This window comes from Mycolicibacterium chubuense (assembly GCF_001044255.1).
GTDB lineage: Bacteria > Actinomycetota > Actinomycetes > Mycobacteriales > Mycobacteriaceae > Mycobacterium > Mycobacterium chubuense.
The window spans coordinates 55,094-110,422 of sequence record NZ_JYNX01000060.1; the positions used below are offsets into that span (position 1 = coordinate 55,094).

General features: G+C 70.7%; 54 protein-coding genes (1 of these 54 running past the window's edge). 23 read left to right on the plus strand and 31 right to left on the minus strand.

Going from position 1 to position 55,329, the window contains the following annotated elements:
* Positions 1–235, minus strand: partial view of a hypothetical protein gene (locus MCHUDSM44219_RS21025; protein WP_048420189.1) — the 5' end (the start) only. The gene continues 788 nt to the left of window position 1, outside the view; only the first 235 of its 1,023 coding nucleotides appear in the window; the start codon lies at positions 233–235; the stop codon falls past the left edge of the window.
* 138 nt (positions 236–373) lie between these two features.
* Here MCHUDSM44219_RS21025 and MCHUDSM44219_RS21030 point away from each other — a divergent pair, with 138 nt between their 5' ends.
* Positions 374–1,186: a HugZ family pyridoxamine 5'-phosphate oxidase gene (locus tag MCHUDSM44219_RS21030; RefSeq protein WP_048420190.1), complete on the plus strand. Its 813-nt coding sequence runs from the start codon at positions 374–376 to the stop codon at positions 1,184–1,186.
* A gap of 26 nt (positions 1,187–1,212) precedes the next feature.
* Positions 1,213–1,788 (plus strand): orotate phosphoribosyltransferase, encoded by a 576-nt coding sequence (gene pyrE, locus MCHUDSM44219_RS21035; protein ID WP_048420191.1) that lies wholly within the window; start codon positions 1,213–1,215, stop codon positions 1,786–1,788.
* A 3-nt stretch (positions 1,789–1,791) separates the two neighbouring features.
* Here the strand turns inward: pyrE and MCHUDSM44219_RS21040 are convergent, their stop codons facing one another.
* From MCHUDSM44219_RS21040 to MCHUDSM44219_RS21055, 4 genes are read right to left on the minus strand one after another with little or no spacing between them, the layout of a single operon-like run.
* Complete coding sequence (locus MCHUDSM44219_RS21040) at positions 1,792–2,832, minus strand: ABC transporter ATP-binding protein (RefSeq protein WP_048420455.1); 1,041 nt, start codon at positions 2,830–2,832, stop codon at positions 1,792–1,794.
* A gap of 11 nt (positions 2,833–2,843) precedes the next feature.
* On the minus strand, positions 2,844–3,617 hold the full coding sequence (locus tag MCHUDSM44219_RS21045) for an ABC transporter permease (protein ID WP_048420192.1): 774 nt from the start codon (positions 3,615–3,617) through the stop codon (positions 2,844–2,846).
* Positions 3,614–4,456: an ABC transporter permease gene (locus MCHUDSM44219_RS21050; protein ID WP_413783630.1), complete on the minus strand. Its 843-nt coding sequence runs from the start codon at positions 4,454–4,456 to the stop codon at positions 3,614–3,616. The genes MCHUDSM44219_RS21045 and MCHUDSM44219_RS21050 overlap by 4 nt, the downstream gene beginning before the upstream one ends.
* Position 4,457: 1 nt before the next feature.
* Complete coding sequence (locus tag MCHUDSM44219_RS21055) at positions 4,458–5,600, minus strand: ABC transporter substrate-binding protein (RefSeq protein WP_048420194.1); 1,143 nt, start codon at positions 5,598–5,600, stop codon at positions 4,458–4,460.
* A 112-nt stretch (positions 5,601–5,712) separates the two neighbouring features.
* On the opposite strand from MCHUDSM44219_RS21055, the gene MCHUDSM44219_RS21060 reads away from it, so the two are divergent.
* The gene (locus MCHUDSM44219_RS21060; protein WP_048420195.1) at positions 5,713–6,132 is read left to right on the plus strand and encodes a TIGR03668 family PPOX class F420-dependent oxidoreductase; all 420 of its coding nucleotides are present in this window, start codon (positions 5,713–5,715) and stop codon (positions 6,130–6,132) included.
* 114 nt (positions 6,133–6,246) lie between these two features.
* Positions 6,247–6,822, plus strand: a complete 576-nt coding sequence (locus MCHUDSM44219_RS21065) for a sigma-70 family RNA polymerase sigma factor (protein ID WP_048420196.1) — start codon at positions 6,247–6,249, stop codon at positions 6,820–6,822.
* On the opposite strand, the gene MCHUDSM44219_RS21070 is transcribed toward MCHUDSM44219_RS21065, so the two are convergent.
* Positions 6,798–7,724: a DMT family transporter gene (locus tag MCHUDSM44219_RS21070; protein WP_201778165.1), complete on the minus strand. Its 927-nt coding sequence runs from the start codon at positions 7,722–7,724 to the stop codon at positions 6,798–6,800. The two genes, MCHUDSM44219_RS21065 and MCHUDSM44219_RS21070, sit on opposite strands and share 25 nt — an antisense overlap.
* Before the next feature lie 102 nt (positions 7,725–7,826).
* Here MCHUDSM44219_RS21070 and MCHUDSM44219_RS21075 point away from each other — a divergent pair, with 102 nt between their 5' ends.
* Positions 7,827–8,165 (plus strand): hypothetical protein, encoded by a 339-nt coding sequence (locus tag MCHUDSM44219_RS21075; RefSeq protein WP_048420197.1) that lies wholly within the window; start codon positions 7,827–7,829, stop codon positions 8,163–8,165.
* Here the strand turns inward: MCHUDSM44219_RS21075 and MCHUDSM44219_RS21080 are convergent.
* The 3 genes from MCHUDSM44219_RS21080 to MCHUDSM44219_RS21090 form a co-directional block, all read right to left on the minus strand.
* Complete coding sequence (locus tag MCHUDSM44219_RS21080) at positions 8,162–8,449, minus strand: hypothetical protein (protein WP_048420198.1); 288 nt, start codon at positions 8,447–8,449, stop codon at positions 8,162–8,164. The two genes, MCHUDSM44219_RS21075 and MCHUDSM44219_RS21080, sit on opposite strands and share 4 nt — an antisense overlap.
* Positions 8,446–9,771: an MFS transporter gene (locus tag MCHUDSM44219_RS21085; RefSeq protein ID WP_048420199.1), complete on the minus strand. Its 1,326-nt coding sequence runs from the start codon at positions 9,769–9,771 to the stop codon at positions 8,446–8,448. The genes MCHUDSM44219_RS21080 and MCHUDSM44219_RS21085 overlap by 4 nt, the downstream gene beginning before the upstream one ends.
* Before the next feature lie 75 nt (positions 9,772–9,846).
* Positions 9,847–10,653, minus strand: a complete 807-nt coding sequence (locus MCHUDSM44219_RS21090) for a hypothetical protein (RefSeq protein ID WP_048420200.1) — start codon at positions 10,651–10,653, stop codon at positions 9,847–9,849.
* A 1-nt stretch (position 10,654) separates the two neighbouring features.
* Here MCHUDSM44219_RS21090 and MCHUDSM44219_RS21095 point away from each other — a divergent pair, with 1 nt between their 5' ends.
* Positions 10,655–12,580, plus strand: a complete 1,926-nt coding sequence (locus tag MCHUDSM44219_RS21095) for a potassium transporter Kup (protein WP_048420201.1) — start codon at positions 10,655–10,657, stop codon at positions 12,578–12,580.
* Here the strand turns inward: MCHUDSM44219_RS21095 and MCHUDSM44219_RS21100 are convergent.
* Both MCHUDSM44219_RS21100 and MCHUDSM44219_RS21105 read right to left on the minus strand, forming a co-directional pair.
* Positions 12,563–14,935, minus strand: coding sequence for a glycoside hydrolase family 65 protein (locus MCHUDSM44219_RS21100; protein ID WP_048420457.1), 2,373 nt, complete (start codon positions 14,933–14,935; stop codon positions 12,563–12,565). The two genes, MCHUDSM44219_RS21095 and MCHUDSM44219_RS21100, sit on opposite strands and share 18 nt — an antisense overlap.
* Complete coding sequence (locus MCHUDSM44219_RS21105; protein WP_048420202.1) at positions 14,935–15,639, minus strand: beta-phosphoglucomutase family hydrolase; 705 nt, start codon at positions 15,637–15,639, stop codon at positions 14,935–14,937. Before MCHUDSM44219_RS21105 ends, MCHUDSM44219_RS21100 begins: the two co-directional genes overlap by 1 nt.
* A 55-nt stretch (positions 15,640–15,694) precedes the next feature.
* On the opposite strand from MCHUDSM44219_RS21105, the gene MCHUDSM44219_RS21110 reads away from it, so the two are divergent.
* Positions 15,695–16,564, plus strand: a complete 870-nt coding sequence (locus MCHUDSM44219_RS21110) for an LLM class F420-dependent oxidoreductase (RefSeq protein ID WP_048420203.1) — start codon at positions 15,695–15,697, stop codon at positions 16,562–16,564.
* Here MCHUDSM44219_RS21110 and MCHUDSM44219_RS21115 read toward each other — a convergent pair.
* The 3 genes from MCHUDSM44219_RS21115 to MCHUDSM44219_RS21125 are packed head-to-tail and all read right to left on the minus strand — an operon-like array spanning position 16,561 to position 18,473.
* Positions 16,561–17,433 (minus strand): rhomboid family intramembrane serine protease, encoded by an 873-nt coding sequence (locus MCHUDSM44219_RS21115; RefSeq protein ID WP_048420204.1) that lies wholly within the window; start codon positions 17,431–17,433, stop codon positions 16,561–16,563. The two genes, MCHUDSM44219_RS21110 and MCHUDSM44219_RS21115, sit on opposite strands and share 4 nt — an antisense overlap.
* Positions 17,430–17,816 (minus strand): VOC family protein, encoded by a 387-nt coding sequence (locus MCHUDSM44219_RS21120; RefSeq protein WP_048420458.1) that lies wholly within the window; start codon positions 17,814–17,816, stop codon positions 17,430–17,432. The genes MCHUDSM44219_RS21115 and MCHUDSM44219_RS21120 overlap by 4 nt, the downstream gene beginning before the upstream one ends.
* A 27-nt stretch (positions 17,817–17,843) precedes the next feature.
* On the minus strand, positions 17,844–18,473 hold the full coding sequence (locus MCHUDSM44219_RS21125) for a nitroreductase family protein (RefSeq protein ID WP_048420459.1): 630 nt from the start codon (positions 18,471–18,473) through the stop codon (positions 17,844–17,846).
* A gap of 328 nt (positions 18,474–18,801) precedes the next feature.
* Here MCHUDSM44219_RS21125 and MCHUDSM44219_RS21130 point away from each other — a divergent pair, with 328 nt between their 5' ends.
* From MCHUDSM44219_RS21130 to lipE, 3 genes are all read left to right on the plus strand, one after another.
* Entirely contained in the window at positions 18,802–19,206 is a 405-nt protein-coding gene (locus MCHUDSM44219_RS21130; RefSeq protein WP_048420205.1) for a heme-binding protein, read from the plus strand.
* 70 nt (positions 19,207–19,276) lie between these two features.
* Positions 19,277–19,729, plus strand: coding sequence for an Rv1352/Rv1906c domain-containing protein (locus MCHUDSM44219_RS21135; protein WP_048420206.1), 453 nt, complete (start codon positions 19,277–19,279; stop codon positions 19,727–19,729).
* Positions 19,726–20,967, plus strand: coding sequence for a lipase LipE (gene lipE, locus MCHUDSM44219_RS21140; RefSeq protein WP_048420207.1), 1,242 nt, complete (start codon positions 19,726–19,728; stop codon positions 20,965–20,967). Before MCHUDSM44219_RS21135 ends, lipE begins: the two co-directional genes overlap by 4 nt.
* Here the strand turns inward: lipE and MCHUDSM44219_RS21145 are convergent.
* The 3 genes from MCHUDSM44219_RS21145 to MCHUDSM44219_RS21155 are packed head-to-tail and all read right to left on the minus strand — an operon-like array spanning position 20,942 to position 23,726.
* On the minus strand, positions 20,942–22,054 hold the full coding sequence (locus tag MCHUDSM44219_RS21145) for an FAD-dependent oxidoreductase (protein WP_048420208.1): 1,113 nt from the start codon (positions 22,052–22,054) through the stop codon (positions 20,942–20,944). The genes lipE and MCHUDSM44219_RS21145 overlap by 26 nt on opposite strands.
* Positions 22,051–22,923 carry a DUF1295 domain-containing protein gene (locus MCHUDSM44219_RS21150; protein WP_048420460.1) on the minus strand — a complete coding sequence of 291 codons (873 nt, stop codon included), beginning with the start codon at positions 22,921–22,923 and terminating at the stop codon, positions 22,051–22,053. Before MCHUDSM44219_RS21150 ends, MCHUDSM44219_RS21145 begins: the two co-directional genes overlap by 4 nt.
* A gap of 5 nt (positions 22,924–22,928) precedes the next feature.
* Positions 22,929–23,726 carry a glutaminyl-peptide cyclotransferase gene (locus tag MCHUDSM44219_RS21155; RefSeq protein WP_048420209.1) on the minus strand — a complete coding sequence of 266 codons (798 nt, stop codon included), beginning with the start codon at positions 23,724–23,726 and terminating at the stop codon, positions 22,929–22,931.
* 30 nt (positions 23,727–23,756) lie between these two features.
* Between MCHUDSM44219_RS21155 and MCHUDSM44219_RS21160 the strand changes: the two genes are divergently transcribed.
* The gene (locus MCHUDSM44219_RS21160; RefSeq protein ID WP_048420210.1) at positions 23,757–24,917 is read left to right on the plus strand and encodes a zinc-binding dehydrogenase; all 1,161 of its coding nucleotides are present in this window, start codon (positions 23,757–23,759) and stop codon (positions 24,915–24,917) included.
* 68 nt (positions 24,918–24,985) lie between these two features.
* On the opposite strand, the gene MCHUDSM44219_RS21165 is transcribed toward MCHUDSM44219_RS21160, so the two are convergent.
* Genes MCHUDSM44219_RS21165 through MCHUDSM44219_RS21195 form a run of 7 tightly spaced genes read right to left on the minus strand, consistent with a single transcriptional unit; the run spans position 24,986 to position 31,040 of the window.
* A complete protein-coding gene (locus MCHUDSM44219_RS21165) occupies positions 24,986–25,420 on the minus strand; it encodes a cupin domain-containing protein (RefSeq protein WP_048420211.1) in 435 nt (144 codons plus the stop codon).
* A 17-nt stretch (positions 25,421–25,437) separates the two neighbouring features.
* Positions 25,438–26,643 (minus strand): FAD binding domain-containing protein, encoded by a 1,206-nt coding sequence (locus MCHUDSM44219_RS21170; protein ID WP_048420212.1) that lies wholly within the window; start codon positions 26,641–26,643, stop codon positions 25,438–25,440.
* On the minus strand, positions 26,636–27,622 hold the full coding sequence (locus MCHUDSM44219_RS21175) for an amidohydrolase family protein (protein ID WP_048420213.1): 987 nt from the start codon (positions 27,620–27,622) through the stop codon (positions 26,636–26,638). Before MCHUDSM44219_RS21175 ends, MCHUDSM44219_RS21170 begins: the two co-directional genes overlap by 8 nt.
* Positions 27,619–28,365 carry an ABC transporter ATP-binding protein gene (locus tag MCHUDSM44219_RS21180; protein ID WP_048420214.1) on the minus strand — a complete coding sequence of 249 codons (747 nt, stop codon included), beginning with the start codon at positions 28,363–28,365 and terminating at the stop codon, positions 27,619–27,621. Before MCHUDSM44219_RS21180 ends, MCHUDSM44219_RS21175 begins: the two co-directional genes overlap by 4 nt.
* A gap of 16 nt (positions 28,366–28,381) precedes the next feature.
* Positions 28,382–29,170 carry an ABC transporter permease gene (locus tag MCHUDSM44219_RS21185; protein WP_048420215.1) on the minus strand — a complete coding sequence of 263 codons (789 nt, stop codon included), beginning with the start codon at positions 29,168–29,170 and terminating at the stop codon, positions 28,382–28,384.
* Positions 29,167–29,994 carry an ABC transporter permease gene (locus MCHUDSM44219_RS21190; protein WP_048420216.1) on the minus strand — a complete coding sequence of 276 codons (828 nt, stop codon included), beginning with the start codon at positions 29,992–29,994 and terminating at the stop codon, positions 29,167–29,169. Before MCHUDSM44219_RS21190 ends, MCHUDSM44219_RS21185 begins: the two co-directional genes overlap by 4 nt.
* Positions 29,991–31,040 carry an ABC transporter substrate-binding protein gene (locus MCHUDSM44219_RS21195; RefSeq protein ID WP_048420217.1) on the minus strand — a complete coding sequence of 350 codons (1,050 nt, stop codon included), beginning with the start codon at positions 31,038–31,040 and terminating at the stop codon, positions 29,991–29,993. The genes MCHUDSM44219_RS21190 and MCHUDSM44219_RS21195 overlap by 4 nt, the downstream gene beginning before the upstream one ends.
* A gap of 100 nt (positions 31,041–31,140) precedes the next feature.
* On the opposite strand from MCHUDSM44219_RS21195, the gene MCHUDSM44219_RS21200 reads away from it, so the two are divergent.
* A complete protein-coding gene (locus MCHUDSM44219_RS21200; protein ID WP_048420218.1) occupies positions 31,141–32,826 on the plus strand; it encodes a helix-turn-helix domain-containing protein in 1,686 nt (561 codons plus the stop codon).
* 73 nt (positions 32,827–32,899) lie between these two features.
* Here the strand turns inward: MCHUDSM44219_RS21200 and hrpA are convergent, their stop codons facing one another.
* Genes hrpA through MCHUDSM44219_RS21220 form a run of 4 tightly spaced genes read right to left on the minus strand, consistent with a single transcriptional unit; the run spans position 32,900 to position 38,541 of the window.
* Positions 32,900–36,820 (minus strand): ATP-dependent RNA helicase HrpA, encoded by a 3,921-nt coding sequence (gene hrpA, locus MCHUDSM44219_RS21205; RefSeq protein WP_048420219.1) that lies wholly within the window; start codon positions 36,818–36,820, stop codon positions 32,900–32,902.
* 1 nt (position 36,821) lies between these two features.
* Complete coding sequence (locus tag MCHUDSM44219_RS21210; protein WP_048420220.1) at positions 36,822–37,211, minus strand: VOC family protein; 390 nt, start codon at positions 37,209–37,211, stop codon at positions 36,822–36,824.
* Positions 37,144–37,605, minus strand: coding sequence for a hypothetical protein (locus MCHUDSM44219_RS21215; protein ID WP_236695535.1), 462 nt, complete (start codon positions 37,603–37,605; stop codon positions 37,144–37,146). The genes MCHUDSM44219_RS21210 and MCHUDSM44219_RS21215 overlap by 68 nt, the downstream gene beginning before the upstream one ends.
* A 42-nt stretch (positions 37,606–37,647) precedes the next feature.
* The gene (locus MCHUDSM44219_RS21220; RefSeq protein WP_048420462.1) at positions 37,648–38,541 is read right to left on the minus strand and encodes a mycobacterial-type methylenetetrahydrofolate reductase; all 894 of its coding nucleotides are present in this window, start codon (positions 38,539–38,541) and stop codon (positions 37,648–37,650) included.
* A gap of 1,331 nt (positions 38,542–39,872) precedes the next feature.
* Here MCHUDSM44219_RS21220 and MCHUDSM44219_RS21230 point away from each other — a divergent pair.
* Genes MCHUDSM44219_RS21230 through MCHUDSM44219_RS21245 form a run of 4 tightly spaced genes read left to right on the plus strand, consistent with a single transcriptional unit; the run spans position 39,873 to position 44,699 of the window.
* Positions 39,873–41,339 (plus strand): protein adenylyltransferase SelO, encoded by a 1,467-nt coding sequence (locus MCHUDSM44219_RS21230; RefSeq protein ID WP_048420222.1) that lies wholly within the window; start codon positions 39,873–39,875, stop codon positions 41,337–41,339.
* Positions 41,340–41,361: 22 nt separating this feature from the next.
* Positions 41,362–42,786, plus strand: coding sequence for a WS/DGAT/MGAT family O-acyltransferase (locus tag MCHUDSM44219_RS21235; protein ID WP_048420463.1), 1,425 nt, complete (start codon positions 41,362–41,364; stop codon positions 42,784–42,786).
* 28 nt (positions 42,787–42,814) lie between these two features.
* Positions 42,815–44,200: an aspartate aminotransferase family protein gene (locus MCHUDSM44219_RS21240; RefSeq protein WP_048420223.1), complete on the plus strand. Its 1,386-nt coding sequence runs from the start codon at positions 42,815–42,817 to the stop codon at positions 44,198–44,200.
* A 4-nt stretch (positions 44,201–44,204) separates the two neighbouring features.
* Positions 44,205–44,699 (plus strand): DUF6653 family protein, encoded by a 495-nt coding sequence (locus tag MCHUDSM44219_RS21245; RefSeq protein ID WP_109777879.1) that lies wholly within the window; start codon positions 44,205–44,207, stop codon positions 44,697–44,699.
* Here the strand turns inward: MCHUDSM44219_RS21245 and MCHUDSM44219_RS21250 are convergent.
* The gene (locus MCHUDSM44219_RS21250; protein WP_048420224.1) at positions 44,677–45,321 is read right to left on the minus strand and encodes a hypothetical protein; all 645 of its coding nucleotides are present in this window, start codon (positions 45,319–45,321) and stop codon (positions 44,677–44,679) included. The two genes, MCHUDSM44219_RS21245 and MCHUDSM44219_RS21250, sit on opposite strands and share 23 nt — an antisense overlap.
* Before the next feature lie 100 nt (positions 45,322–45,421).
* Between MCHUDSM44219_RS21250 and MCHUDSM44219_RS21255 the strand changes: the two genes are divergently transcribed.
* From MCHUDSM44219_RS21255 to MCHUDSM44219_RS21265, 3 genes are all read left to right on the plus strand, one after another.
* Entirely contained in the window at positions 45,422–45,814 is a 393-nt protein-coding gene (locus MCHUDSM44219_RS21255) for a hypothetical protein (protein ID WP_048420225.1), read from the plus strand.
* A gap of 153 nt (positions 45,815–45,967) precedes the next feature.
* Positions 45,968–47,236, plus strand: coding sequence for a metal-dependent hydrolase family protein (locus tag MCHUDSM44219_RS21260; protein ID WP_048420226.1), 1,269 nt, complete (start codon positions 45,968–45,970; stop codon positions 47,234–47,236).
* Positions 47,233–47,988 (plus strand): SDR family NAD(P)-dependent oxidoreductase, encoded by a 756-nt coding sequence (locus MCHUDSM44219_RS21265; RefSeq protein WP_048420227.1) that lies wholly within the window; start codon positions 47,233–47,235, stop codon positions 47,986–47,988. The genes MCHUDSM44219_RS21260 and MCHUDSM44219_RS21265 overlap by 4 nt, the downstream gene beginning before the upstream one ends.
* On the opposite strand, the gene MCHUDSM44219_RS21270 is transcribed toward MCHUDSM44219_RS21265, so the two are convergent.
* Entirely contained in the window at positions 47,954–49,597 is a 1,644-nt protein-coding gene (locus tag MCHUDSM44219_RS21270) for a GGDEF domain-containing protein (RefSeq protein WP_236695536.1), read from the minus strand. The genes MCHUDSM44219_RS21265 and MCHUDSM44219_RS21270 overlap by 35 nt on opposite strands.
* 106 nt (positions 49,598–49,703) lie before the next feature.
* On the opposite strand from MCHUDSM44219_RS21270, the gene MCHUDSM44219_RS21275 reads away from it, so the two are divergent.
* From MCHUDSM44219_RS21275 to MCHUDSM44219_RS21290, 4 genes are all read left to right on the plus strand, one after another.
* Positions 49,704–50,738 carry a CobW family GTP-binding protein gene (locus MCHUDSM44219_RS21275; RefSeq protein WP_048420228.1) on the plus strand — a complete coding sequence of 345 codons (1,035 nt, stop codon included), beginning with the start codon at positions 49,704–49,706 and terminating at the stop codon, positions 50,736–50,738.
* A 40-nt stretch (positions 50,739–50,778) separates the two neighbouring features.
* Positions 50,779–51,165 (plus strand): DUF2237 family protein, encoded by a 387-nt coding sequence (locus MCHUDSM44219_RS21280; RefSeq protein ID WP_048420229.1) that lies wholly within the window; start codon positions 50,779–50,781, stop codon positions 51,163–51,165.
* A 25-nt stretch (positions 51,166–51,190) separates the two neighbouring features.
* Entirely contained in the window at positions 51,191–51,847 is a 657-nt protein-coding gene (locus MCHUDSM44219_RS21285; protein ID WP_048420230.1) for an MOSC domain-containing protein, read from the plus strand.
* A 139-nt stretch (positions 51,848–51,986) separates the two neighbouring features.
* Entirely contained in the window at positions 51,987–53,168 is a 1,182-nt protein-coding gene (locus MCHUDSM44219_RS21290) for a mechanosensitive ion channel family protein (RefSeq protein ID WP_048420231.1), read from the plus strand.
* Here MCHUDSM44219_RS21290 and MCHUDSM44219_RS21295 read toward each other — a convergent pair.
* Positions 53,165–55,108: an NHL repeat-containing protein gene (locus MCHUDSM44219_RS21295; protein ID WP_131722338.1), complete on the minus strand. Its 1,944-nt coding sequence runs from the start codon at positions 55,106–55,108 to the stop codon at positions 53,165–53,167. The genes MCHUDSM44219_RS21290 and MCHUDSM44219_RS21295 overlap by 4 nt on opposite strands.
* Positions 55,109–55,329 lie beyond the last annotated feature (221 nt).

Sequence of the window (55,329 nt, forward strand, 5' to 3'; positions counted from 1 at the left end):
CCGACGAGTCGGGATCGCTACTCCCGGTAGGTGTATCAGGTTTGCTGGAGGCGGTGGAATCGGAGCCGGAGCCGGTCGTCCCGGATGAGGTCCCCGTGTCCGTGGACCCGCTCTGCGAGGACCCGTCGGAGTCGGACGGCTGGGCGAGCACCGGGGCCGCGGTGAAGCCGCCGATCAGCAGGCCCAGCGAGATCACGCCGGCGGCCGCGAAGGCGCGCAGCGCGGGCTTCGCCATGATGCCCCCATCTCGACCGTGCCGATGAATTGACTCCCATCGTGATTCTCTCACATCGGCACAAGTGCCAGCCCGAATCGGGATTTGCTGCGGATCACAACAAATCGACGCCCCCGTCAGTTGGGTTATCGTGCCGACGTGACGTCCGCCAGCCCGCCCCGCGATCACGGCGACCCCGGCGATGCGCCGACCGTCCCGCCGCCGTTGACCGCGCCGGCCAATCCGGCCCGGCAGTCGGCCGCGGAGGAGGCCCGCACCATCGCGGCGTCGACGAACTCCGCGACGTTGGCGAGCCTGACCGCCGACGGCGATCCGTGGGCCTCGTTCGTCACCTACGGCCTGCTCGACGGCGCGCCGGTGCTGTGCGTGTCGAATCTCGCCGAGCACGGCCGCAATCTCGCGGGTGATCCGCGGGCGAGCCTGGCGATCGTCGCGCCGGCCACGGAGTCCGATCCGCTGGCCAACGCGCGGGTGACGCTGGCGGGCCGGGTCGAGCGGCCCCAGGGTGACGAGCAGGCCGCCGCCCGGGAAGCGCACCTGGCGGCCGTCGCGGCCGCCAAGTACTACATCGACTACACCGACTTCTCGCTGTGGGTGTTGCGGGTGCAGCGGGTGCGCTGGGTGGGCGGCTACGGCCGGATGGAGTCCACCAGCGGCGCCGACTACACCGCGGCGGCACCCGACCCGGTCGGCCCGTACGCCGCCGGCGCCGTCGCGCACCTCAACGACGACCACGCCGACGCGCTGGCCGCGATGGCACGCGCGCTGGGCGGCTACCCCGACACCACGGCCGCGTCGTGCACCGGCGTGGACCGCTACGGCCTGGATCTGCGGCTGCAGACCGATCGCGGAATGGCCTACACCCGTGTCGGTTTCGCCGCCCCGATCGATTCGATCGATGAATTGCGTTCGGCTGCGGTCGAGTTGACGCGTCGCGCGCGCGGGCATTGAGTCATGGCGGGCATTACGATCGCGCTATGACCACCGCGCAGCGTCCCGAGACCTGGCAGGCCGCGTTCGACCTGATCCGCACCCGCGGCCACGAACGTCGCGAAGAGCCGTTCAAGTTGGCCAGCGGCCAGCTCAGCCACGACTACATCGACGGCAAGTACGCCGTCGACACCGGGGAGCGCCTCGCCGTGGTCAGCCGGGCCGTCGCGGATCTGGCCGCCGCGCAGGGCATCGAGTTCGACGCCGTCGGCGGCCTGACGATGGGCGCCGACCCGCTGGCGCACGGCGTGGCGATGGTGACGGGCAAGGCCTGGTTCTCGGTGCGCAAGGAGCAGAAACAGCGCGGCCGCGAGCAGTGGGTCGAGGGCACCCGGCTGCAGGCCGGCGACCGGGTGTTGCTCGTCGACGACGTGATCAGCACCGGCGGGTCGACCGAACTGGCGCTCGAGCGGATCCTGCCGCTCGGGGTGGTGGTGACCGGGGTGATCCCGATGGTCGACCGCGGCGACGTCGCCGCCGCGCGATTCGCCAAGCGCGGCATCCCGTTTCACGCGCTGGTGACCTACCGGGATCTGGGCATCGACCCCGTCAGGGACGTCTGATCCTCAGGCCGGGGTGACCAGCACGCCGTCGCTGTCCACGCCCAGCCTGACCCGGTCGCCGGGCCGCAGCGCGCGCGCCGCCGAGCTCGCCATCTGGGCCATCACCACCGGGCCGTCGGGCACCGCCACGCTGACCCGCGAGATCGCGCCCAGGAACGACACCGCGGAGACGGTCGCGGCGCCCTGCGCGTCGGCGGCGACGGTCACCGACTCCGGGCGCACCATCGCCAGACCGGGGCCGTCGACCGAACCCGCCGATGCGGGCACCGACACCCCCAGCAGTGTGGCCCGGCCGCCGGACACCCGCGCGGGCACCTTGTTGTTCAGCCCGACGAAGTCGGCGACGAACGGGGTGGCCGGGTTGGCGTACAGCTCGGCCGGGGCGGCGAGCTGCTCGAGCCGGCCCTGGCTCATCACCCCCACCCGGTCGGCGACGGCCAGCGCCTCCTCCTGGTCGTGGGTGACGAACAGTGTCGTCGTCCCGACGTCGAGCTGCACGCGCCGGATCTCGTCACGCAGCTGGGTGCGCACCTTGGCGTCGAGCGCCGAGAGCGGCTCGTCGAGCAGCAGCACCCGCGGCTGGATCGCCAGTGCGCGGGCCAGCGCCACCCGCTGCTGCTGACCGCCGGACAGCTCCTTGGCGTACCGGCCGCCCAGCTCGCCGAGCCCGACCAGGTCGAGCATGTCCGCAGCGCGGGCGAGCCTGTCGCGCTTGGCTTTTCCGCGCATCTTCAGGCCGAACGCGACGTTGTCGAGCACGGTCAGGTGCGGGAAGAGGCTGTAGGCCTGGAACACCATGCCCATGTCGCGCTTGTTGGCCGGCACGTTGCTGACGTCGACGCCGCCGACCGACACCGTGCCCGAGGTCGCCTCGTCGAGCCCGGCGAGGATGCGCAGCGCGGTCGTCTTCCCGCACCCCGACGGGCCGAGCAGGGCCACCAGCTCGCCGGGTTCGATGTGCAGGGTGAGCCCGTCGAGGGCGCGGGTCGTCCCGTAGAGGCGGGTCAGCTCGGTCAGCTCGACGGCCACTCCGGCGGATTTCACGGCGTCCGATGTCACAGCGTCACTCCCGTCTGATGGCGGCGTCCCCGGGTGACCAGCGACAGGATGAGCAGCAGCGCGAACCCGAACAGCAGTGTGGCCAGCGACGCCGCCACCGAGGTCGGCCCGTCGCTCTTGCCGATCAGCACGATCTGCACCTGCAGCGTCTCGTAGCCCGACAGCGACGCGATCGTGAATTCGCCGAGCACGACGGCGATCGAGATGAACGCCGCCGACAGGATGCCCGACCAGATGTTCGGCACCACGACGCGGGTGATCGTCGTGATCCAGCCCGCGCCCAGCGACCGCGCCGCCTCCGAGAGCGTCTGCAGGTCGATCGACGAGAGCGCCGCGTCGATGGCGCGGTAGGAGAACGGCAGCACCACGACGACGTAGACGAACGTCAGCGTCAGCGGTGACTCCCCCAGCAGGTAGGTCACCCACAGGTACACGTTGCGCAGCCCGACGACGATCACCAGCGCCGGGATCGTCAGCGGCAGCAGGCACAGGAATTCGACCAACCCCTTGGCCCACGGCGCGCGCAGCCGCACCCAGATCATCGTCGGCACCAACAGGATCAGCATTGCGGCCACGGTCAGCACCGCCAGCGACAGCGACACGACGATCGCCCGGTACAGCGCCTCGTCGGTCACCAGGTTGGCCCACGCCTGCCCGGTGCGCCCGCCGGAGAGCAGGTTGCGGGTGGAGAAGTCGGCCATCGCGTAGAGGGGGAACAGGAAGAAGACGCCGAACAACACCCACAGTGCCCCGCGCACCGCCGTTCTCATGACAGCCACCGGGAACTGCGCCGCACCAGCAGGTTGTAGGCCGCCATGACGACGGCCACCACGACGATCATCTCCAGCGCGAGTGCGTAGGCGAACCCGGCCTGACCCAGCACCACCTCGCTGACCAGCGAGGCGCGGATCAGCAGCGGCAGGATCGGGCTGCCCTGGCTGACCAGTGCGGCGGCGGTCGCGTACGCGGCGAAAGCGTTGGCGAACAACAACAGTGCCGAGCCGAGGAACGCCGGTGTCAGCAGCGGGATCGCCACCTCGCGCCAGTAGTCCCACGTCGAGGCACCCAGGCTGACAGCGGCTTCGCGCCACTGGGCGCGCAGACCCTCCAGCGCCGGCACGAACACGATCACCATCAGCGGGATCTGGAAGTAGGTGTAGACGAGGATCAGCCCGCCGAGGCCGTACAGCCAGCCCGATCCGGCGAGGTTCCAGCCCGTCGCCTGCTGCACCCACAGGGTCAGCACCCCGTTCAGCCCGACGGTCGCGAGGAACGCGAAAGCCAATGCCACACCGCCGAACTGGGCCAACACACTGCACAACGACAGCACGGTGCGGCGCACCATCGACGTCGGCGGGCTGCTGACGATCAGCCACGCCATGACCGCGCCGAGCAGCGCGCCGAGGATCGCGGTGGCCCCGGAGAGCAGCACGCTGTTCCACAGCGCCGAGAGCGCCGTCCCGGTGAACAGCGCGGCGATGCGGCCCAGCGAGAAAACCCCGTCGACGTACACCGCGCTCACCACGACGGTGACCGTCGGGATGATCAGGAAGATGACGACGACGGCCAGGAACGGCAGCAGCGGCAGGCCGTCTCGCACCCGACGCATGTCAGCCAACCGCGGCGGCCCAGTTCTCCGACAGATACTTCGACGCGGCCTCGGTCTGCTGCGGGGTGGGCACCGTCACCGGACCCTCGACCACCGGCAGCGCCGCGGCGACCGCCTTGTCGAGGGTGCCGGCGGCGGCCATGTTGTCGGCGCGCACCGGCCGAACACCGCCCTGGGCGAACAGGTTCTGCCCCTCGTCGCTGTAGAGGAACTCCTGCCACAGTCGGGCGGCGGCGGGGTGCGGGGCGTCCTTGTTGATCGCCTGGTAGTAGTAGCCGGCGACCGCGTTGTTCGGTGGTACCAGCACAGTCCAGGACGGAAGCTTCTTGGTCTCAGACGAATTGGTGTAGTTCCAGTCGATCACCACCGGTGTCTGCCCGGACTCGATGGTCGCCGGCGTCGGGTCGACCGGCAGGAAGTTGCCCGCCTGCTTGAGTTTCCGGAAGAACTCGACACCCGGGGCGATGTCGTCGGCCGACCCGCCCTGGGACAACGCCACCATCAGCACACCGGAGAACGCGGCGCCGGCCTGGGTGGGATCGCCGTTGAGGGCGACCTTGCCCTGGTACTCCGGCTTCAGCAAATCGTTGACGTTCGTCACCGGCGGCACCTTGGCCGAGTCGAAACCGATCGACATGTAGCCGCCGTAGTCGTTGACCCAGGCGCCGTTCGGATCCTTGAAGGCGGCCGGGATGTCGTCGAAGGTGGCGACCTTGTACGGCGCGAACATCGCCGTGTTCGCCAGCGCCACCGACTGGCCGAGGTCGAACACGTCGGGTGCGCTGCTGCGGCCCTTCTGCTGGTTGGCGGCGTTGATCTCGTCCTGGCTGGACGCATCGGGCTGCGCCGAGGTGACCTTGATGCCGTACTTGTCGGAGAAGGCCTTGATGATGGCGCCGTAGTTGGCCCAATCCGGCGGCAGCGCAATGACATTCAGCGCACCCTCGCCCTTGGCCGCCTTCACCAGGCCGTCCATCCCGCCGAAGTCCTGCGCCGACGTGGCCTCGGCGGCCTTGACGCCGGACTCGGTCTGCGCGCCGGAATCCTTGTTCTCCGGCGGCGCGCACGCCGCGATCCCGGCGACGACGAGCGCGGACGCGGCACACGCGAGGACCCGGGAGAACAGTGAAGCGGAAGCAGGCATGGATGAGACCTTCCGGTGAGCAGGAGTCGGCGCGGTGGCGCAGCGGTTGCCTGGCCGTGTCATCGCGGTGAACCATATCCCGCCGGCACTGCCCGCGCCTAGGGTTGAGCGGGTGACACCTGACGAGACGGTCACCGCCTTCACCGAAGCACCGGTGGCGGCTCTGGCCACGGTGCGCCCCGACGGCACACCGCACGTGGTGCCGGTCGTCTTCGCGATGGCCGCCGGCCGCGACGATCTGGTGTACACCGCGGTCGACGCGAAGCCGAAGTCCACCCAGCACCTGCGCAGGCTGGCCAACATCGAGAACAACCCCGCGGTCAGCCTGCTGGTCGACCACTACGACGACGACTGGGCGCGGCTGTGGTGGGTGCGCGCGGACGGGACCGCGACGATCCACACCTCCGGCGACGAGGTCGCCATCGGTTACTCACAGTTGCGGGCGAAGTACCCGCAGTACGAACGGGTTGCGCTCAACGGCCCCGTCGTCAGCATCCGGATCCGCCGCTGGGCGTCCTGGGGTGGGGGCTAGCCGGTAGTCGACGCGGCGGTTGTCCGGAAAGGAGATGGGGGTCAGCCGGGCAGACGACCGAGGTGGCGCGCGGAAAGGTCGAAGACATCATCCGCACCGCGCCGAGGAGTCCCGATGACCGACACCGACCAGCTCGCCGTCCGCTTCACCCGCGACGCGGTTCCGCTGCTCACCGAGCTGCGCGGGCACGCGGTGCGGCTGACCCGCGATCCCGACCTCGCCGACGATCTGCTGCAGGAGACGGCCGCCAAGGCGTTCGCCGCGTTCGCGAGCTTCACCGAGGGCACCAACCTGGCGGGCTGGCTGTACCGGATCATGGTCAACACCCACATCGGCGAGTACCGCAAGGTGCAGCGCCGGCCGGCCCTGCAGTTCACCGACGCGATCTCCGACACGCAGATGATGGCCCACCACCAGCGGGCCATGTCGGCCCGGTCGCCTGAAGACGATGTGCTGGTGCGTCTCGGCGACCCGGCCATCGCGGCCGCGATGCGCGCGCTGCCCGAGGTGTACCGCACCGCGGTGTACTACGCCGACGTGGAGGGGTTGACGTTCCGCGAGATCGCCGCGCGGATGGACGTCCCCCTCGGCACGGTGATGTCGCGGCTGCACCGGGGGCGCAACCAGCTGCGCCGCGCGCTGCGCGACACCGCCAGGGCCGTCGGCTATTCGCTGCCCGAAGCGGCGTGATCGACCGGTCCCGGCGGCGTGGCCGGCGGCGGCGCGCCGAGCTGCTCTTCGTAGGCGCCCTCGTCGCGGCCCAGGGCGATGGTGCCCGCGGCCATCGCCAGCGTCGACACGGCCAGCGCCACGGCGTCCCACCGGCCGACGTCGAGGTGCTCGCCGAGCACGATTGCCCCGAGCAGCACCGCGACCACCGGTTCGAGCGTCAGCATCGTCGGCACGGAGGTCTGCAGGGAGCCCGCATGGAAGGCGGACTGCTGCAACAGCACCGCGACGACCCCGAGCAGCACCAGCAGGTACGGCACGGGGGTGAGGAGCACCGCGAGCGCTCCCTCGTGGGTGAGCACATGCATGACGAGTTTGGTGAGCACCGCGACGACGCCGAACAGCACGCCCACCGCGACGGCCAGCAGCACCGCGCGGCGCCACCCGACGCTGCGCAGCGCCACCGCCACGCAGGCCAGCACCGCCACCGTGCACACCACCGCGACGACCGCCGACGTGCTCAGCGTCGCCTCGTAGTCGCCCGGGCTGGGCTTGGCCAGCACCACGAACACCGCGAGCGCCGCGGTGAGCAGCAGCGCCCAGGCCCACTCCGCCCGGGTGACCCGGCGGTGCGCCAGCCGGGCCGACAGCGGTAGCGCGAACAGCAGCGCCGAGACCAGGATCGGCTGCACCAGCAGCAGGGACCCGTTGGCCAGCGCGAGCGCCTGGAACACGTAGCCGGCGATGGCCGCGGCGGTGCCGCCCCACCACAGCGGCCTGCGGATCAACGTCAGGAACATGACGCTGCTCACGCCGTGTTCGGCGGGCACGTCCAGGGTGGCCCGCTGCCGCACCACGATGCCGATGGCCAGAAACACCGCCGCCAACAACGACAGCAGGACGGTCACCCCATGGCCGATCACCCGACAAGGACAGCACATCGCAGGGGGCGCTGCCCACCCGGCTCGACGTCGGCAAACGATCGATCTTGTTTCGGCAGCGCGGAACTGGGCATAACCCGGGCCATGAATCTGCGTAGGTTGCTCTTGATCGCCGGTGCGGTGGTTTTGCTGGTCGGGGTCATCGGACTGCTGGTGCCCGTGTCGGTGCCGGGACCTCAGGGCGATATCGGCTGCGGCAACGCGATCGCCGCGGACCTGTCCCAGGCCCGGGACGTGGACAGCCAGAATCTGGCCAACCTGCCCGTTCTGAACGAGATCATTCCGCACAAGGACTTCGTGGCCGAGTGCAATTCGGCGCTGTCGTCGCGGCGGTCCTGGTCCATCCCGGTCGCCGTCGTCGGTCTGGTGGTCCTCGCCGGCTCGTTCTTCGTCGGCGGACGCGCGGGCCGGGTGCGGGCCTAGCTGGCCTCGCGGTCGCGCACCACCCGCAGCCGCGGACGGGCGTCCGGCGCGGGACCGATCTTGTCGGTGACGGTCGCCGCGACGGAATCGAAGCGGTTCACCGCGCGGTCGCACAGCCCGCGTACCCGGTCGCCGGCCGTGTCGACGGCGGTGTCGACGTCGTCGGCCGCGCTGAGCAGGTAGGCCCGCATGTTCACCCGCATTCGCTCGCCCGCGATGCGCAACCTGCGGCGGAGGCGCTCGTCGACCTCGACGCTGACGTAGGGCAACACCTGAAGCTTCATCTGCGCGTCTCCCCTTCTCCGGTGCCTGTGCCCAGAGTAGCCCGGGGTTGCTGGACCCGCGCCAGGGCGCGGCCCGCCGTCTCGCGCAGGGTGAGCGCCACCCCGAGCGACGTCACCGCGGCAGCGACCAGGTAGTAGGACGGTGCGACGGCATCGCCGGTGCGCGCGGTCAGCCAGGTGACGACGTACGGCGTGGTGCCGCCGAACAGCGCCACGCAGAGGTTGTAGCCGACGGAGAAGCCGCTGAAGCGGATGCGGGTGGCGAACAGTTCCACCCCGGCCGACACCGCGGCGCTGACGTACACCGACTCGATCGCCGCGAGGACGCAGTGCGCGGCGATGGCCGCGCCCAGCGAGCCGGAGTTCAGCAGCAGGAACAGTGGGTAGCCGAGCACCACGAACAGCGCCGCACCGCCGACGAGCAGGGGCCGGCGTCCGATCCGGTCGGACAGCAAGGCCAGCGGGAGGATCAGTACGAGCGCCACCGTCGCGGCCAGCGTGATCGACAGGAACGCGTCGGCCTTGGAGAACCCGAGGGTTGTGATGAAGTACGTCGGCAGGAACGTGAACACGACGTAGTAGCCGATGTTGAACACGACGAACAGGCCGATCACCTGGAGGATCTGCCGCCACGACGTCGAGAGTGCTTCGCGCAGAGGCGATCGCGCGATCTCGGCGGCGGAGCTGAGCTTCTCGAACTGCGGGGTGTCTCCCAGGCGCAGCCGGATGTAGAGGCCGACCAGACCGAGGGGGCCGGCGATCAGGAACGGGAGGCGCCAGCCGTAACTCTCCATCGCCGCGGCCGGCAGCACGGTCTGCAACACCGTCACCGTGACCGAGCCGAGCAGGAACCCCAGCACGCCCGACCATGCCATGAACGTGACCGTCACCCCTCGGCGGGCGTCGTCGGCGAACTCGGCCAGATACACCGCTCCGCCGCCGTACTCCCCGCCCGCGGAGAAACCCTGCAGGCACCGCAGCGCCAGCAGCAGCACCGGGGCGAGCACCCCGACGGTGTCGTAGGTCGGCAGTACGCCGATGCCCAGCGTCGCCGCCGACATCAGCAGGATCACCAGCGCCAGCACCTTCTGCCGGCCGATCCGGTCGCCGAGCGGGCCGAAGACGAACCCGCCCAGCGGCCGCACGAAGAACGCCGCGGCGAAGATCGCGAAGGTACTGAGCAGCCCCGCGGTCTCGTCGCCCGGCGGGAAGAAATGGGCGGCGATGAACGTCGCCAGGAAGCCGTAGATCGCGAAATCGAACCACTCGACCGCGTTGCCGATCGACGCGCCCGTCACCACCCTGCGGACGTCGGATTGCATAGCGCCCTCCCGAAAGTAAGCGCGGCGCTGAGCATTTCGCTTACCCGGCGCCGTCGCACGCCGTCGGTTGGCACGCTATCGCGTTGACTTGGCGGCCTTCACCGCGGCCGTGGCGTCGCCGCTCTCCCGCTTGCCCGCCGCGTAGGCGTCCTCGGCCGCCGAGAGCGCCTGCTCGGCGTCGGCGAGACGACGGCGGGCATCGTCGACGCGCAACCGCGCTCTGGCGAGGTCGGACTGCAGGTCGGTCAGTGCGGCGTCGGCCTCGGACTTGCGGTGTTCGGCCGCCGCGAGAGCCGCGCGGGCCTGGCGGGTGCGCTCGTCATCGGCCTTCTTGTCCGCCTCGTTGGCGAGCGCTGCCTTGGCGGGCGTCGGCGTGCGCTTCGCGGAAACAGCTGTGACGGTGCCGAATTCGCCGAATCCGGACCACTGTTCGGCCTTGGTGAGCCGGCCCAGTCGCGCCGCGACGTCGGGATCGGCCACGGCGGCCTGCAATGTCGCGGTGACGTCGTCGCGCAGTGCGGCCGAGGGTTCGGCGACGCCGGCGGCGAGGAAGCCGGCCCGGCTGAGCTCGTCGACGAGCCGGCGCTGCTCACCGGTCAGGGTGCGGATCGCCTCGCCGTCCATCGCGGCGTGCGCCTCGCGCAGCCGGGTGCCGAGGTCGGCCAGCGACGCCCGCGCGGTACCCCTCAGGGCGAGCAGGTTGGCCACCCAGGCCGCCACCGTCGGTTTGCGGCTGCCGCTGATCTGTTTGGCGGCAGCCGCGTCGCCGCTGCGTTTGGCCTCGGCGGCCAACCGGGTGCGCTGCGCGGTGAAGTCCTCCGGGCGCGCCGCATACAACCGGTCCAGTGCGTCGTCGACCGAGAACCCCGCGTCGTCAGCCACAATGTCCACTATCGCCGAGAACGCCGCACCACACACCCATTCGCTCCGGCCGGCCATCGTGGTCGGCGCCCTCGGAGTGGTGTTCGGGGACATCGGCACCAGCCCGATCTACACGCTCGCCACCGTCTTCGACCCGCACGACCCGCACCCGGTGCCGGTGTCGCCCGCCCATGTGTACGGCGTGGTGTCGCTGATCTTCTGGTCGGTGATGACGATCGTGACGCTCACCTACGTCACCCTGGTGATGCGCGCGGACAACCACGGCGAGGGCGGCATCATGGCGCTGATCACCCTGGTGCGCCGGTGGGCGGTGCCGGCGAGCCTCCGCACCACGGCGACGCTGGCCGCGCTCGGCGTGTTCGGCGCGGCCCTGTTCTTCGGCGACAGCATGATCACCCCGGCCATCTCGGTGCTGTCGGCGGTCGAGGGGGTGAAGACCGTCGACCCGCATTTCACCGACTTCGTGGTGCCGATCACCGCGGTCATCATCGTGGCGCTGTTCGCGGTGCAGCGTCGCGGCACCGCGGCCGTCGGCCGGTTCTTCGGCCCGGTGATGATCGGCTGGTTCGTGGCCATCGGCGCGTGCGGCGTCAACGGCATCGCCCACGACCCGGCGATCCTGCGCGCGCTGTCGCCGGTGTACGCGGTCGAATTCGTCGCCGGGCACTTCCACATCGCGTTCTTCGCGCTGGCCGCCGTGGTGCTGGCCGTGACCGGCGCCGAGGCTCTGTACGCCGACATGGGCCACTTCGGCCGCAAGGCGATCACCGTCGGCTGGCTCGGCCTGGTGCTGCCCGCCTGCACGCTGAGCTACTTCGGGCAGGGCGCGCTGGTGCTGCGCGACGAATCCACGGTCGGCGCACCGTTTTTCCTGCTGACCCCGGAGTGGGCCCGCATCCCGATGGTGCTGCTGGCCACCGCGGCGACGGTGATCGCCTCCCAGGCCGTGATCACCGGTGCGTTCTCGGTCGCCTCGCAGGCCGCGCAGCTGGGCTACCTGCCGCGGCTGCGCATCGAGCACACCTCAGCCAAGGCAATCGGCCAGGTCTACGTGCCGTGGATCAACGGCATGCTGATGGTCGCGGTGCTCATCCTGGTGTTCGCGTTCCGCAGTTCCTCGGCGCTGGCGTACGCGTTCGGGATGGCGGTGACGGGCACGATCACCATCACCACACTGCTGTTCCTGTATCTGGCGCGCACCCGCGCCGGGGCACCGCTCGCGCTGGTGCTCGTCGGCGGCGGTGCGCTGCTGCTCATCGATGTGATGTTCTTCGCCGCCAACCTGACCAAGCTCGTCCACGGCGCGTGGCTGCCGCTGCTGATCGCGGTCAGCGCGTTCACCGTGATGACGACCTGGCAGCGGGGCCGCGCGATCGTGACGCGCGAGCGGGAACAGGCCGAGGGCCCGATGCGGGAGTTCGTCGACTCGCTGTCCGGGCTCGATCCCCCGGTGGTACATCTGCCGGGCACAGCGGTGTTCCTCAACCGCGGCACCGAGACCGCGCCGCTGTCGATGCGGGCGAACGTGCGTCACAACCACGTGCTGGCCCAGCACGTGGTGATCCTGACGCTGACCACCGAACCCGTACCGCGCGTGGACGATGCCGAGCGGATCAGCGTCGACGACCTCGGCGCCACCGACGACGGCATCATCGGGGTGATCGCCCGGTTCGGTTACATGGAGCGCGTCGACGTACCCAGGGTTTTGCGCCTGCTCGATCCCGCGGACACCGAAGGCCCGCTCGACCTGGACCGGGCCACCTTCTTCCTGTCCAAACTCGAGCTCTGCCAAGGGGATGCGCCGACGATGGCACCGTGGCGCAAGCGCCTGTTCATCGCGACCTCGTACCTGACGTCCGACGCGGCCGCGTATTTCGGCTTGCCGCAGGACCGCACGGTGATCGTCGGCTCAAGCCTGCAGGTCTGACCGCACCCGCGAGCGGCGGAACGGTTCGCGGCCCGGCGGCTGCTTCGGGGTGGGCAGCAACGGCTCACGCTCACGCACCTCCACCGTGGTCGGCGCGTCGGTGCTGATCTCCAACGCCCGGCCGGCGTGCCGGATCGTCAGCGTCGAGTGCGGACCGTCGCGCAGCGTGTAGGTGACATGGTCGTGGTCGGCGTCGACGGTCACCCGGAAGTTGCGCCAGCACAACCGGAATCGGAGCCGATTGATCCCGCAGGGCAGCTGAGGGTCGAGCGCGAGCACCCGCTCGTCGTCGCGCAGGCCGCCGAATCCGGCGACCAGTGCCGTCCACGTTCCGGCCAGCGAAGCCAGGTGCAGACCATCGCCGGTGTTGTGGTGCAGGTCGCGCAGGTCGATCAGCGCGGCCTCGTAGGTGTAGTCGTGCGCCAGCTCCAGATGTCCGACCTCGGCGCACATCACGGCCTGGGTGCACGCCGACAGCGACGAGTCGCGGGTGGTGCGCCGCTCGTAGTAGTCGACGTTGCGCGCCTTCTGCTCGGCGGTGAACGCATGGCTCTGCCACTGCATCGCCAGCACCAGGTCGGCCTGCTTGACCACCTGCGCCGGATAGAGCCGCACGTAGGGTTCGTGCAGCAGCAGCGGATACTCGGTGTTGTCGCGGAAGTCCCACTCCCGCAACGTCGTGAACCCTTCGCACTGCGGGTGTACGCCGAGCTCCTCGTCGTAGGGGATGTGCACGGCGTCGGCGGCGTCGCGCCACGCCGCGGTCTCCTCGGTGTCCACGCCGAGTTCGGCGGCGGCATCGGGGTGACGGGAGCACGCGTCGGCGGCGACCCGCAGATTGGCCGCGGCCATCAGGTTGGTGAACACGTTGTCGCGGACCACCGCGGTGTACTCGTCGGGTCCGGTGACCCCGTCGATGCGCCAGGCGCCGTAGCGGTCATGGTGGCCCAGAGACCGCCACATCCGCGCCGTCTCCACCAGAACTTCCAGCCCGCAACCCTTTTCGGGGGAATCATCTCCGGTCACCACGCGATAGCGTTCGAACGCCAACGCGATGTCGGCATTGACGTGAAAGGCGGCCGTGCCTGCGGGCCAGTAGCCCGAGCACTCCTCGCCCGCGATGGTCCGCCACGGAAAACTGGCGCCTTCGAGGTCCAGTTCCTTCGCGCGGTCCCGCGCGAGGTCGAGCGTCGACGCTCGCCAGCGCAGCGCGTCGGCCGCGGCGTGCGGCGCGGTGTACGTGAGCACAGGCAGCACGAATCCCTCGGTGTCCCAGAACGCGTGGCCGTCGTAACCCGTTCCGGTCAGTCCTTTGCCGGCGATCGCTCGCTGCTCCGCTCGCGCACTGGCCTGGAACACGTGGAAGAGCCCGAAGCGGACCGCCTGCTGGCAATCGGCGTCACCGTCGACCTCGACATCGGCACCGTCCCAGAAGACGTCGAGGCATTCTCGTTGAACGTCCAGCAGGCCGTCCCACCCGGTGTAGCGTGCCCCCGCGATGGCTGCGGCGGCCTGATCGCGCAGCGCCGGTCGGGAACGCAAGCTCGACCAGGCGTAGGCGAGATACTTGACGATGCGGAGTCGCTCACCGGCTTTGAGCGCACACACCACCGTCGTCCTGGCCCAGTCCTCCCTGGCGTCGCCGCTGACCGTCACCCGTCCCGGCGCCTCGACCTCGTGATACATCGCCGCCGACATCGTCAGTGCGGACGACCGCGTTCGGTGGATGAGCAGCGCCCCGTTCTCATCCACCTCGTGCATTAACGGCTCGAGCGGATTCCTCAGGACAGCCGCCACCCGGGGGTCGCCGGACGGTTCCGGCTGGTCCTCGTTGGCGACCAGCTCGGACTGCACGGTGATACGCATGCCGTCATCGACAGCCTGGACCACGTATTCGATGGCGGCCAGACCACGCTGGGCCAGCGACACCAATCGTGTCGATTCGATGCGAACCTGTTTTCCCGCAGGTGATTTCCACTCCGCGTGACGCGTCAGCGTGCCCGCCCGCATGTCGAGGAATCGTTCGTGGGACAGCAACTCGCCGTAACGCACGTCGAACGGCTCGTCCTCGACGATCAGCCGGATCAGTTTTCCGTTGGTGACGTTGACGATGGATTGGCCGTCCTCGGGATACCCGAATCCGGATTCGGCGTACGGCAACGGCCGGATCTCGTAGAACCCGTTGAGGTAGGTGCCGGGCAGACCGTAGGGCTCCCCTTCGTCGAGATTGCCGCGAAGCCCGATGTGCCCGTTGGACAGTGCGAACAGCGACTCGGTCTGGGGCAGAAGGTCGGTGCGCAGCTCCGTTTCGCGGACGTGCCACGGTTCGACCGGGAAGGCGTCGTCGGCGATCATCATGACGGCAACAGCTCCCCGAGGTCGGTGACGACGATGTCGGCGCCGTGCTCGCGCAGTGCGTCGGCCTGCCCGACGCGGTCGACGCCGACGACGGCGCCGAAGTGGCCGGCGTGGCCGGCGGCGACGCCGGACTGCGCGTCCTCGAACACCGCGGCGTCGGCCGGGTCCACGTCGAGCAACTGCGCGGCGCGCAGGAACGTGTCGGGGGCCGGCTTGCCGTCGAGGTGTTCCTCGCGCAGCGTGACCCCGTCGACGCGGACCTCGATGTATTGGGCGAGCCCGGTGATCTCCAGGACCTGCTTGGTGTTGGCACTCGAGGACACCACCGCGCGCCGCAGGCCCGCCTCGGTGACGGCCTCGAGGAAGCGCCGCGACCCGTCGAACACCTCCACCCCGTCCTGCTCCAGCGTGTGCTGGAACGCCGTGTTCTTCCGGTCGCCGAGCTCGCGCACCGTCGCGTCGTCCGCATCGATGTGCCGGCTCTGCAGGAAAGACCGCACCCCGTCGTCGCGCGGCTTGCCGTCGACGTAGTCCTCGTAGTCGGCGTGCTCGTCGAACGGTGTGAAACCGTCGCCCTCGCGCTGCCGGAGGTACTCGTCGAACATCGCCTTCCAGGCCCGGCGGTGCACACTCGCGGTGTCGGTGAGCACCCCGTCGAGATCGAACAGGCAGGCGCGGATCCGATCGGGTAAGCCGAACACCCCCCTTTCTTACCCGGAGGGACGATTTTCCACGCTGTGATGGTTGGCTCCCGGTATGCGCATCGGAGTGGTGTTCCCGCAAACCGAGCTGGGCGGTGACCCCGGGGCGGTGCGCGCGTTCGGCGAGCGCGCCGAGGAGCTCGGATTCGCCCACCTGCTGGCCTACGACCACGTGCTGGGGGCCGACCCCGCGGTGCATCAGGGGTGGGCCGGCCCGTACGACATCGACACCACGTTCCACGAGCCGCTGGTGATGTTCGGTTACCTGGCCGCGCTGACGTCGACGTTGGAGCTGGTCACCGGGGTCATCATCCTGCCGCAGCGGCAGACCGCGCTGGTCGCCAAACAGGCCGCCGAGGTCGACCTGCTCAGCGGCGGGCGGCTGCGGCTCGGGGTGGGGCTGGGCTGGAACGCGGTCGAGTACGAGGCCCTCGGCGAGGACTTCGGCACCCGCGGCAGACGCTCCGAGGAGCAACTGGACCTGCTCCGGCAGCTGTGGACGCAGCGGTCGGTCACCTTCGAGGGCCGGCATCACCGCGTCGTCGGCGCCGGCCTCGCGCCGCAGCCCGTGCAGCGGCCTATCCCGCTGTGGATCGGGGCGGCGTCCCCACGCGCCTACGCCCGGGCGGGCCGGTTCGCCGACGGATGGTTCCCGACCATGCCGCCCGGTCCGGCACTGGACGAGGCCCGTTCCCTCGTCGACACGGCCGCGCGCGAGGCCGGGCGCGACCCGGCGGGCATCGGCATGGAGGGCCGCGTGCAGTGGCGGCATGACCTCGACGCGATCGCCGCCGGCGTCGATGCGTGGGCGCGCACCGGCGCGACGCACCTGTCGGTGGACCTGATGGGCGCGGGCCTGCGCACCGTCGACCAGCATCTGGCCGCGCTCGAGGCGGTGGCCGGCGCGGCGGGTGTGACCGCTTAGCCGAGCCCGAACATCGCCCGCAGGTCGGCGGTGCGGAACACGATGATCGCGAGCAGCAGCACCAGGATCACCGCGCAGGCGCCGGCCTGCACGGCCACCCGGCTGGTGCGCGGGGCGTAGGCGTAGGCCGCGGCGACGGCAGCGCCGGTCACCAGCCCGCCGATGTGGCCCTGCCAGCTGATGTTCTGCGAGCTGATCAGCGGGAAGACGAACGTGAACGCGAGGTTCAGCACGATCACGGCCATGACGCCGCGGACGTCCATGTTGAGGCGCTTGCCCACCACGAACGTCGCGCCGAACAGCCCGAACACGGCTCCGGAGGCCCCCGCGGTCAGCGCGTTGAGCGTCAGCAGGTAGGCAAGCGCGGAGCCGCCCAGTGCGCTGAGCAGATACAGCGCGCTGAACCGCAGCCGGCCCAGGGCGGCCTCCAGCGGCGGGCCCACGAAGTACAGCGCCAGCATGTTGAACGCGATGTGGGTGACGCCGAAGTGCAGGAACGCCGAGGTCACCAGCCGGTACCACTCACCGTCGGCGACCGCTGGCGGCCACAGGGCGAGCGCCCGCTGGGTGCCGGGGATCGCCATCTGCAGCGCGAACATCGCGACGTTGAGCCCGATCAGCGTGTACGTGACGACGGGTGTCCTGGACCGGCCCTGCACCGCCCCGAACGGCGTGGTGGCCTGGCGCACGGAACGGGCGCCCTCGTTGACGCACTCCGCGCACTGGTGTCCGACGGCGGCGTCGTGCATGCACTCGCCGCAGATGTAGCGGTTGCACCGCGTGCAGCGGACGTACGTCGGCCGGTCGGGGTGCCGGTAGCAGGCCGGGGCCTGCTGCGGGGGCGTCGGATAGCCCGGCGGGTAGCTCATAGGGTTCCGAACAGCTCGAGGTGGTTGCCGTCGGGATCGGCGACGAACATGAAGCCCATCCCCGGGACCGGCGCGAACTCCGTCACCGGCTCGACGATCTCGTAGGGCGACGCCTCGAACGCCTCGGCGACGGCGCGCAGCCCGTTGACCCCGATCGTGAAGTACCGCAACCCGGCCTGGGCGCGGCCGCCACCGGGGACCGCCGGCGCGGGGTCGGTGGTGTAGGTGACGAGTTTGATGACGCTGTTGCCGAGCGTGTAGCGACGCTGCGAGCCACCCTCGAACGCGATCTCGCCCTGCGGCTCGAGCTCGAGGAAACCTTCGTAGAACGCCGTCATCGCGTCGAGGTTCGTGGTCACGAGGCCCACCTCGACGCCGGGCATGAGCAGATCCAGCTTCACGCCACCAAGTTAGCCGTCGGCGACGGCAGCGTCTGTGTTCTGGTCCCAGCCCCGGTCCCAGTGGTCGACGGCGACGGCCTCCCGCAGCGGGCGGCGCCGCAGAGGGCCGTGCCGGCCCCTCGGCCAGCCGACCACGACGTGACCCGCGAGCATCCAGTCCGCCGGCACCCCGACGGCCTCGCGGAGCAGCGGCTCACCGTCGTAGGAGGCCCAGCTGGTCGGGCAGGCGCCGAGGCCTTGCGCGCGGGCGGCGAGCAGGAAGTTCTGCATCGCCGGGAAGATCGACCCGCCCAGCAGCAGCTCCGAGGCCGTCGGGAAGCGCTTCTGGGTGAACAGCACAGAGGTGAACTCGCCGGCGCGGTCGTGCAGCTCGTAGGTGGCCCGGTCGTTGCGGGCCCGCGGACTGCGATCGTCCGGCGCGGGGCGTCGCATGCCGTAGACGGGCTCGATGACCGACAGGGCGTGCGCGGCGGCTCGGGCCACGACCGCGCGCTGCTCGGGGCTGCGCAGCACGATGAACCGCCACGCCTGGGCGTTGGCCCCCGACGGCGCCCACGTCGCCGCCTGCAGGCAGCGGCGCAGCGTCGCGTCGTCGACGGGTTCGTCGGTGAAGCGCCGGAGGGTGCGGGCGGTGGACATCGCCGTCCAGACATCGGTCGTCTCAGCGTGCACCCCGTGAACTTATCGGGGCCCGCACATAACGATTCGGACACAACCGACATCACGATCATCTAAGGAAAAGCCGCCGACTGCGAGAAAACTCAGGCGATGCCCAATTCACCGGGCCGCGAAACGCCGTTTCGGGCCTGGATTGAGGCCGATGTCACGCCCGCAAAGCGTAACGCCCGCAGCGCCGTTGGTGCGTGGCCGACGCGTCGGGTTTGACCCTGTCCGATCGCGGCTACCGTGGATTTCGGGTGGGGGACAGCAGTAACCCGTTTTCGAATCCGTGAGGAACCAAAACAACATGAATTCCAGTGCTATCAGCGTGCGCAAGAATCTGGCCCGCGTGGGGGCGGCATGTGTGTTCGGCGGCCTGGCCGTTGCGACCGTCGCAGCGCCCGTCGCGTCGGCGGCTCCCGCCGAGCAGTGCAGCGCCAGCCAGGTGGCGGGCACCGCCGCTTCGGTGGGCACCGCCGCGCGTCAGTACCTCGACAGCCACCCGGGGGCCAACCAGGCGGTCACCGCGGCGATGAACCAGCCGCGGCCCGAGGCCGAGGCCAACCTGCGCGGCTACTTCACCGCCAACCCCGGCGAGTACTACGACCTGCGGGGCATCCTGGCACCCATCGGTGACACCCAACGCGCCTGCAACGTCAACGTGCTGCCCGGCGATCTGCAGTCGGCCTACAACACCTTCATGGCCGGCTGATCAGGATCACTTCTGACGTGGAGCGGCGGTGGGTTCACTCCCGCCGCCGCTGCACTTAGACTGACTTCCTATGAGGCCGATCCGTACCGCCGCCGTGGCCGTGGCGCTGGCGTGCTCCTGCGTCGTGTCGCCCGTGGCGCAGGCCCAGCCGGCATCGCCGACGCCCGCGCCGACGCCCGCGCCGGGGCCCGCGCCGGCGGCGCTCAAGACCACGATCGACGCCGACGGCTCCTACGCCGTGGGTAAGGACATCGCCCCCGGGGTGTACCAGTCGGCCGGACCGGTCGACGGCGGAGCCTGCTACTGGAAACGCGCCGCGGGCGACAAGCTCGTGGACAACGCGCTGACCAAGAAGCCGGCGTTCGTCCAGATCGAGGCGACCGACACGTCCTTCACCACCAGCGACTGCCAAGCCTGGCAGCTCACCAACGCGCCGATGCCCCCGCAGCCGGGGCCGGGCGACCTCCTCGGAGCGCTGACCCAGGCCATCGGCAGCGGCATGTTCAACGGAGGACCTCGCTGAGTTCAGCGACGGCAGGCCGGATCGCTGTCGCCGACGACCTCGACGCGGTCACGTCGGTCGCCGCCGAGGACCACACCGGCGTCGACCCGGCCGCGGTGGAGCGGATCTGGCAGGCCGCCCGGCACTGGTATGCGGCAGGCATGCACCCGGCGATCCAGGTGTGTGTGCGCCGCGAAGGACGCATCGTGCTGGACCGGGCGATCGGCCACGCCCGCGGCAACGGACCGGCCGACCCCCCGGACGCGGAGAAGGTGTTGGTCGGCACCGACACCCCGTTCTGCGTGTACTCGACGGCCAAGGCCATCACCACGACCGTCGCGCACATGCTGGTCGAACGCGGCGTCTTCTCCCTCGACGACCGGGTGTGCGACTACCTGCCCGGCTACACCAGCCACGGCAAGGACCGCACCACGATCCGGCACGTGATGACGCACAGCGCGGGCGTGCCGTTCGCCACCGGACCGCGGCCCGACCTCAAACGGATGGACGACAGCGAGTACACCCGTGAGATGCTCGGCCGGATGAAGCCGGTGTATCCACCCGGGCTGATCCACATCTATCACGGCGTCACGTGGGGGCCATTGATGCGGGAGATCATCAACGCCGCCACCGGCCGCAACATCCGCGACATCCTGCACGACGAGATCCTGGGGCCGCTCGGGTTCCGCTGGACCAATTACGGTGTTGCACCGCAGGATGTTCCGCTGGTCGCGCCCAGTCATGTCACCGGCAAGCCGCTGCCCGCCCCGATCGCCAAGGCGTTCAAGACCGCGGTCGGCGGCACGCCACAGCAGATCATCCCGTTCTCCAACACGCCGGCCTTCCTCACCGGTGTCATCCCCTCGTCGAACACCGTGTCGAACGCCCACGAGCTCTCGCGGTTCGCCGAGATCCTCTGCCGCGGAGGCGAACTCGACGGTGTCCGGGTGATGTCGGCCGAGACGTTGCGCGCCGCCACCACCGAGGCCCGCCGACTGCGCCCCGACCTGGCGACCGGGATGGCGCCGATGCGGTGGGGAACCGGATACATGTTGGGCTCCACGCGGTTCGGGCCGTTCGGGCGGGACGCAGCCGGCGCGTTCGGGCACACCGGGCTGACACACATCGCGATGTGGGCCGATCCCACCCGCGCGCTGTCGGTCGCGGTGGTCAGCAGCGGCAAGCCGGGCGGGCACAAGGAGGCCAAGCGCTATCCGCGGCTGCTGGACCGGATCAACGCCGAGATGGCTCGGATCTGATCCCCCGGTAGATCCCCCACCGCACGATCCAGGGCATCAGCACCCGTTCGAAGGACCACGCCGGGAAGCGGAACGCCCGGCCGTTGGGGGCGAACACCTCGAGCCCGTCGGGCTGGATGCCCAGCACCGATCCCCACCGCCGCGTCGGCGCGCGGTAGGCCTTGAGGGTGCCGCCGTCGAAGAACGCCCGGACGTTTCGGGCCAGCAGGCCGTCGGCGCGGTTGCGCGCCGAGCTGCGCAGCGGGTCGGTGGCGGCCACGTCGCCGATCGCGAACACCTCGGGGTGCCCGGGAACCTGCAGCGTCGGCGTCACTTGGACGAAGCCGTTCTCATCGAGCAGCTCGGCGGGCAGCCACCCGGTGTTCGGAGCCACCCGGCCGATCGCCCACAACACGGCATCCGCGGTGGCCGGCGGCTGGCCGGTGCTCCAGTGCACCGGCTCGGTAGTCAGTTCCGCCGGTGTGGACTCCACCTGGGCGCGGTGTCCGGGATGCAGGCCGACGCCCGCGTCCATCAGCCTGCGCTGCACCGTCTTCCACGTCCGCGGATGATGTCCGACCAGCGCGCGCTCCCCCGGGTAGTACAGGTCCACCCGCGTCCCGGGCCAGGTGGTGGCGATCTGCGCGGCGCTGCTGACCGCCGCGGCGCCGCCCCCGACGACGATCACCGACCGGGCGGCCGCGAGCCGGTCGTGCGGGTCGCGAAGATCGGCGTCGATCTCGTCGACGCCCTGCAGCGCGGGCGTGCGCCAGAAGCCGTTGCGCACCCCGGTGGCGATGACCAGCGCGTCGTAGGGCACCTGCTGCGCCGACCCGTCCGCGAGTTCGACCAGCACGCACCGTGATTCGAGGTCAAGACCGGTCAGGGTGCCGTGCACGGTGGTGACCCGGTCCAGGCCGCGGAACCGGCCGAACGGAATCCAGTTGTGCCGCGCCCACTCCTGCGGCCGGGCCAGCCGCCAGCCCAGCTCCTGGCCGCTGACCAGACCCGGCTTGCTCGAGATCCCGGTGACCTGCGCGTGGCGGGCCAGTTTGATCGCGGTGAGCACGCCGGTGTCGCCGAGGCCGGCGACCACCACCCGCTTCACGCGCGCACCTTCGCCGGTGGACGGGGCACGAAGCGGGAAACCCGGTCGACGACGGCCTGATAACCGGGCCGGCGTTCCAGGCTGCGCTGTTCCATCATCGGGATGCTCGCCCCGAGGAACATCGCCAGCATCGCTGCCGCGCCCGCGAACAGCCACCACGCCGTGGGTGCGGCGGCCAGCCCGAACAGGGCCAACGCGAACCAGAAGCCGAACTCCCCGAAGTAGTTCGGGTGCCGCGACCACGCCCACAGGCCGCGGTCCATCACCTCGCCCGGTTTACAGTCGCGCACGAACCGGTGCATCTGCGCGTCGGCGGCGAATTCCAATGCTACCGCGGCCATTCCGAGCACGAACGCGACGATGCTCAGCCACACCAGGCCGCGGCCCGGCGTCGTCACCGCGAGGTAGGCCGGCACCATGCCGAGGAACACCTGCAACGTCGGGATCAGATGGATGGCCACCAGATCGACCACGGCCTCCCAGCGGCCCGCCCGCTCGCGGAACATCGGGTAGCGCCAATCCTCATGGTGCAGACCGGGAAACGCATACACCCAGTTGCCGGTGAGCCGCACCGCCCAGACGATCACCAGCACCGCGACCAGCCAGCACCGCAGCGGGTCACCGTCGCCCTGGCTCCACCAGTAGACGAGCAGCAGCGGCGGGATGACGCTCCAATACGCGTCGTAGAAGCTGGAATTACCGTAGGCCCGGCTGAACGCGAACACCACGAGGGTGGCCAGCACGTCGGCGATCAGCGTGTCCAGCCAGAGCCGGCCGGTGTCGGGACCCCACACCAGCCAGGCCGCCCCGACGGCGACGGCCAGCACATAGGCCACGATGACGATCGTCAACGAGCGCGTCTTGCTCACCGGGGTCACCCTAGCCGGACCCGGAACGTCGTCGGCCAGTACTTGCCGGTCAGCAGGAACTCGTCGCCGGACACGTGCGCGATGCCGTTGAGCACCTGCGCCGTCGGCGGGATGCCCCGCGCCCGCAGCCCCTTCGCGTCCACGACGAGGTCGACGGCTCCGGTCGCGGGGTCGATCCGCGCGATGGTGTCGGTGGGCCACACATTCGCCCACACCCGGTCCCCGACGCACTCGAGTTCGTTGAGGCCCGTCACCGGCCGGCCGTCGCGGGTCACGTCGACCCCGCCGGTCTCGGTCAGGTCCGCCGGACTCTGGAAGCGCAGCCGGGCGGTGCCGTCGCTACGGATCAGCCGGTCGCCGTCGCGGCAGAGCCCCCAGCCCTGCGGATTCAGCGGCACCTGCCGGATCGGGGTCAGTGTCGCGCGGTCCCACTCGACGGCCACGCCGTCGGTGTAAGTGAGCTGCCAGATGCGGTCCCCGACCACGGTGACCCCCTCGCCGAAGAACTGGCCGGGCATGTCGACGGCGCGCCGCACGGCGCCGGTGTCCGGGTCGAGTGCCCGCAGCTGCGAAGTGCCCACCTCGCCGGTGCCCTCGTAGAGCACGCCGCCGTCGATCTCGAAGCCTTCGGTGAACGCCATCGGATCGTGCGGCATCTCGCCGAGCACGACGGGCTCGACGACCGGCACCGCGGTGGTGGGGACCCCGGGTTCCGGGTCGGGCTGGGCCTGCGCGCCGGGGACGACGGTCGCGACCGCCAGGACGGCCAGCGCGAGCCCGGCCCATTTCTGCCGTCTGGTCATACCGACGTTCTACCGTGCGACGATGGCCCGGTGAAAGCGGTCAGTTGTGTGCACGGCTCCCTCGACGTGGTCGACCTGCCCGATCCGGCGCCCGCGGAGGGTCAGCTGGTGCTCGAGGTGCTGCGCTGCGGCATCTGCGGATCGGACCTGCACGCCAGGAATCACGCCGACGAGCTCACCGAGGTGATGGCCGAAGGTGGCTACACCGACTTCATGCGCAGCGACACCCCGGTGGTGATGGGCCACGAGTTCAGCGGCGTGGTCGCCGAGCGGGGACCCAAGGTCGGCAAGGAGTTCACGCCGGGCACCACAGTGGTGTCGTTCCCGCTGCTCCGGGCTCACGGCGGGGTCCACCTGACGGGCCTGTCACCGCTGGCGCCGGGCGCCTACGCCCAGCGGGTGCTGGCCGAGGCGGCGATGACGTTCGCCGTGCCCAATGGCCTCGATCCGGCGACGGCCGCGCTGACCGAACCGATGGCGGTGGCCTACCACGCAGTGCGGCGCAGCGAGATCTCCGGCAAGGACGTCGCGATCGTGCTGGGCTGCGGGCCCGTCGGCCTCGCCGTGATCTGCCATCTCAAGACCCGGGGCGTGCGCACCATCGTCGCCAGCGACTTCTCCCCCGGCCGGCGCGCGCTGGCCACCCGCTGCGGCGCCGACATCGTCGTCGACCCCGCAGTCGACTCGCCGTACGAGGCGGTGCCCGCCAAGCTGCGCGGCCTGACCCAACTGCCCGCGCTCTACGAGCTCGGCATGGGGTCGATGGAGAAGCTCCGCAAGGTGCCCGGCTGGTCGCACGTCTACCGGGTGGCCGACCGCCTCGGCGGCACCGCGCCGAAACGGCCCGTGATCTTCGAGTGCGTGGGGGTGCCCGGGATGATCGACGGGATCATCGGCGCTGCCCCGCTGGCGTCGCGGATCATCGTCGTCGGCGTGTGCATGGGCGACGACACGATCCGGCCCGCGATGGCGATCGGCAAGGAGGTCGACATCCGGTTCGTGTTCGGCTACACGCCGCTGGAGTTCCGCGACACGCTCTACATGCTGGCCGACGGCAAGCTCGACGCCTCGGCGCTGGTGACCGGCACGGTCGGCCTCGACGGGGTCGCTGCGGCGTTCGACGCCCTCGGCGATCCCGAGACGCACGCCAAGATCCTCATCGACCCGTCGAGCTCCGCCGTCACACCCTGACGCCGAAACTGTATTCCGCGCGGGGTTTTTCGTACTTGACGCGCGTGGAATACAGTTTCGGCGGGCGATCAGAGCGGGAGCGCCTTGTTGGCCGAGTCCAGGTGCTCGACCGTGGTGAACACCAGCTCGGAGTCGCCGACGTTCTCGATGTCGTGGAGCAGGTACTCGCCGGCCGCGAACTGGAAGTGCCGGGTCTCGCCGGCGCCGTAGGAGACCTCGCGGGTGGTGCCGTCGGCGGTGTGCTGCCTGCTGCGCCCGGCGTTGACCGCCGTCCAGAAGTAGTCGAGCACATGCCGGTGGGCGTGCCACCGCTCACCTGGAGCGAGCCGGATCTCCCACACCCGGACCCGGCCGTTCTCGCTGAGCAGGCGCGATCCGACGTGTCCGTCGTGGGCGTGCGTGTCGAACTCGGCGCGCAGCTCGTCGCTCCAGCCGTCGAAGTCGGTGCCCACCAGGGTGCCGGCCAGCGGCGCGTCGGTCAGGAAGTCTCGGGTACTGGTCATCGTCTCTCCTATGGGGGTTATCGGCCCGGGCCGTACAGGCCGAACCGGTTGTCGGGGTCGCCGGGCACCCACGTGCAGTCGACCTGCGAGCGGGTGCCCATCTCCTTGACGCGGCGCAGCAGCCGCTGGGCGAGCTCGAGCTGGCCGGGCTCCCATTTGGCCAGCGCCTCGGCGATGTCGGCGCTGTCGGACAGCGCGTCGTACAGGGCCCACGCGTTCGCCGCGGCCTTGGCCGTGCCGGCCGCCGCGTGCGGGCGGGCCGCGCTGGCGGCGTCGCCGACGAGCGCCACCCGCCCCATCGCCATCTGAGAGGCGCCGACGTCGTAGACGGCCTGCAGGTACGGCGCTTCGGTGCGCAGCACCACCTCGGCCGCTGCGGGTGCGAGCACTTCTGTTGCTGCCGAGCGCATCTCGTCGATGAACCGGTCCTGCACCTGCCCGGGATGCAGTGACACCCCCGCGACGAACCCGCGCTTGTCGGTCATCAGCTCGTCGAGCTGGTGACCTTCGGGCACATTGCGGTACCAGACGTAGTTGAGCAGCCGTTCCCCGACGCGCAGGCCGCCACCGGGAGCCGGGATCGGGTAGACGTTGATGTGCGTGTGCGGCGCGACGCTGTAGGTGATCGAGTCGTGCAGCAGCTCGAACGTCTCGGGCGACACCTCGCGCTCGGGCACGGTGCCGCGCCAGCCGACGTAGCCGGAGTACTCGAGCGTCGAGCCCGGCGCGATGCGCCGCCGGCTCGGCGAGCCGATGCCGTCGGCGAAGACCACCAGCTCGGCGGTCTCGCGCCGACCCGACGCGAAGCGCACCTGCACCGAGTCCGCGTCCTGGTCGAACCCGGCGGCGTACTCGCCCAGGTGGTAGTGCTCGGTGCCGAAGTCGGCAAGCAGGGCGCGGTAGAACGTGCCCCACGACGTGTAGCTCCACGGCGCGTTCTCGCGGTGCAGCAGTGTGTTGTCCTGTCCCAGGTACTGGACGTAATGCGTTGATGTGCTCACTGTTTCGGGATGCTGGTCACTGCACTCGGTGAACCACCGCAGGGTGTCGGGCTGCAGCACGATGCCGCCGCCGCGTCCGTCGAGGTCGGTCGGGGTGCGTTCGTAGACGTCGACGTCGAAGCCGAGGCGCCGCAGCAGCAGCGCGGCGGTCAGCCCGCCGATCGACCCGCCGATCACGAGGGCCCTGTGACCGCTCCACGCCTTCTTGTCGGTCTCACTCATGGTTTTCTCCTGTGTCGAGCCCGAGGAACGCCCGGGCGTTGGCCTCCAGTGCGGCGTCGTCGATGCCCGCCGCGTGCGGGAGCTGCAGAGGGTCGGGGGTGCCCATGTCGAACGGGTAGTCGCTGCCGCACATCAGCCGACCGGGATCCGCCTGCGCGCGCAGCAGATTCAGCGTGGGCACGTCGTGGGTGAGCGTGTCGAACCACAACTCGCCGAACATCTCCCGCGGCGGGCGGGTTCCGGTGCCGCGCACGTCGGACCGCTGCTGCCAGCCGTGCTCCCAGCGCCCCACCAACGCTGGCGCGCAGCCGCCGCCGTGCACCAGGCAGATCCGCAGCGACGGATACTCGTCGAGGACACCGCCGAGGGTCAGAGCCGCTGCCGCGGTGGCGGATTCGACGGGGTTGCCGATCAGGTTGGCCAGGTAGTGCGACGACCATTCGGGCCGCGGCAGCTGCATCGGGTGCACCAGCACCGCCAGGCCGAGTTCTGCGGCAGAGCCGAGGATCTCGCGCATCGGTGCGACGTCGAACGAGGTGGTACTCAGCAGTGGCGGTACCGCGATGCCGCGGATCGTCTCGGTGCCGGCGAGTGCCTCCATCTGCTTGCGGGCGGCCGCCGGGTCATGCAGGGACACCAGGCCGAGACCGATCAGCCGGCCGCCGCTGTCGCGGCTGACCTTGTCCAGGTCGTCGTTGAACGTTCCGACGAACTCTTCGATCCCGTCGGCCTCGGCGACCGGGAACGCGAACGGCGGCGCGGACAGCACGCGGGCGCCCAGACCGGCGGCGTCGGTGTCGGCGAGCACCCGGGTCACGTCACTCATCGCCTCGGTCCGGATGGACAGCGGGAGGTCGCCGAGGTGCAGTTCCCCGTGGTGGTCGCGCAGCGGCGGCAGCGGGGAGCCGGGCGCGAGCCCGAACAGGTGCTGCGGCAACCAGTGTGCGTGGACGTCGATCGGTCCGGGGCGCAGGCTCATGCCGCCGATCCCATCGCCTCGAGCGCCTCGAACCGCGCCAGCACCTCGGCCTGCAGGATCGCCACCGCCGGATCGGACGCGCGGCGTGGACGGGGCAGGTCGACGTCGATGATCTCGTGCACCCGGCCGCCGGGGGCGAGCACCACGATGCGGTCGGACAGCTGCACCGCCTCGGTGACGTCGTGGGTGACGAACATGACCGTGCGGCGCGACTCGAGCCAGATCCGCTCGAGATGCTCGCGCAGCGTGCGGGACGTCATCGCGTCGAGGTGGCTGAAGGGTTCGTCCATCAGCAGCACGTCCGGTTCGACGGCGAACGCGCGGGCGATGCCGATGCGCTGCTGCTGCCCGCCGGAGAGCTGTGCCGGGAACCGGTCGGCGCAGTGGCTCAGCCCAACCAGGTCGAGGTAGTGCCGGGCCCGGTCCTGCCAGCCGTCACGCTCGTGCTGGACGAAGCCGAGGTTGGCCATGACGGTGCGCCAGGGCAGCAGCCGCGGGTCCTGGAACACGTATCCGACGCGGGCGTCCCGCGCTCCGGCGCGCAGCGCCACCGTGCCGGAGGTGTGCGTCTCGATGCCGGACACGATGTTGAGCAGCGTGGTCTTGCCGCTGCCCGACGGGCCGACCACGGAGACGAACGTCTCCCCGGAGATCGTCAGGTCGACCTCGTCGATCACCCGGGTGACGGCGCCGCGGCGGTCAGTGAATTCCTTGACCAGACTCTGGATTTCGATGGAAGCCATGAACGTCTTCTTTCTTCTAGACGGTGCGCCAGCGGGTGGCGTAGCGCTCGATGGGACCGAGGATCAGGAGATCGGCGACGACCAGCAGCAGGATGAACACCAGCACCCAGGCCAGGAAGCCGTCGAGCTGGTTGGCGTCGTACCAGTAGCGGGCGCGCCAGCCCACCCCGGAGGTGGAGCCGAACCACTCGGCGAGCAGCAGCCCGTTCCAGGCGCTCATGATCGCGAAGCGCACCGCGGCCACCGTGGAGCCGGCGACGGCGGGCGCGACGATCTCGCGCAGCACCCGTTGCCGCGACACCCCGAACGACCGCGCCATCAGCACCAGGTCGGCGGGCACCGCGCGGGTGGCTTTGGCGATGTTGACCACCACGAACGGAAGGCCCGACAGGAACACGGTGACCACCGGGGTGAGCCAGCCGAAGCCGAACCACATAGTGGTCAGCAGCGCCCAGATCACCGCGGGGATCGCCAGGCCTGCAGCGGTCAGGTCGGAGAACGCCAGATCGGCCAGCCGGGACAGACCCATCAGCACACCGACTGCCGCGCCCACCACCAACGCGGCGGCCAGGCCGAGCACGAACCTGTTCATGCTGATCGCCAGGTTGCCCCACAGTTCCCCGAGGGCGGCCTCGGAGCCCAGCCGGCCCACCGACTCCGTCAGCGAGGGCACCCGGTTGCCGAAGACCACCGCCAGCTGCCAGGCGGCCAGGATGGTGGCGACGGCAGCCAGAACAGCCGTGGCCGAACGGGTCTGGCCCTTCAGTTGGTGTCGCCACGCCTGCGCAGCGGTCACGGTGGTCATACGAGTTCCTTCCGCCAGGCGAAGAAGCGGTTCTCCAACGCGGCCAGGCCGCGTTCGATCAGCACCATCGCGATGATGAAGAGCGCGGTCCACGCGAGCATGTCGTCGACGCGGAATTCCTGGTAGGCCTTGCGGATCATGAAGCCGACGCCGCTGCTGGCGCCGAACACCTCGGTCAGCGCCTCCACCTTCCAGGCCATCGCGAACCCGTACCGGACCCCGGCGAAGACGAACGTCGTCACGGCCGGCAGGTACAGGTGCCGCAGCACGTCGGTGCGGCTGCGCCCGAAGGCGTGGCACATCGACAGCAGTTTGCCGTCCACCGAGCGCACGCCCTCGGCGACGTTGATCGCGATGAACGGCAGCGCCACCAGCGCCGAGACCACGATGGGTCCGCCGGCGCCGACGCCGAAGATCAGCAGCCCGAACACCGCGTAGGTCAGCCCCGGCATGTTGCCGAGCACGAACAGCGGCAGCGAGAAGTACGACGTCATGAATGTCGAACGCCCCATGGCGAATCCGATCACCAGGCCGCCCGCCATCGCGATCACGAAGCCGGCGGCGATCTTGGCGATGCTGGCGGTGAAGTTGGTCAGCGCCTCCCCGGAGGCGACGATCGCGACCACCTGCTCGGCCACGCCGGCCGGCCGGGGGACGATCGGATCGTCGATCCAGGCGGCGACGGCCGCCCACACCGCGAGGGCCAGCAGCAGCGCGGCGCCGGACGCCAGCCACCGCAGCGTGGCGACGGACCCGCGGCGGGTGCGGTGGCCGGCGGGCGGCGTCGCGGTCCGCGCATCCGGCAGGACGACGGTCTGGGTCACGGCTGGACTCCTTGGGTCGGCAGGAACTTCGGATCGGTGATGTCGTCGCCGATGACGCCGGTTTCCCGCATCAGGTCGAAGATCGAGCTCTCGTCCTCGGCCCACTGCGGGTCGAAGCGGACCTCGTCGACCACCCAGTCATGTTCGGCGACATAGGCTTTCATGAACGCGATGTCCTCGGGTGTGGCGACCGCGAAGTGCTGGGGATAGCGTTCGATCATCTCGTCGCGATGCGCCTGCCATTCGGCCAGGCCGCGGTCCCACAGGTCGAGGAAGGCCGACACCTCGGCCGGATGCGCGTCCACCCAGTCCTTGCGCGCGACGAACACGTTGCCCATGGGACCGTCGTGGCCGGGCGCGGCGAGCTCGGCGAACAGGTCGGCCGAGGACTTCCCGTCGTAGAGCGGGCGCACCGAGCCGTCGCGCAGTTCGCGGGCGGACAGGTCGGGGTAGCAGATGCAGGCGTCGATCTCGCCGCGCGCCAACAGGTTCGACAGGTTCTGGATGTCGGCGACGATCACGTCGAAGTCGCCATCGACCAGATTCATGTCGTGCATCCGTTTGACCAGCGCGCTCCACACCAGTGTGCCCGACACCGTGGTGAACACCCCGAGGCGTTTGCCCCGCAGATCCGCCAAGGACTGGGCGGGATCACCGGCGCGGACCAGGATGCGGCTGCGTTCGGCGTTGTACCGGCCGATGATCACGGTCTCGCGCCGTGTCTGCTCTTCCAGGCCGGGCACCTCGAACGAAGCGGTGGAGATGATGTCGGCGTGGCCGCCGGCGAACAGCCCGAACTCGTCCCACGTGGCGCTGGTCTCGATGCGGTAGCCGGTCTCACGCTGCCAGGCCTCGACGACGCCGGTCTCGTTCATGTAGTCCCAGATCGGGTCGGGCGCGAACGTGAAGCGGATGACGCCGTCTTGCGCCGTGCGCGACGACGCCGGGCCGCCCAACCCGGCCGAGCACCCGGTGCTCAGTACGAGCGTCGCGATCGCGAGGACGGCGAGCGTCACCCGCCGCCAGGGTCGATTCGTGGGTCTCACCGGCTACCTCCTTGTTCTGTGACCGCGGTCACGACACTCACTGTGCGGGTGGTGGCCGATGCGATGCAATGTCTTGACAGACACACTTACTCTGATTCCTATGTCACCGGCGACACAGGATGCGGCGCGGCCGCTCGAGTTCTGGCTCGGCGCGCTGGCCGACATCGGGGAAGCCGTCGGCGGCGACGAACCGGTGGCGGCGGTACTCGACCGGGTGGCGCAGACCGCGTGCACACTGCTCGACTACGACTTCTGCGCGGTCTTCCTACCCGATACCTCCCGCACCGCGCTGACGATCGTCGGCTCGCACGGGCTGTCCGGTGACTACGTCGACCAGGTCAACGCCGAGCGACCCATCCTGCTCGACATGCGCGGTGAGCAGGAGGCGCCGACGAGCATCGCCTACCGCACCGGCGAGGTGGTGACCGTCGAGGACATCGACCGCATGCCCCACTTCACCTGGAGCGGCGTCGCCCACGAACAGGGCTACCGGGCGCTGATCTCGGTGCCGCTGCGGCGGGCCGGAGCCGTGGTCGGGGCGCTGAACGGCTACCTCGCTGCGCCGCACCGCTTCGACCGCGCCGAGATCGGACTGGTGAGCACGCTCGCCACCCAGGTCGCCATCGCGCTCGGCACGGCTCAGCTGCGCGCCACCGAACAGGCCACCATCCGGGAACTGCAACGCGCCGAAGAGGTGCACACCCTGCTCACCGCCACCGCGCTGCGCGGGGAGGGCGTGGCCGGCGTCGCGTCGGCGCTGGCCGAGCTGCTCGACCGCCCGGTCCGCATCGAGGGCGTCTACGCCGAGCAGCTCGCCGCCGCGCGCTGGCCCGCGGACGCGGCAGTCGAAACCCACGACACCACGGTCACCGACGTGATCCTCGACGGCGCCGCCGTCGCGCGGATCCACGTGCTCGCCGCCGACGCCGAGCTCTCCGGCCTCGACGTCCGGGCTATGGAGCACGCCGCGGTGGTCACCGCGCTGGAACTGCTGCGTGCCCGCACAGCCGCCGAAGTCGAACAGCGCCTTCGTGGTTCGCTGGTGGCCGATCTGCTCGGCTCCGACGCGGCCGGCATGCCGACGTTCCTGGAGCGGGCCCGCCGGCTCGGCTGGGACCTGACGGGCGGGCAGACGCTGATCGCGCTGCGCGCCAGGGACAGTGAGCGTCTTCTGAGCGCCGCGGACAGGTTCTTCGCCCGCGCCGCACCGCGGCCGCTGTCCGCGGCGCACCGGGGAGACCTGGTGCTGATCTGGCCCGCCGCCGCGAAGACGGCGGGCTTCTCCGGTCCCGCCGTCGACATCGCCCGGCGCCTGGTCGATCACCTCACCGGCACCGGCGTCGCCGAGCACGCTCATGCCGCGGTATCGGCCGAGGTGAGCGCTGACGAACTCCCCGCGACGTACCGGACCCTGCGCGGCGCACTGGATCTGGCCGGCGACCGCGATGCGTCGAAGGTGATCGACCTGACCGACATCACGATCGATCACCTGTTGCTCGAGCTCGGTGATCCGCAGCGGCTTCGGCAGTTCGCGATGTCGGTGCTCGGCCGGGCCGCCGAGTACGACCGCAACCGCTCGACCGAGCTGCTCGACACCGCGCGGGTGGTGCTCGACAGCGGGCTGGACCGGCGGGCCGCCGCGGCCCGGCTGCACCTGCATCCCAACACCGTGGCCCAGCGGATGCGCCGGCTCGAAGAGCTGACCGGCCTGCAGCTGTCCCGGCCCGCCGACCTGCTGCAGCTCACCTCGGCGCTGACGGTCGCCCGGATCGCCGCCCTGGGCTGACCACCTGCGCGCCGAAACTGTATTCCGCGCGGGAATTCACGCACTTGACGCGCGTGGAATACAGTTTCGGCGGTCAGAGGGAGAGCGCGTCGATGGCGCGGTAGATCCGCTGCTCGCTGACCGGGCGCGGGGTGCCGAGCTGCTGCGCCCACAGGCTCACCCGCAATTCCTCGATCATCCAGGCGATGTCGCGCACGTCGTCGGCGGCGGCGCGCGCGGGTGACAACGCGGAGACGACGTCGTCGTAGGCGTCGCGGACGGCGGCCACCCGGTCCATCCGTTCCCGGTCGGCGCCCAGCCCGTGCGGTAACCGCTCCAGCCGCCGGTTCACCGCGATCAGGTAGCGGGTCAGATCGGCCAGCCGTGACGCTCCGGCCGCGGCGACGAAACCGGGAGGCACCAGACGGGCGAGCTGGTCGCGGATGTCGGCGATCGCATCGGCCTGCGCCGCGGTGGGGGTGTCGGGCAGGGCGAGCTGCACGTCGTGCAGCGCGGCGATCACCTTCCCGGCGCGCCGCACCACGTCGAGGGTGGTGGGCACCAGCGCCTCGGCCGCCCGTGCCCGGGCCTGCTCGAATTCCGCACGGCGCCAGACCGGTTGGGGCACCAGCACCTGCATCGCGGCGTCGGCGCAATCATCGACCAGCGCCGTCAGCGATCCGTCCGGATTGGTGCCCAGCGTCAGCCGGGTCCGGGTGTCGAGCGCCTTCTCCACGGCCTTGGTCACCGACGGGCCGGCCAGGCGCACCAGCCGCCGCGTCCCCGCCGGCGCCGCGACCGCCTGCTCGGCTTGGGTGGGAAAGACCTTGACCGACACCGACGTCCGGTCGTCGACCAGCGCCGGGTACCCGCGCACCGTGTGCCCGGAGGCGCCCTGCCGCTCGACCACCCGGGGCAGTTCGTCGATGTCGGGCCAGGTGCGCAACCCGCTGCGCTCCAGATCCCCGGCCGCCGCGGCGACGGCGTCGCGGGCCGGTGCGGCGAGCGTGCGCTGTAGCTCCCCCAGATCCTTGCCGCGCGCGACCACCGCGCCGTCGCCGCCCTCGACCGCGAACGTCACCCGCAGGTGCGGCGGGATCTTCTCCAGATCGAACGCGTCGATCGGCACCAGAATGCCGGTGCGCCTGCGCAATTCCCGCTGAACCGCATCGAGCAGCGGCCCGCTGTCCGGGGTGATGGAGGCCAGCAGTGCCCGCGCGGTGTCCGGCGCGGGAACGAAGTTGCGACGCAGATCCTTGGGCAACGACCGGATCAGCGCGGTGAGCAGTTCCTCCCGGAGCGCGGGCACCTGCCAGGCGAAGTCGTCGCCGCCGAGGCGGGCCAGCACGTCGACGGGGACGTGCACCGTGACGCCGTCGTCGTCGGCGCCCGGGTCGTAGCGGTAGCTGAGCGGCAGCGCGAGGTCGCCGGCCTCCCAGGCGTCGGGCTGCTCAGCGCCGGAGTCATTGCGCAGCAGATCATCCCGCGTCATCGTCAGCAGATCCGGCGTACGGTGCCGCTGCTTGCGCCACCACCCGTCGAAATGGCGGGCCGACACCACATCGGCGGGGATCCGGGCGTCGTAGAACGCGAAGATCTCGTCGTCGCCGACGAGCAGATCGCGGCGGCGGGCCCGCTCCTCGAGTTCGGCCAGTTCGCTGCGCAGCCGGGCGTTGTCGGCGAAGAAGTGGTGCCGGGTGCGCCAGTCCTGCTCCACCAGGGCGTGCCGGATGAACAGCTCCCGCGCGACCGGCGGATCGATCTGGGCGTACCCCACCCGCCGCCGCGCCACCAGCGGCAGCCCATAGAGCGTCACCCGCTCGTAGGCCATCACCGCACCGCGCTCGGCATCCCAGTGCGGCTCACTGTGACTGCGCTGCACGAGATGTCCGGCCACCTGTTCGACGGTCTCCGGGTCGATGCGCGCGGCGGTCCTGCCGTAGAGCCTGCTGGTCTCGACGAGGTCGGCCACCACCACCCAGCGCGGCGGCCGGCGAGTCAGCACCGAACCGGGCGCCAGCACGAACCGGGCGTTACGCGCGCCCTGGAACTCCCGCGAGTCACGTCCCTTCGACTCGTCCCGCATCCCGACGTGCGACAGCAGCCCCGCCGTCAGCGCCGCGTGCACACGGGCCGCGTCGGCCGGCTCGTCGGACTCGGTGATGCCCAGATCGCGGCAGATGGACCGCAGCTGCCCGACCAGGTCCTGCCACTCCCGGATCCGCAGGTAGTGCAGGAACTCTTCCCGGCACATCCGTCGAAACGAGCTGCCGGAGCGCTCTTTTCGCTGCTCCCTCAGGTACCGCCACAGGTTCAGGAACGATACGAAATCCGAGTGCTCATCGGCGAACCGCGCGTGCTTCTGACGCGCCGCCTCCTCCTTGTCGGTGGGCCGTTCGCGCGGATCGGGGATCGACAGCGCCGCGGCGAGTACCAGCATCTCGCGGACGCAGCCCTCGGTCTCGGCCTGCAGGATCATCCGGCCCAGCCGCGGGTCGACCGGGATCTGCGCGAGCCGGCGGCCCAGCGGGGTCAACTCGCCGTCGGTGAACGCGCCGAGTTCGGTCAGCAGCGCGACGCCGTCGCGGATGCTGCGCGCGTCGGGCGGGTCGAGGAACCCGAACCCCTCGATGTCGCCGAAGCCGAGCGCGGCCATCTGCAGGATCACCGCGGCGAGATTGGTGCGCAGGATCTCCGGATCGGTGTAGCGGGGCCGCGAGGCGAAGTCCTCTTCGGAGTACAGCCGGATGCACACACCCGGCGCGGTACGCCCCGAGCGGCCGGCGCGCTGCGCGGCCGAGGCCTGCGAGATCGGTTCGATGGGCAGCCGCTGCACCTTGGTGCGACGGCTGTAGCGGGAGATCCGCGCGGTGCCCGGGTCGACGACGTAGCGGATGCCGGGCACGGTCAGCGACGTCTCGGCGACGTTGGTGGCCAGCACGACGCGTCGCCGGGAACGGCTGGGAGAGAACACCTTCTGCTGTTCAGCGGTGGGCAGCCGCGCGTACAGCGGCAGCACCTCGGTCTGCTCGCCCAGGTCGGCCCGCAGGGCCTCGGCCGTGTCGCGGATCTCGCGTTCGCCCGACAGGAACACCAGCACGTCGCCGGGTGGTTCGGCGGCGAGTTCGTGCACGGCGTCGACGATCGCCTCCGTCGGGTCGCGCAGTTCGGTGCGGACCACCTCGTGGTCGGGGTCGTCCGGATCCCCGGATCCATCCCGGTCGTCGGCCACCACCGGCACTTCCAAAGGGCGGTAACGAATTTCGACGGGATAGGTGCGGCCGCTCACCTCGAGGATGGGCGCGCCACCGAAATGGTCGGCGAACCGCTGCGGCTCGATCGTCGCCGAGGTGACGATCACCTTCAGATCGGGCCGGCGCGGCAGGAGTTGGCGCAGGTAGCCCAGCAGGAAGTCGATGTTCAGGCTGCGCTCGTGGGCCTCGTCGATGATCAGCGTGTCGTAGCGCAGCAGTCGCCTGTCGCGCTGGATGTCGGCGAGCAGGATGCCGTCGGTCATCAGCTTGACCAGTGTGCGGTCGCTCGCCTGATCGGTGAACCGCACGGTGTAGCCCACCGCCTCGCCCAACGGGGTGCCCAGTTCGTCGGCGATGCGCTGGGCGACCGTGCGCGCGGCCAGTCGCCGCGGCTGGGTGTGACCGATCGTGCCGCGGATGCCGCGGCCGAGTTCCAGGCAGATCTTCGGCAGCTGCGTGGTCTTACCCGAGCCGGTCTCCCCCGCCACGATCACCACCTGGTGGGCGGCGATCGCGGCAGCGATGTCCTCGCGCCGCTCGCTGACCGGCAGGTCGGGGTAGCTGATGGCCGGGACGGCGGCCTCCCGAGTGGCGACCAGGGCTTCGGCGGTCGTGAACTGCCGTGTCAGCCGCTCGAGTTTGGCCGCGTCGGGCGAGCGGACCGTGCGCAGCGTGCGGCCCAGCCGCGCGGCGTCGCGGATCGTCAGGCCGTCGAGCCGCGCGCGCAGCGCACGCACCTCGGCCGAGGTCGGATCGGGCATGTCAGGCGGTGCCCACCGTCGTCAGGCAGAACGGGTGGCCGGCCGGGTCGAGCATCACCCGCCACAGCGCGGGCTGCGCCTGCTCCGGGGCCTGGCGCGCCCCGAGCGCTTCGGCGGCCGCCACAGCACGGTCGAGGTCGTCGACCGACACATCGAGGTGCATCTGCTGCGGGCGGGCCCCCGCGGGCCATGTCGGCGCGACGTAGGGGTCGACCCGCATCATCGCCAGGATCGCCGCGCCGTCGGTGATCGCGACGACTCCGCCGTCAGGGGTCTCGACGACGCGCCGCATGCCGAGCAGCGCGGCGTAGAAGTCCGCGAGCTCAGCCGGATCCGGGCAGTCGATCGAGGTCGCGCCCAACCTGCCGACCGGGAGATGCGCCGAGGTCATGGTGTCCACTCTGGCACGCTGCGCCAACGGTCGGCGCGAGCGCTCGGGTGCGGACGAACAGCACGGTGGCGGCGAGCATCACCTCGAGCACCGCGACCACCGTGGCCGGATGCAGCGAGGCGGCGCCGGCCGCCCCGAGACCGGCGTGCTGGTGCCCGGCCGGCATCGGCAGGTGCGCGCCGATCATCGCCAGGTTCATCACCGCGACCAGCACCCACGCCCGCACGGTGTCGCGGGTCAGCAGTTCGTAGGCGCAGAACAGGCATCCGGCGACCATCGCCACGGTCAGCGCCGCGAGCCACGGGCTCGTCACGCCGGGCAGGGAACCGGCGTGCAGCACAGCCGAACCCGCGGCCAGCACCGCGGCGGCCCAGGCGACGATCGGCCTGCTCATACCCCAGTAGACCGCACCGGGGCGAAAAACTCAGCGCGAACGTCAGCCGCGGTCGGGCGCCCAGTGGTCCAGCATCTCGGCGAAGGTCTGGAACGCCGGGGTGTTGATGCCGTAGGTCGCCTCGAAGTGGACGCTGAGCGGGAACCCGAGCTCCCCGACCCCGTCGACCACCCGCTTGTACAGGTCGACCATCAGCTTGCGGCGTTCCACCGGTTCCGCGCCGGCCAGCCTCTTGACGAAGTCCTGCTCGGCGGCGACGGCGGCGTTGCCCGGATCCTGGATCAGCCAGTTGATCAGGCCCACCTTGGTCTCCACCGCGGGCACGAACCCGAACGACAGCAGGATCTCGGGCCGGTGCTCGGTGGTCGCGGCGAACTCGGTCAGGAAGTCGACGATCGTGTCGGAGTACAGCAGCTGCGTCATGCCGTAGGTGGCGCCGCGGTCGCACTTGAAGGTGAAGCGACCCTGCTCGCCCTCGCGGGTCGGGATGAGGATGACGCCGCGGTTGGCGACGACCTCGTCGAACATCGTCAACGCGTCGGTGGGCGCCACCCCGGTGCCTTCGCCGTCGTTCAGCGTGCGGGGCACGCCGACGAACGCGATCCCGTCGAAACCGCTGCCGCCGAGTTCGGTGAGCCGGGCCCGCAGCGTCGGTTCGTCCATGAACGCGGTCACCTGGGTGCACAACCCCCGGACACCGGGCAGCTCCGGCTGGATCATCCTCCAGAACTCCAGCACGTCGAGCTTCGGCTTCATCTCGAGCGGACGATCGTCGTCCTCCTCGATCATCCCGGGGATCATCACGTGCCGAACCCGGCCGCCGACCCCCGCCTCCGCCGAACACCGCAGCACCTTCTCGGCGTCGGAGAGGGCCTGCTCGCGCCCGCGGTCGACGTTCGGCGGCACCAGCTCGAGAGCGATGGTGTTCAGGCTCACAGCGTTGCTCCACATCTACAGATCACAGGTCCGGCGGCCGGCCGACGCACCTCGTCAGCCCGCAATTCCCCCACCGCCGGCGAGCAATCACCATACCGAGCCACCCCCGGTCGGGCGCGCCGCGCACCCACCCCCCGGCCCACCGCCGCCGCGTTTTCCGCTTACATGGAGCCCAGATCCCTATGAGAAAACCGTCCCGTCACCCCGTCACCGTCGCTGTCACCCTCGTGCTGCTCGGGCTCGTCGCCGTCCTGGCCGCGGCCTGCACGGGGCTCCAGTCGCCACCGGGGTCGACCCAGACATCGGGGACATCGGGAACCTCGGGCACCAAGCCCTCCTCGCCGTTCGACCCCACCACCAGCGCACCGCCGCCGGGGCTTGCCGGTCCGTTACTGGCGTACCGCGCCGCCGACGAGATCGGCGTCGTCGAGGGCACGAGCGTGATCGCCACCGCGCCGGGCGCGTTCACCCCGTCCAACGATCTGCTCAGCACGGAGGACGGCCGNCTGGTCGACAACCTGCGCAACATCGCACCCGTGCTGCGCTCGCTGGCCGACGCCGGGCCGTCGCTCGGCACCGCCGGCGGCAGCGCGATCGTGTGGTGGGAGCAACCCAACCGGTTGATGCGCCTCGACCTGTCCGACGCCGCGGCGACGCCGCAGGTGATGCAGACCGTCGACCTGCCGCCGGTGCCGCAGGCCGGCGACCCGCGGCTGATCGTGGCGCGCGGCGGCACCGCGGTCCTCGCGCGGGTCGAGGGGGCGCCGACGCCGTTCGGCGGCCCGGACACGCTGTACGCCGTGCGCGGGCCGGGCGCGCCGACCTCCCTGGGGCAGGCCGACGCCAACAGCCCGGTGGCGGTGGCACGGCTGAGCCCCGACGGCGCCGCCCTGGCCTACGCGCTGTACCGCGCCACCGGGGATGCGTGCGGCACCGCGGCGGTCGTGCAGTCCGATGCCGACGGCAACCAGCAGACCTTCGACGTCGCCGGAGCCGACCCCACCGCGGGCTCCCGGATCACCAAGCTCTGGTGGCCGAACGAGGGCGCGCCGAAGCTCAGCCTCACGACGTGGCGGTGCGGGCAGCCGCAACTCGACCCTCCGGTGGTCTGGCAGCTCGCCGGGCAGCAGATCGCGCAGGTCTCGCCGCCCACGTCGGCGTTGCAGACCGCCGAGGTGGCACCCGGCCAGCGGGCGCTGATCCTGCCGCACAGCGACGGCTACACCGAACCGGCGGGCGCGCTGGTGTTCGAGGAGAGTGCGCGCCGCATCCCGATCAAGGACGACGTCGACGCCATCGCCGTCATCGAACCCTCTCCGTAGGCTGAACAGATGAGCATCGCGCTGCAGGACACGTTCGTGCGTGACCTTCCGGAGCTGGCGGTGCGCTGGCAGGCCGAGGAGGCGCCGAATCCGACCCTGCTGGTGCTCAACGAGCCGCTGGCCACCGAGTTGGGACTGGATCCGGCGTGGCTGCGCAGCCCTGACGGACTGGGCCTGCTGGCCGGGACCGAGATCCCCGCCGGCGCGACGCCGGTGGCGCAGGCATACGCCGGGCACCAGTTCGGCGGTTTCGTCCCGCGGCTGGGTGACGGGCGGGCGCTGTTGCTGGGCGAGCTCGCGGACCCCGCCGGGCGCGTGCGTGATCTGCACCTGAAGGGCTCCGGCCGCACCCCGTTCGCCCGCGGCGGCGACGGGCTGGCCGCGGTCGGCCCGATGCTGCGCGAGTACGTGATCAGCGAGGCGATGCACGCACTGGGCATCCCGACCACCCGCTCGCTGGCCGTGGTGGCCACCGGCCGGCCGGTCTACCGCGACACGGAACTGCCCGGGGCGGTGCTGGCGCGGGTCGCGTCGAGCCATCTGCGGGTCGGCAGCTTCCAGTACGCGTCGCTGGTCGCCGGCCACACCGGCGATCTCGGTGTGCTGCGGCGCCTGGCCGACTACGCGATCGCGCGGCACCACCCGGACGCCGCGGACAGCGATCAGCCCTACCGCGCGCTACTCGAGGCCGTCAGCGATGTGCAGGCCGACCTGATCGCCCAGTGGATGCTGGTCGGCTTCGTGCACGGCGTGATGAACACCGACAACATGACGATCTCCGGCGAGACCATCGACTACGGGCCGTGCGCGTTCATGGAGGCCTTCGATCCGCAGACGGTGTTCAGCTCGATCGACAGCATGGGCCGTTACGCCTACGGCAACCAGCCGGCGATCGCCCTGTGGAACCTGGCGCGGTTCGCCGAGGCGCTGCTGCCGCTGTTCGTCGAGGACCCGGCGGACACCGACACCGCGGTCGCGATGGCCGAGGAGTCCCTCGGCAGGTTCCGGACCCGCTACGAACAGCGCTGGGCCGACGGCATGCGCGCCAAGCTGGGGATCCCCGGTGCCGCGGCCGAGCAGGCCGACGCGCTGGTGGCCGATCTGCTGGGACAGATGCAGCAGAGCCGGGTCGACCACACGTCGTTCTACCGCCGGCTGGCGTCGGCGGCACGCGGTGACGCCGAGCCTGCGCGCGGTGAGTTCGTCGACCTCGCCGCGTTCGACGCCTGGCTGGCCCGCTGGCGTGAGCTCGGACCGGATCCGGCCGCGATGGACGCGGTCAACCCGATCTACATCCCCCGCAACCACCTCATGGAGGAGGCGCTGGCCGCGGCGACGGACGGCGAACTCGCCCCGCTGCGTGCGCTGCTGGACGCGGTACGGTCCCCGTTCGAGGAACGGCCGGGTCTGCAGCGCTACGCCGAACCCGGCCGGGAGGAGTTCTCCGCCGGGTTCAGAACCTTCTGTGGGACCTGAGAACACCGCGTACCGTAGCGACGTGAGTGCCAACAGTGTCAGGCTCGGTCTGCTCGATCTGCTGTTCATCTACGGCGAAACGTCGAGTTCGAAGATGCATGTGGCCGGGCTGCTGCCGTTCACCCCGCCCCCCAATGCGACGGTCGAGTACTTGCGCGAGATGATCGCCGACGCGCGGCGCCGCGAGGTCACCCGGCCGTGGAACCTCAAGCTCGCACATCCCCGGCTGCAGTTCAGCCCGCTGCACAGCTGGGTGGTCGACAAGGACTTCGACTTCGACTACCACGTGCGCCGGTCGGCGCTGGCCAGTCCGGGCGACGAACGGGAACTGGGCATCCTGGTGTCGCGGCTGCACAGCAACCACCTCGACCTGACCCGGCCGCCGTGGGAACTGCATGTGATCGAGGGGCTCGAGAACGGCCGCTTCGCGCTGTATCTGAAGATCCACCACGCGCTCGTCGACGGCTACAGCGCGATGCGCATGCTCAGCCGCAGCCTGTCCACCGACGCCGAGTCGCGCGACACCCGGCTGTTCTTCAATGTGCCGCTGCCCGAACGCAAACGCCCGCTGCCCATCACCGAGACGGTCAACCCGATCGCCTCGACGCTGCGGGCGCTCGGCGGGATCTCCTCGACGGTCACCGGAGGGGTGAGCTCGGCGGTCGACCTGGCGACGGCGGTGGTGAACACCCAGATCCGGCGCGACGGCGACTACGCCCAGATCGCGGGGTCGGCGTCGGCGCCGCACAGCATCCTCAACGCGCGCATCAGCCGCAACCGGCGCTTCGCCACCCAGCAGTACGACTTCGACCGGCTCAAGAAGCTGAGCTCGCAGCACGGGTCGACGATCAACGACGTCGCGCTGGCGATCCTGGGCGGCGGGCTGAGGACGTTCCTGGCCGAGATCGACGAGCTGCCGGACCGCTCGCTGATCGCGTTCCTGCCCGTCAACGTCCGGCCCAAGGGCGATGAGGGCGGCGGCAACGCGGTCGGTGCGATCCTGGCGCCGATGGGTACCGACATCGCCGATCCGGTGGAGCGGCTCGAGGTGATCACCGCGGCGACGCGGGCGGCGAAGGCTCAGCTGCAGACGATGTCTCCGGCGGCCATCATCGCCTACAGCGCCGCGCTGCTGGCACCGGCGGGCGGCCAGATCGCCGGCGCGCTGACCGGCGTGCAGACGCCATGGCCCTACACGTTCAACCTGTGCGTGTCCAATGTGCCTGGCCCGCGGGAACCATTGTGGTTCAACGGTTCCCGGCTGGAGGCCACCTATCCTGTGTCGATCCCGATCCACGGTATGGCGCTGAACATCACGCTCCAGAGTTACGCCGACACCATGAACTTCGGGTTCGTCGGCTGCCGCGACCGGCTGCCGCACCTGCAGCGCCTGGCCGTCTACAGCGGTGAGGCACTCGCCGCGCTCGAGAAGGCTTCCGACAGTTGATGTCCGCCCGACCCCGGAAAGAACAGCCATGACTCTGATGGACGACACCGCCACGCTGCCCAACGGCCTGACCCGCGACGAGGCCCGGGCCGAGGCCGCCCGCGCCTACGAGCTGGACCGGGCGCACGTGTTCCACTCGTGGTCGGCGCAGGCCGAGATCGCGCCGATGACGATCACCGCCTCCGAGGGCTGCCACGTATGGGACGGCGAGGGCAACCGCCTGCTCGACTTCTCGTCGATGCTCGTGAACACCAACATCGGTCACCAGCACCCCAAGGTCGTCGCCGCGATCGCCGAGCAGGCCGCCAAGCTGTGCACGGTGGCGCCGCAGCACGCCAACGCCGCACGCTCCGAGGCGGCCCGCCTGGTCGCCGAGCGCACGCCCGGCGACCTGAACAAGATCTTCTTCACCAACGGCGGTGCGGACGCCGTCGAGCACGCCGTGCGGATGGCGCGCCTGCACACCGGCCGTTACAAGGTGCTGGCCCGCTACCGCTCCTACCACGGCGGTACCGAGACCGCGATCAACCTCACCGGTGACCCGCGGCGCTGGCCCAACGACCACGGCAATGCCGGCGTCGTGCACTTCTTCGGGCCGTTCCTGTACCGCTCGCAGTTCCACGCCACCACCGAGGAGGAGGAGAGCGACCGCGCGCTCGCGCACCTGCGCGACCTCATCCGGATGGAGGGTCCGTCGACGATCGCGGCGATCATCCTCGAGTCGATTCCCGGCACCGCGGGCATCATGGTGCCCCCGCCGGGGTATCTCGCCGGGGTGCGGGAGCTGTGCGACGAGTACGGCATCGTCTACATCGCCGACGAGGTGATGTCGGGCTTCGGCCGCAGCGGGAAGTGGTTCGCCATCGACCATTTCGACGTCACCCCCGATCTGCTGACCTTCGCCAAGGGCGTGAACTCCGGCTACGTGCCGCTGGGCGGCGTGGCGATCAGCCCGCACATCGCCGAGACGTTCGACCATCGCGCCTACCCCGGTGGGCTGACCTACTCGGGGCACCCGCTCGCCACCGCCGCCGCGGTCGCGACGATCACCGCGATGGCCGAGGAGGGCATCGTCGAGAACGCGGCCCGCATCGGCGCCGAGGTGCTCGGCCCCGCGTTGCGTGAGGTCGCGGCGCGGCACCGCAGCGTGGGAGAGGTCCGCGGCGCCGGGGTGTTCTGGGCCGTCGAACTGGTCGCCGATCCGGACACCCGCGAGCCGCTCGCCCCGTATGGAAGTTCCAGCGCAGCAATGAATTCGGTGATCGCCGAGTGTAAGAAGCTGGGTCTGCTGCCGTTCGCGAACTACAACCGCATCCACGTGGTGCCGCCGTGCATCGTCACCGAGGAGCAGGCCCGTGAGGGCGTGGCGATCCTCGATCGTGCCCTCGACGTGGCCGACGCCGCCCTGGGGTAGTTCGGTGGGGGCGTTGGACCGCTACGCCCGTCTGGCCGGCATGTCCGACGAGGCGTGGCGGCGCCACGCCAATCCGTGGAGCGTGTGGACCCGGTTCGCCGCCATCCCGCTGATCATCCTCGCGATCTGGAGCCGCGTCTGGATCGGGTGGTGGGCGCTGGTGCCGTGCGCCGTCGTGCTGGTGTGGCTGTGGTGGAATCCCCACGCGTTCGGCCCGATCGAGACGCCCACCGCCTGGTCGTCGAAAGGCATCTACGGCGAACGGCTGTGGTTGCGGAGCCCCGACCGGATGCCTGCGGATTTCGCTGTGGTGCAGCGCATCTGGATCGGCGGTGCGCTCGTCGCCGCGGCGCTGCTCGGCTGGGGGCTGGTCGCGCTGCAGCTCTGGCCGACCGTGACGGGCGCCTCGCTGCTGATCTACGGCCAGCTGTGGCGCATCGACCGCCTCGGCCGGTTCTACGACCAGCAGATGACGCTCAATCGCCCAACTCGCCACTGATGCCACGCTCCAACGCCACCCGGGTGCGCTCGGGCAGAACGATCAGCCCGTCGAGTTCGCGTTGCGCCAGCCGGTAGGCACGGTCGCGTTCCTGCACTGTTGCCCCCGCGTCGGCGGCGACCCGCAGCAGCCGCTGCGCCAGCGCCAGACGCTCCTGCTCGTCGGCGGTGAACGCCGCGCGCCTGCGGCGGTGCGCTTCGGCCTCGGCGATGTCGAAGGCCGTGACGTACTCACCCACCGCCTCCACGTAGGCACGCATCGCGTCCCGGTCCTCGAGCAGATCGCCGACGTCGGCGGGGCGCAGGAAATCGGCCCGCAGTTTGGCGCGGTGGAACCGTTCGGTGAGCGGGTCGCGCATGTCGGTCATCAGCGGGAAGTCCAGCACCTTGGCCACGTCGAGCTCGTAGTCGAGCCAGCGGGTGTCGGTGCGGTCGTGCTGTTCGATCGTGCGGGTGATCGCACGCCGCTGCGCCGACGTGGCCGGCCGCGGGTTCGGCGCGGGCGCGAGCTCGGTGTCGCGCTGCCGGCGCGCGGCGACGATGCCGCGGTACGTGGCGTAGCCCACGCCGATCAGCGGCACGAGCACCACCAGGAGCTCGAGCAGCCGGAAGATCAGACCCATTCAGCCAGAATGCCACCACACGGATGGTTTCAACGGCGCAGCGAGTGGCAACTACTTAGCCATGCGACACAAGACCACATCTCCCCGAATTCTCGGAAGCATGATCTTCGCGGGCGCTGCTGCGACTGCAATCGCAACTGCGCCCCTGACTTTCGCGCAGCCCGCGCCGCCGCCGTGCTTCAACCCCGACGGGACGCCGTGCGTGACCGCGGGCGTGGCCGGCCCCGGTGGCGCGAGCGGCGCCATTCCGGGCGGCCCGGGCGGCACTGCCGGACCCGGTGGCGTCAGTGGTGCCACCAACCCCGGCGGCGTGGCCGGTGCGGCCGGCCCTGAGGGCGCCAGCGGCGCCATCCCCGGCGGCCCCTCCGGCGCTGCCGGACCCGGCGGCGCCAGCGGCAGCACCAACCCCGGCGGCGTCGGCGGATCGGCCGGCCCCGACGGTGTCTCGGGTTGCATCCCGGGCGTCGGCTGCGCCTCCATCCCCGCTCCCTGACCCGACGACCCTCTGATCGCCGGAAGGCCGGACCCGATTGCCGTCGGGTCCGGCTTTCCGCGTCTCTCCGCGTGACGGCACCTTCGCGCTGGAGCCCCGCACAGTCTCTGGCGCCCCGGCTACCGTGAGGTCGCGACGAGGGAGGTGGCCCCGATGGCCGGGAACAGTCAGCGCCTGCTGATCAAGAACGTGCGGATCTTCGACGGCCTGTCGGACCGGCTGGTCGACGGGCACGTCCTGATCGAGGGCGCCACGATCGCGGCCGTAGAGCGCTCACCGATCGCCGAAACGGACGCCACCGCGGTGATCGACGGTGCCGGGCGCACGCTGATGCCCGGGATGAGCGACGCCCACGTCCACCTCGTCGGCATGGCGAACACACTGCTCGACCTGGCGATGGGATCGCAGTCGCTGCTGGCGGCCTCGACGCTGGCCAAGGCGAGGGACACGCTGCTTCGCGGGTTCACCACGGTCCGCGACATGGCCGGCGACACCGCGGGCATCAAGAAGGTGATCGACGGCGCGCCGGCGCTGGGCCCGCGCATCTACCCCAGCCAGGCGGCGATCTCGCAGACCGGTGGCCACGGTGACTTCGGCTTCGTCTACGAACGACCCACCGCGCTCGGCGGCGACGAGTCACGTGCCGAGCAGATCGGGTTCATGCGGGTCGCCGACGGTCCCGAGCGGGTGCTCGCCGCGGTCCGGGAACAACTCAAACTCGGTGCCAGCCAGATCAAGCTGATGGTCGGCGGCGGGGCGGCGTCGCTGTACGACCCGCTCTACACCGTGCAGTTCACCGAAGCCGAACTACGCGCCGCGGTGCAGGCCGCCGAGGACTACGGCACCTACGTCGCCACCCACGTCTACAACGTCACGGGTATCCGCCGCGCGGTGGAGGCCGGGGTGCGCTCGATCGAGCACGGCCACCTGGCCGACGAACCCACGATCGCGATGCTCGCGGAGCGCGGCGTGTGGCTCTCCACGCAACCCTTCGCCGAACACGACCACTCCTTCCTCAACCCGGACAGCGCCGAGAAGAACCGCGAGATCTGTGCCGGCACCGACCAGCTGTTCGGCTGGGCCACCAAGCACGGCGTGAAACTGGCCTGGGGCACCGACCTGCTCTTCGAGCCCGACCACGACGATCTGCAGAGCGCGATGCTGGTCCGGCTCGGCGAGTACATGAGCACCGTCGACGCACTCAAGCTGGTCACCTCCGGCAACGCCGCCCTGTTCCGGATGGCCGGCGAGCGCGATCCGTACCGGTCGGCCCGCCTCGGGGAGATCACCGTCGGCGCATGGGCCGACGTGCTGCTGGTCGACGGGGATCCGACGACGGACCTGGCGCTGCTCAGCGACCCGGCGAAGAACCTGTCGGTGATCGTCAAGGACGGCGTGATCGTCAAGGATCAGCGGGCATGACCCCGCTGGCCGGCCGGGCCGTGATCGTCACCGGCGCCGCGCGCGGCATCGGCAAGGGGATCGTCACCGCGCTGACCGAACGTGGTGCGTCGGTGCTCGCCGTCGACCGCGACGCGGACCTGCTCGGCGCGACCGCGGCCGAGTTCCCGGGACACTCGGTGGTCCCTCTCATCGCCGATCTGCGCGAGCCCGGGATCGCCCGCCGCATCGTGTCCGCGGCCACCGACGCGTTCGGCGCAGTGCACGGTCTGGTGAACAACGCGATCGCGACCAACGAACCCAAGCCGTTCAGTGAGATCACCCGCGAAGACTACGACCTGGTGTTCGACGTCGGCCCGCGGGCGACCTTCGAGCTGATGCAGGCGGTGTACCCGGTGTTCGTCGAGGCCGGCGGCGGCAGCATCGTCAACCTCGGCTCGGGCTCCGGCACCGTGGGCCTGCCGATGTTCGGCGCCTACGGCGCGGCCAAGGAGGCGATCCGAGGTATGTCGAAAGTCGCTGCGCTGGAATGGGGTCGGCGCAACATCCGGGTCAACGTGGTGTGCCCGTACGCCGAGACCGAGAGCATCCGGGCGTGGCGGGAGATGGACCCCCGCACCTACGAGCGCACCGTTCGGGCGGTCCCCCTGGGCAGGCTCGGCGACGTCGCCACCGACATCACCCCGGTGGTGTGCTTCCTGCTCGGGGACGACGCCGCGTTCGTCACCGGTCAGACGATCATGGCCGACGGCGGGACGGCCGGCTTCCGCTGATCCGGGACACGCAGTATGCCGCCAGCACCTGCGCCAGCGGCGCGATGTCGGCGAGCGCCTGGTGTTCGTCGTGGGAGTAGAACTCCAGTAGGTAGCTGCGTTCGCCGGCGGGAACGCCGACACCGAGCACCGCCTGATAGCCCAACTGGACCAGCAAGGCCACCTCGTCGGGATCGGAGCCCTCCAGGTCGACGCCGGCCAGGAACGTCGACCCGTCGGCGACGGCGGCCGCCGAGGCCGGGTAGTCGGCCATGTCGTAGAGCGGCGGGCCGAACTCGACGAGCACGGTCAGCCCGGCGTCACGTTTGCGGACGCTGGACACGTTGCTCACCATCCGAAGCGCTTCGCGGCCCTCGGAGCATTCCGAGATCGCCCAGGCGGCCGCGTCGACGGCCTGCGCCACGGCGTTGGCCAGGACTTCCAATGCCTCGGGCAGCGTCGTGTCCGGTCGCTCCTCGAGGGCGCGAACCAGGGCGCCCGCCAACCGGTCGGCGGCGCGCCGGTCGTCGGAGCGCCGGTCCAGGTCCTCGATGCCGGGGGGCGTCACGGGGATCGGCCCGCCGGCGCTGTACCGCGCGGGACCCTGCCGCTTGGCGTGCAGGAGCGCGGCATCGGCGGCGGCCAGGAGATCACCTCCGGTACGTACCTCCGGGGTCGTCGCCGCGGCGCCCCAGCACACGCTGACCGACTGGTCGACCGCTTCGTGCAGCACGCGCGTCGCGTCGGTGGCGAAGACCTGGGCCGCGGCCAGCGTGGCGTCGGGCAGCAGCACGCAGAACTCGTCGCCGCCCAGCCGCGCGGCGACGGCGCCGTCGATCGCACCGGCGAGCCGGCCCAGCACTGCGGCGACGTCGCGCAGCAGCCGGTCGCCCGCGGGGTGGCCGTCGCGGTCGTTGATCCTCTTGAACCCGTCGAGGTCGCAGAGCAGAACCACCGGAGACTCGGTCTCCCAGTCTGTTTCGGCGAAGCGCTGATCGATGGCGCGCCGGTTGGCGATGCCGGTGAGCGGGTCCTGCAGCGCGTAGCCCCACACCGTGCTGAGCAACTCCGACCGACCGATCGCCACCGCGGTGTGCGCGGCGATGGCCTGCAGCAGTTGGGCGTCGCCGGCGTCGAACCGGCGGCCGTCGGTGCCGGTCACCCAGATCTCGCCCCACATGCTGTCGCCGCACATGACGGGGACCGCGATCTCGCACTCCTTGCCCAACTGCTCGAGCAGCGCCTTGCAGTCGGGCGGACAGTCCGGGTCGTCCACGGCGTTGGTGTAGGACCGGCCGTGCCGCAACAGGTCCGCGACGAGCGGATCCGCCGCCACCGGGTAGTACTCGTCGGTGGGCCAGCGTGTCTCATCCGGCGCGAGGTCGCCGACGTTGATCAGCGTGCGCAGCGCCTCCCGGTCCTGCTCCCACCGACTGATCGACAGCGACGACGCCCGCAGCGCGGTCAGCGCCTGCTCGGCGATCACCTCGAGCACCTCGTCGAAGTAGTCCGCCCGCGCGACGGCTTCGGAGATTCGCAGCAGGGCCTTGAGCACCGGGAGGTCGGCGGCGGCCTCGGCGAGCGGCAGCCGTTCCGCCGCGGCCGAAGCGCCCTCGATGTCGCCGTCCACTCGTCATGCCCCCACATTCCGCGCCGACGGCGCGGACGCTCATGGTACCGGCACGGCACCTCCGCGGGGCCCGATACCGCGACATGACCGGGTACCCTGCCCGACTGTGCCCCCGATCCCCGTCATCGCGTTGACCGGTTACCTCGGGGCCGGCAAGACGACGTTGCTCAACCATGTGCTGCGCACCCCCGACGCACGAATTGGCGTGGTGATCAACGACTTCGGTGAGCTCAACGTCGACGCCGGGCTGGTCACCGGGCAGGTGGACGAGCCCGCGTCGATCGCCGGGGGCTGCATCTGCTGCCTGCCCGACGACGGCGGACTCGACGTGGCGCTGGCCCGCCTGGCCGACCCGAGGCTGCGGCTCGACGCGATCATCGTCGAGGCCAGCGGACTGGCCGACCCGGTCGCCATCTCACGCATCATCCGCTTCAGCGGCGTCGACGGGATCCGCCCGGGCGGGGTGGTGGACGTCCTCGACGCCGCGCGGCACTTCGACACCGTCGACCGGGACGCCAGCCCGCCGGCGCGCTACGGCGCCGCGACGCTGGTGGTGGTCAACAAACTCGATCAGGTGCACCCCGATGCGCAGGAGGCGACGCTGCGCCGCGTCACCGACCGGGTGCGCGAGCGCAACCCGCACGCCCACGTCGTCGGGGCCACCGCGGGCCGGATCGATCCCGCATTGCTGTACGACGTCGCCGCCGACGAGCAGGTGGGTCAGCTGACGTTCCGGGAACTGCTCAACGCGGCCGAGGACGACGAGCACCACCATGTGCACGCGGACGCGGTCACCGAGCTCAGCGAGGGCTGCGTCGATCCTGGTGTGGTCATCGATCTGCTCGAGGAGCCGCCGCCGGGCGTGTACCGGATGAAGGGCACGGTGGCCGTGCGCTACCGCGGCTCGGTGCGCCGCTACGTCGTCAACGTCGTCGGGGCGTCGGTGCACGTCACGGCCGGGCCGGCCAGTTCTGCCACGGCCGCAGGGGGCGCTGCAACGAATTCGCTGGTGGCCATCGGCATGCACCTCGACGTCGACGCCGTGCGCGGCGCACTGCGCACCGCCCTGGCCCCGACCGCCGACACCGCAGCGGCACAGGGCATTCGACGCCTGCAGCGCTATCGCCGGCTCAGCATCTGACCCCTATCCTGGGCCGATGCCAGACCCCAGGGAACAGAAGGTGCCCGAACGCAATGTGCTGGGCGACCCGCTGGACCCCTGCGGCACCGACCCGCTGACCGGCTTCTACCGCGACGGCTGCTGCAGCACCGGCGACCAGGACCTCGGCCTGCACACCATCTGCGCCGTCGTCACCGCGGAGTTCCTCGCCCACCAGCGCTCCATCGGCAACGACCTGAGCACGCCGATGCCCGCCTACCGGTTCCCCGGCCTGGTCCCCGGCGACCGCTGGTGCGTGACGGCCCGCAACTGGCTGCGCGCGCACGAGGACGGGCAGGCCTGCCCGGTGGTGCTGGCGAGCACCCACGAGCGCACGCTCGATCTGGTTCCGCTGGAGGTGCTGGCCGACTACGCCGTCGACGTTCCCGACGACCCGGCAGGGCTGTGAGCGGCCCGGCGGGTTAGCGTCGGTCATGGCTTCGGTGTTGACGGTGAACACGGCGACCGCGCCCATCGATCTGGGTGAGCTGCGCACCGGAATCGACAAGAGGCCCAGCGCGGAACCCCTCGCCGTCAGCGCGCCCGGACCCGCCAAGACCGGACCGGGCAGCGGCGTCGCCGGGGATGCGATCTGCAACCGGCGCTACCACGGCGGCGACGATCAAGCCGTCTACGCCTACGCCCGCGAGGACCTGGATCGCTGGGAGCGGGATCTGGACCGCGAGCTGACCAACGGGATGTTCGGGGAGAACCTCACCACCGCGGGCGTCGACGTGACCGGCAGCCTGATCGGCGAGCGATGGTCGGTCGGATCCGACGGTCTGGTGCTCGAGGTGACCAGTCCGCGGACCCCGTGCCGGACGTTCACCACCTGGCTGGGCATCCGCGGCTGGATGAAGACGTTCACCGCGGCCGGGCTGCCCGGCGCGTACTTCCGCGTCATCGAGCCCGGCCGGGTCCGCGCGGGCGACGCCATCGACGTGGTCTCCCGGCCCGACCACGACGTCACGGTCGGCGTGGTGTTCCGGGCGCTGATGAGCGAACCGGACCTGCTGCCCGGTCTCCTGGTGGCCGACGCGCTGCCGGCCAAGATCAAGCGTCAGGTGGCCCGGCGCACGAATGTGAGCTGAATCCCAATCGCGCGGCAGATCGGGTGATGCGGTTTTGCGCCGCGCGGCAGCCGGGAACGCCATCGGTGCGCCGACATCTCGCCGACGACGACGGAGCTCACGGCGCGTGCACCCCCGATCGCGAGGAGCTGTATTTCCTGTGGATGATCCGACTTTCGCGCCCGCGACCCACCTGGCCACCACCGCAGCATGGGTGGCCGGTGCCGTCGGGGCGGCCTACGTCCTGGGCCTGGCGCTGTCCTGGCTGCTGCAACGGCTGGGCCGGCGCAGCCGCGTGCTGCACGACGTCGCCGATCTGACGCGCCGACCGCTGCGGGCGACCCTGGTGGTCATCGCGGCAGCGGCCGCGGTGCGACGCGCGTCGGACGGCCAGGCGGCCTGGCGCGGCTGGCTGGACCACCTGCTGGTGATCGCCCTGATCGGCACCGTCACCTGGATGGTGACCAGTCTCGTGCTGGTGGCCGAACGCCAGGTGATCGACCGCTTCGCCGGCGGCGACACCGGCCTGACCGACGCCGACCGGCACCGACGCAAGATCCGCACCCAGGTCACCACGCTTCGTCGGCTGGCGGTCGCGATCGTCGTCGTGCTGGGCGCGGCGGCCGCGCTGATGACGTTCCCGTCGTTCTCCGACGTTGGCAAGACGATGTTCGCCTCGGCCGGCGTGTTGACGGTGGTCGCGGGCCTGGCCGCGCAGACCTCGCTCGGGTCGGTGTTCGCCGGCATCCAGATCGCGTTCTCCGACGCGATCCGTGTCGGCGACGTCGTGGTGCTCGAAGAGGAGTGGGGCCGGATCGAGGAGATCACCCTCACCTACGTCGTGGTGCATCTGTGGGACGAGCGCCGGCTGGTGCTGCCCTGCACGTACTTCACCACGACCCCGTTCCAGAACTGGACGCGCAACGCGACCCAGCTGCTGGGAACGGCGGAACTCGACGTCGACTTCACCGTCCCGTTCGACGCGATGCGCGCCGAGTTGGACCGGCTGCTGCGTGCCAACCCGAAGTGGGACGGGCGCGTCGGGGTCCTGCAGGTCACCGATGCGGTCGAGGGTCTGGTCCGGGTGCGGATGCTGGTCAGCGCACCGGACGCCGGGCAGCTGTTCGACCTGCGCTGCGACGTCCGCGAGGGCATGGTGGCATGGCTGCAGCAGACCATTCCGTGTGCCCTGCCCCGTCAGCGGATCGAACACCAGACCGACGGCGACCGGGCCGAGGGCAGTGACGCGGTGTACCGCGATGCGCCACAAGCGGATTCGGGCCTGTTCAGCGGCAGCGCGGACGCCGAGCGGCGCGGACGGGCGTTCGAGAAGACCGGCTAGGTCTCGAGGACGGGCGTGATCGGCGTGACCGTGGTGCTGTTGTCGCCGACCGAGCCCGTCGTCAGGTACGGGGTGTCATCGGCGCCGATGACGACGGCGTAGTAGGGCGTCGAGGCGTCGTAGCTGAGGTCGAGGACCTTCGACACCCCGGACGATGACAGCGCGTAGACCGCGCCGCCACCGGTGCCGTAGTCGACGAGGTAGCCGGTGCCGTCAGGAGCGAACACCACGGGGCCGCCGACATTCGGCAGAACGGGGTGGGCGACCGTGACGCTCGCCCCCGTCGCGCCGAGCGCGGTGAAGCCGGTGATCGTGATGCTGCTCGATGAACCCGCCTCCGTCAGGAGGTAACCGGTTCCGTCGGGCGCGAATTGGATGTCGACGTAGTTCGGGTTGCGCCCGCCGGGTAGGGGCGGGGTCAGGGTGCCTGTCGACAACGACAGGACCTGAGTGGCCAACGTGGCCGGGGGCCGGGTGTCGGCGCGGTACCTCACCACGGCGTAGGGCGTGCCGTCGGGCCCGAAGATCACCGGGCCGTCGAGGGTGGCGCCCGCCGGCAGGTCGACGGTGCGTGCCACGGTCCCGTCACCGGTGAGCACAGCGACGTGGTCGGCGCCGCCCGCGGAGTATCTGACGTACCCGAACTCGTCGGCATGTGAGCCTGTGCCGATCGCCTGCACGAACCCGGGGTCCGCGGGAAGCGTGCCGGGCAGCACCACCGTCGAGCGCTGCCCGCCGGTGTCGAAGACGGCGACGGTGGTGGTGTCGGCGGTCGGGTCGACGAGGGGTACGTATACGGCCCCCGCCGGTGTGACCTGGAAGCCGGTCAGCGTCGAGATGCGGCCGTCGATCGGGTCGAGGGTGTCGATGGCCGACGGGGTGAGCTTGGAGATGTAGGTCGTTCCGTCGACGCCGTTGTCCTTGAACCCGGCGTAGGTGTGCGTCTCGAGGTAGACGCCGTCGGCCGTGACCACGGTGGCCCCCGCCGAACCGGGCAGGGTTCGCACCGTGCTCTCGGTGCCGCTCACCGTGTACAGCCGGGTGGTCTGCGTCCCGAAAAAGCGGACGTCGGCCGCCAGGTAGAGGCTGCCGTCCGGACCGAGGACCGGGCTGCTCAGCTGGGCGGCGGAGTACGGCAGCCAGATCGCCGTCGACTTACCGTTGGCGTCGAATGCGCGCAGCGTGGAACTGCCGAAGCCGGTCGACAACAGGTACGCGGTTCCGTCGTCGGTCAGGCGCAGGGTGGTGTCCGGCGGAAGCGATCGCACGGCACCGGTCTGCGAGATGCGCACGTAGCGGTAGGCGTACGTGCCGTACGGAATGAACGGGACGGTGATGGAGGTCTGGGTGTACACCGCACCGTCAGCACCTACGGTCAGACCGCCCGCGCCGCCCACCAGCCGTGCGACGGTCGTGACCGTGCCGTCGCTGTCGACGGCGGAGATGGTCGACCGGTTCCGGAATCCGCCGCTGGTGGTCGACACGAGCAGTGTTCCGTCCGGGCGCACAGCGGTCGATCTGACACTGCTGCTCAGCCCGCCCGGCAGATAGCCGGTGGTGGTGACAACGTGCCCGTCGCTGTCCAGAACGCTGACCCGGGTCCCCGTGGCATCGGTGGTGACCTGGTAGAGAGTGCCGTCCTGGCCGACGACCACCGGGCCGGCCGGCAGACCGGGCGCGGAGGCGGGCGGCGCATCGGTCGGCATGGTCCGCCAGATGCCGGTCGTCCAACCGGTGTCGGGGCGGTCGGTCCGATCGGTGTCCTGTCGCCGAGAGCTGGCGAGCGTCGTCCACAGCAGCGCAGAGGCGGCCGGACTTTCCGGAGTCTGCGGCTGCTGCACCGGGGCCTTCGGCGTGAACAGCGACCTCAGGACCGTGGCGAAGGCCGGGTGGTCCCGTGCGGCGGGCTCGTCGGCGGTCGCCGGCAAAGTCTCGCGCACGAGGCGACGGGGGGTCGGTGGAGTGGTCGTGTCGTCGGCCTCCGAGATCGCGTCGGCCTCGCGACCGGCGTCGGAAGTGACGCGCTGCGGTGTGTTCGGACGTGTCGCTCGACGATCGCGACGCGCACTCGCCGGCGGGTCTTCCTGGGTGGCGCCGTCGCGCACGGCTGTTGTCGTATCGTTGCCGGAGTCGTTATTTGACGTGTCCGTAGACCTTTTCG

Coding starts and splice junctions, on each gene's coding strand:
- MCHUDSM44219_RS21110 (WP_048420203.1), top strand. CDS start 15,695: ATGCGCATCGGAGTGGTGTTCCCGCAAACCGAGCTGGGCGGTGACCCC.
- pyrE (WP_048420191.1), top strand. CDS start 1,213: ATGACCACCGCGCAGCGTCCCGAGACCTGGCAGGCCGCGTTCGACCTG.
- MCHUDSM44219_RS21050 (WP_413783630.1), bottom strand. CDS start 4,456: ATGCGTCGGGTGCGAGACGGCCTGCCGCTGCTGCCGTTCCTGGCCGTC.
- MCHUDSM44219_RS21155 (WP_048420209.1), bottom strand. CDS start 23,726: ATGACCAGACGGCAGAAATGGGCCGGGCTCGCGCTGGCCGTCCTGGCG.
- MCHUDSM44219_RS21170 (WP_048420212.1), bottom strand. CDS start 26,643: ATGAGTGAGACCGACAAGAAGGCGTGGAGCGGTCACAGGGCCCTCGTG.
- MCHUDSM44219_RS21185 (WP_048420215.1), bottom strand. CDS start 29,170: ATGACCACCGTGACCGCTGCGCAGGCGTGGCGACACCAACTGAAGGGC.
- MCHUDSM44219_RS21265 (WP_048420227.1), top strand. CDS start 47,233: ATGACCCCGCTGGCCGGCCGGGCCGTGATCGTCACCGGCGCCGCGCGC.
- MCHUDSM44219_RS21095 (WP_048420201.1), top strand. CDS start 10,655: ATGTCCACTATCGCCGAGAACGCCGCACCACACACCCATTCGCTCCGG.
- MCHUDSM44219_RS21130 (WP_048420205.1), top strand. CDS start 18,802: ATGAATTCCAGTGCTATCAGCGTGCGCAAGAATCTGGCCCGCGTGGGG.
- MCHUDSM44219_RS21080 (WP_048420198.1), bottom strand. CDS start 8,449: ATGAAGCTTCAGGTGTTGCCCTACGTCAGCGTCGAGGTCGACGAGCGC.
- MCHUDSM44219_RS21200 (WP_048420218.1), top strand. CDS start 31,141: ATGTCACCGGCGACACAGGATGCGGCGCGGCCGCTCGAGTTCTGGCTC.
- MCHUDSM44219_RS21055 (WP_048420194.1), bottom strand. CDS start 5,600: ATGCCTGCTTCCGCTTCACTGTTCTCCCGGGTCCTCGCGTGTGCCGCG.
- MCHUDSM44219_RS21045 (WP_048420192.1), bottom strand. CDS start 3,617: ATGAGAACGGCGGTGCGCGGGGCACTGTGGGTGTTGTTCGGCGTCTTC.
- MCHUDSM44219_RS21210 (WP_048420220.1), bottom strand. CDS start 37,211: ATGACCTCGGCGCATCTCCCGGTCGGCAGGTTGGGCGCGACCTCGATC.
- MCHUDSM44219_RS21255 (WP_048420225.1), top strand. CDS start 45,422: ATGATCTTCGCGGGCGCTGCTGCGACTGCAATCGCAACTGCGCCCCTG.
- MCHUDSM44219_RS21215 (WP_236695535.1), bottom strand. CDS start 37,605: ATGAGCAGGCCGATCGTCGCCTGGGCCGCCGCGGTGCTGGCCGCGGGT.
- MCHUDSM44219_RS21175 (WP_048420213.1), bottom strand. CDS start 27,622: ATGAGCCTGCGCCCCGGACCGATCGACGTCCACGCACACTGGTTGCCG.
- MCHUDSM44219_RS21065 (WP_048420196.1), top strand. CDS start 6,247: ATGACCGACACCGACCAGCTCGCCGTCCGCTTCACCCGCGACGCGGTT.
- MCHUDSM44219_RS21285 (WP_048420230.1), top strand. CDS start 51,191: ATGGCTTCGGTGTTGACGGTGAACACGGCGACCGCGCCCATCGATCTG.
- MCHUDSM44219_RS21125 (WP_048420459.1), bottom strand. CDS start 18,473: ATGTCCACCGCCCGCACCCTCCGGCGCTTCACCGACGAACCCGTCGAC.
- hrpA (WP_048420219.1), bottom strand. CDS start 36,820: ATGCCCGATCCGACCTCGGCCGAGGTGCGTGCGCTGCGCGCGCGGCTC.
- MCHUDSM44219_RS21260 (WP_048420226.1), top strand. CDS start 45,968: ATGGCCGGGAACAGTCAGCGCCTGCTGATCAAGAACGTGCGGATCTTC.
- MCHUDSM44219_RS21135 (WP_048420206.1), top strand. CDS start 19,277: ATGAGGCCGATCCGTACCGCCGCCGTGGCCGTGGCGCTGGCGTGCTCC.
- MCHUDSM44219_RS21085 (WP_048420199.1), bottom strand. CDS start 9,771: ATGCAATCCGACGTCCGCAGGGTGGTGACGGGCGCGTCGATCGGCAAC.
- MCHUDSM44219_RS21180 (WP_048420214.1), bottom strand. CDS start 28,365: ATGGCTTCCATCGAAATCCAGAGTCTGGTCAAGGAATTCACTGACCGC.
- MCHUDSM44219_RS21100 (WP_048420457.1), bottom strand. CDS start 14,935: ATGATCGCCGACGACGCCTTCCCGGTCGAACCGTGGCACGTCCGCGAA.
- MCHUDSM44219_RS21250 (WP_048420224.1), bottom strand. CDS start 45,321: ATGGGTCTGATCTTCCGGCTGCTCGAGCTCCTGGTGGTGCTCGTGCCG.
- MCHUDSM44219_RS21075 (WP_048420197.1), top strand. CDS start 7,827: ATGAATCTGCGTAGGTTGCTCTTGATCGCCGGTGCGGTGGTTTTGCTG.
- MCHUDSM44219_RS21120 (WP_048420458.1), bottom strand. CDS start 17,816: ATGCCCGGCGTCGAGGTGGGCCTCGTGACCACGAACCTCGACGCGATG.
- MCHUDSM44219_RS21230 (WP_048420222.1), top strand. CDS start 39,873: ATGAGCATCGCGCTGCAGGACACGTTCGTGCGTGACCTTCCGGAGCTG.
- MCHUDSM44219_RS21165 (WP_048420211.1), bottom strand. CDS start 25,420: ATGACCAGTACCCGAGACTTCCTGACCGACGCGCCGCTGGCCGGCACC.
- MCHUDSM44219_RS21115 (WP_048420204.1), bottom strand. CDS start 17,433: ATGAGCTACCCGCCGGGCTATCCGACGCCCCCGCAGCAGGCCCCGGCC.
- MCHUDSM44219_RS21240 (WP_048420223.1), top strand. CDS start 42,815: ATGACTCTGATGGACGACACCGCCACGCTGCCCAACGGCCTGACCCGC.